We start from the raw sequence: 57,671 nt of genomic DNA, 5'->3' as shown, positions 1-57,671 counted from the left end.
CCAGCGGCGACTCGTAATCGCCTTTGCTCAGCGCAACAGGGGCAGTACCCACTACTTCGGTCATTTTAGAAGTTACCTGCGCGCGGTAGGGGGCAATCTGCGCCTCCAGTTGCGGGTCTGCCGTAATGGACTGGTCTACGGGTACATCGGTGGTGCCTAGCGCCGGAGACGACACCAAGGTGCGTTGGCACGATGCCAGGCTAAGGACCAGGAGTAAAGCTCCAAGGCCTTTTGTGAGGTGATTATTCATGAGTAATGTTAAGATCCGATCTCAAAGTTATCCGACTCACCAACACCAACCAAGTGCAGTAGGTTCTTCTTAGGAATTACCGAGCGGCAAGTTTCTTCTCAAAGCGCCCGACCTCCTTAGCTACAGGGGTATATTTTTACACGATCACAAGCCGCTACAAGCCTGTGGGCACTGGCAAACTCGTACTACAATAACAGAAAAGGCTGCCTCTGCAAGGCAGCCTTCCTTTTTTCAACTGAATTCGTTTACCTTTTACCCTTCCCGTTCATATAATCCAGCGTCAGGTTTGTAAGGGTTTTTACACCTAGCTTCATGCCGCTCTCATCCACATAAAAATCTGGAGTGTGGTGGGCAGGTGCTTTGGCTGGGTTTTGGCCTTTCGGCATGCCGCCTACGAACAGGTATAGCCCCGGTATCTCCTGCTGGAAGTAGGAGAAGTCTTCGGCTCCGGTCATGGCATTCATCAGCACTACTTTCCCTTTGCCAGCAGTTGCCTGCAGCGTTGGCAGCATTTTCTCAGTCAGGGCAGGTTCATTATAGGTGATGGCAGCCATTTCCTCTATTTCGACCTCGGCAGTAGCACCGGCACTCTCGGCAATGTTGGTAGCTGTGAGGCGAATCTTGTCGTGAATCTTCTTCTGCATCTCCTTGTCTAAGGTACGAATGGTTCCTTCCATCTGCACCTCCTCCGGGATGATGTTGTTACGCACGCCACCGTGAATCATACCTACTGTAATCACTGCTGCATCTTCAGTTAGCTCTGTCTGGCGGCTGATGATGGTTTGCAGCCCATAGATAATCTGGGAGGATACCACAATCGGGTCTACGCCAGCCCACGGGTTAGCGCCGTGCACCTGCTTGCCTTTTACTTTAATTCGGAACACATCGGCTCCGGCCATAATGCCACCTGGCCTGTACTTCAGCGTACCCACTTCTGTTTGTGAGTTGATGTGAAGACCAAAGATTACCTCCGGCTTCGGGCCTTTCTCTAAAACGCCTTCTTTCACCATTAGCCTGGCTCCTCCCTCCTCGCCTGCAGGGGCGCCCTCTTCGGCTGGCTGGAACAGGAACTTAACCGTACCCTTCAAATCATTTTTCATACTGGATAATACTTCTGCAGCACCCAATAGCATGGCAATATGCGTATCGTGGCCGCAGGCATGCATTACGCCAACTTCGTTTCCGTTGTAGGTGCCCTTGGCTTTAGAGGCAAAAGGTATATTGGCACGCTCGGTTACAGGCAAACCATCAATATCGGCACGTAACGCTACCACAGGCCCGGGCTTGCCTCCTTTAAGTATACCTACTACGCCATGTTTAGCCACGCCCGTTTCTACTTCGATGCCCATCTTCTTCAGCTCAGCAGCAATACGGGCTGCTGTTTCGGTTTCGCGGTTGCTAAGCTCCGGGTGCTCATGAAAGTGCCGCCGCCACTCAATTACCTGCGGCTCTACTTTATCGGCCAGGGTGCTTGCTTTGGCCATTAGCTTGGTATCCTGTGCTATAGTCGGGGCTGATAGTAACGTAAATCCGGCAGCAGCAAGTATGGCTCGTTGTTTTAAAGTATAAGTTCTGATCATGGTGTTGTTTTAAGGTGAAAGATCAAGATAAGGAATTTAACCTCATCTTGTACCTGGTGTGTTACAGCTGCCGCCATACCTGGCCTGACTTTCCTGCTTATCTCCCGTACAACCTAACATGCTTCGGAAATGGAAAGAGTTTGTACGGCAACTGAAAGAGGATATTTATACATTGTACTTAGCCTCGCAGGACCCGCGCATGCCTTTTGCAGCCAAAGTGATGGTACTGATTACCGTAGCCTACGCCTTCAGCCCCATCGACCTGATACCGGATTTTATTCCCATTATAGGTTACCTCGACGACCTGCTGCTACTGCCGCTGGGTATCTGGCTTTCTGTAAAGCTGGTGCCAAAGCCATTGCTGCACTACTACCGCCAGAAGGCCAAAGAGCAGATGCACGAGCGAAAGCCCAATTATGTGATGGCCGCTGTGATCGTTATACTATGGCTGCTGATCGGATATTGGATGTACCAGGCGTACCAGGCACGGATAAATTGAAGTATAGCAACAGGCTGATATAGCACCGGAACAGCCTTACTTCGTAAGGTATAAAAGTCTATCTTTACAAGAAATTAGAACGAAAGCATGATGACTGACGAGCAGCAAAACCAACAGCGCCTGTTTGCAGCGTTCACCCCTGCCACAGCAACTGATTGGGAGCAGAAAGCACGCAAGGACCTGCGCGATACGCCCCTGGATAGCCTTACCTGGCACACCTACGAGGGCATCGATATAAAGCCATACTACGCCAAAGAAGATATTGCCGACCTGCCGTTTGTAAAGCAGAAGCCCGGCGACTTCCCTTTTCTGAGGGGCAATAAAAACGGAAACAACAGCTGGCTGAACATACAGCAGATAAAAGTTAAAGATGATGGCAAAGAGGCCATCGCCAAAGCTGCCGATGCACTACAGCGCGGGGCCGATGGCATTCACTTTATCATCATGCAACCGGATGTGTTCGATATTTCGCAGCTGGTACACAGCATCGACCTGGGCAAGCATAGCGTTAGCTATACCTTACACAATCATCCTAAAGCTTTCCTGGAGCGCCTGTACGCACAGCTGGAGCAAGAGCAGGTGTCGCATCGTAACCTGAAGGGCTTTGTGAACTTCGACCCGATGACGAGCAAAGGTGGGCTGACAAAGGAAGAACGCCATGAGATTGTAGAGGTACTGGACCTGACCAAAGACAGCAGAGAGTTTTACGGGGTGAGTGTATGTGGAGCAAACTTCAGCAGCATTGGCGCTTCTGTCACCCAAGAGATTGCCTATACGATAAGTGCTGCCGTTGCTTATGTAGATAAACTGACATCGGCGGGAGAGCCGTTGGAGTCGGTGCTGCGCAACATGCAGTTTTACATGGCCTCCGGCACAAACTACTTCTTTGAGATTGCCAAGCTGCGTGCTGTGCGCCTGCTGTGGTCAACGGTAGTAGAGGCGTACCAAACGGCTCCGGCACTGGCGGCTCACCTGCGCATCCATAGCGCTACCTCCAGCTGGTACCAAACCACGCTAGACCCTTACGTGAACATGCTGCGCACTACCACAGAGGCTATGGCCGCTGTTATGGCCGGCTGCGACTCACTAACGGTCACCCCTTTCGATAGCACATTCAAAACTTCTGATGAGTTCTCGGAGCGCATTGCCCGCAATGTGTCCATCATCCTCAGAGAAGAATCATACTTAGACAAAGCCATAGACCCGGCTGCGGGTTCGTACTACCTGGAGTCGCTGACAAATGAGCTGGCGCAGAAAGCGTGGAGCTTGTTTAACGAGGTGGAGGCATTGGGCGGTTTTGAGGATGCCTATGACGGTGGATTTATACTTGGTTCCATCACCGAAGTGAGCCGCCGCAAATTCAGAAACATTGCCACGGGGCGTGATGTCCTGGTTGGCACCAACAAATACCCGAACCCGAAAGAGAGCATCAGCTTTGACCCGGAAGAGCTTATACAGAGTGCTGATTTCGATACCACCCGCGCTGCCTACCCAACAGAGGTAATGCGTATGGCGACAGAGCTGCACCTGCGTAAGCGTAAGCGCAGGCCAAAGGCAATTGTAGCACTTATAGGGGATGCTGAGCAACGACAGGTAAACGCCACCTTTGCCCAGGAATTCTTCAGCTGTGCTGGTTTTGAAACAGAAAAACGGCAGTTTAGCTCTGTAGAAGAAGCATCTGACCAGCTTACTAACTCTTCTGCCGAGGTAGTGGTCGTATCGTCTTCCGAGGCTGCTTATATCAACGAGTTTGGGCCAAGGCTGCGAAATCATCATGCCAAGCCAACCATCATACTTGCCGACGACCCGCTGCACATGAAAGAAGAGATGATGGCCAACGGCTACGACGAGTTTATCTTCGAAGACTGCGACATGAAAACCCTGCTGGAAGCCGTACAGAAGCGTTTGGCGCAGGATGAGGAAAATAATAACTGAATTCTGAATAATTGAATAACTGGATTCCTACTACTCATTCAGTCATTCAATCATTCAGTTAATCAAAATTGAACATGAAGCCTGACTTTTCTAAAATAGATATAAACAAGGTAGCAGCTTCTGATAAAGCTCCTAAAGACCCATTGCAGACAAAGCCCTGGAAAACGCCGGAGCAGATAGAAGTGAAAAGCTTTTATACTTCAGAAGATGCCGCCAACTTTGAGCACCTGGGTTTTGCTGCCGGTCTGCCGCCATACTTGCGCGGCCCTTACAGCACCATGTATGTGCAAAAGCCGTGGACGATTCGCCAGTATGCTGGTTTCTCTACAGCTGAGGAATCTAATGCTTTCTATCGCCGCAACTTGGCTGGTGGGCAAAAGGGCCTTTCTGTCGCCTTCGACCTGGCTACGCACCGCGGCTACGACTCCGACCACCCGCGTGTAGTCGGCGACGTAGGTAAAGCCGGTGTAGCCATTGACTCGGTAGAGGACATGAAAATCCTCTTCGACCAGATTCCGCTGGACCAGATGTCTGTTTCCATGACCATGAACGGTGCTGTGTTGCCTATCATGGCATTTTACATTGTAGCTGCCGAAGAGCAGGGCGTTAAGCCGGAGCAACTAAGCGGAACCATTCAGAATGATATCCTGAAGGAGTTTATGGTGCGCAACACCTACATCTATCCGCCGGAGCCAAGTATGAAGATTATTGCGGACATCTTTGAGTTTACCTCAAAGAACATGCCGCGCTTTAACTCCATCTCTATTTCGGGCTACCACATGCAGGAAGCCGGTGCTACAGCCGATATTGAGCTGGCCTATACCTTGGCCGACGGCCTGGAGTATGTGCGCACTGGCCTAAAGGCAGGTATGGACATTGACGAGTTTGCACCGCGCCTGTCGTTCTTCTGGGCTATTGGCATGAACCATTTTATGGAGATTGCCAAAATGCGTGCTGCCCGTATGCTGTGGGCTAAGCTTATCAGCCAATTCAACCCGAAGAACCCAAAATCGCTGGCGCTGCGCACGCACTGCCAGACTTCTGGCTGGAGCTTAACAGAGCAGGACCCCTTCAACAACGTGACCCGCACCTGCGTAGAAGCGATGGCTGCTGCACTAGGCGGTACACAAAGCTTACACACTAACGCTCTGGACGAGGCAATTGCCCTCCCAACAGATTTCTCTGCTCGTATTGCCCGTAACACACAAATCTACCTGCAGCAGGAGACTAATATTACCAAGGTGGTAGACCCATGGGGAGGCTCTTATTATGTAGAGGCACTGACGCATGAGATCACTCAAAAAGCCTGGGCACTGATGCAGGAGGTAGAGGAGCTTGGCGGCATGGCAAAAGCTATTGAGACTGGTCTGCCGAAAATGCGCATCGAAGAGGCCGCAGCCCGCAAGCAAGCCCGCATCGACTCCGGCAAGGACATTATTGTAGGTGTAAACAAGTATAAACCAAGCCAGATTCAGGAAATTGACATCCTCGACATCGACAATACAGTGGTGCGGGAATCGCAGTTGCGCCGACTGGCAAGTATAAAGTCTACACGCGATGAAGGCAGCGTGCTAAACGCCCTGCAGGCTTTAACAGATGCAGCTGAGTCCGGTGTAGGCAACCTGCTGGAACTGGCGGTGGAGGCAGCGCGCAGAAGAGCTACGTTGGGTGAGATTTCAGATGCATTGGAGAAAGTATACGGCAGACACAAAGCAGTCATCAGAGCGATATCAGGCGTGTATTCAGCAGAACTAACCGACGACGATAACTTCGAGCGTGCCAAAGAGCTAGCTGACCAGTTTGAAGCACTGGAAGGCCGCAGACCAAGAATTATGGTCGCAAAAATGGGCCAGGATGGCCACGACCGCGGCTCCAAAGTAATTGCCACCTCCTTCGCCGACCTTGGCTTTGACGTAGATATTGGGCCATTGTTCCAAACTCCAGCCGAAGTAGCCATGCAAGCCGCCGAAAACGACGTGCACGTGGTGGGCGTGTCTTCGTTGGCAGCCGGGCACAAAACGCTGGTACCGCAGCTCATCAAAGAGCTTCGCAAGCTAGGCCGTGAGGATATCTTAGTAATTGTAGGCGGTGTAATTCCGGCCCAGGACTATGACTTCCTGTTTAAAGCTGGTGCAATTGGCGTGTTTGGTCCGGGCACCATCATCTCGGTTGCCGCGCAGAACATTCTGGAGCAACTGATGAAGCAAGTGAAGAGTTAAGAATTCTAAAGTTCAAAGTAAAAGCCGCAGCTGAACAACAGCTGCGGCTTTTACTTTATTACTGGCGCGGAAGCTACTTCCGTGACAAAGTATAAAAGCGAGTCTGCGACTCGCGTAGGCGTGGTGAAGGCGAATCACAGATTCGCTTCTATGATCTGGCACGGAAGAGACTTCCGCGCCAGGTGCAACTATACTTGCACAATCTCGTGCTTAATTACATGAGCGACAAGTATAAAGCGAATGATCCGAACGAAATTTACTTTATTACCACCGCAGTTGTGCAATGGGCCGATGTATTTACCCACCGCGAGTACTGTGAGATCATTTGCAACAGCCTTGCCTACTGTCAGCAGGAAAAGAAGCTAACCATCTACGCCTGGTGCCTTATGACCAACCACCTGCACCTCATCTGCTCCTCGCCTACGCTGGCCAGCACTATCAGGGATTTCAAAAAGTTTACCGCCAAAGAAGTATACAAAGCCGTTCAGCAGAACCCACAGGAAAGCAGAAAAGCCTGGCTCAGTTGGTTAATTCGGTCTGCGGGTGAGCTTAGCAGCAAGCATGAGGAGTATAAGTTCTGGCAGGTGGGCTACCATCCCATTCTACTGCACAACAACCACCTGATGGAACAAAAGCTGGACTACCTGCACCTTAACCCTGTTTCTGCCGGTTTCGTGGAAGAGCCAGAGCATTGGTCCTACAGCAGCGCCAAAGATTATGCAGGGCACCAGGGCAGACTCCCTATTACGTTCATCCAATAGAGTGATATTGTTGAGCACCTGCCGCGGAAGTATCTTCCGTTGCCCCACCTATAGCAGCGAATATGAGATTCGCGGTTTCCACACAAACCTTTATCCGCTCCACTGGTTTCATACCTGCATAAATGCCTACCTTTCATCATGAAACTAAAACACATCCTCATCGCCCTCTCTGTAGCCCTTGTTGGCTGGTTCATTTACGATGCTGTATCGCTGCCAAGTGTAGATGATCTGGAAGGGAATTTTAAAGAAGTGGCCATGTACCGCAACGAGAACAACACCGGCCCCATCACCCGCATTTATGCCGTAACCGTGGAGGATACCCTATGGCAGCAGATGCAGGCCTATGGCGATATGATGCCGCATACTAAATATGGCAACACCAAAATATATTTCTTCCTGAATACCAGCCCCGTACCCGCTGAGGTGTCCCCTGCCGAGCCTAACGTTGCGGCAAAATACCAAGAATATACTGTAGCCAAATATGAAAAAGATGCGATGGGGCAGGTTTCGTTTGTGCACTTCCCCTACAGATAGTATACTTGTCGCTTTGCTTCCGTATTGCGTATGAGAATTTGTTCACCAAAAGCAAACGCTATATGAGGCATCAGAAGAAGTATACTTTTAGCCGTTTTAAATTTTTCCTTCTGCTACTTTTACCTTTTACCTTCGTTATTCAGCCACTGCGGGCGCAGGAGCTGTACAGGCCGGAGCAGGACCTCGGCGAGCTGTTTGAGCAAGTACAGATGCAGCAAGTCTTCCCTGACTCCAAAACCTTCCCGGATGCCGTTCCCCTGTCGCCGCCACAGGAAATCCTGCAGGCTTACCGGCAACAAAAAGACGAGCCTACGTTTGACTTGCAGGCCTTTGTGGTAAGCAACTTTGACTTACCCTCACAACCGGCGTCCGGCTTTACCACCGATACCAGCCTATCCGTAACACAGCATATAGAACGGCTCTGGCCCATACTTACCCGCGAGCCCGGTGCCGATGGTGGCTCCCTGATACCGCTGCCAAAGAAGTATATTGTGCCGGGAGGGCGCTTCCGGGAAATCTACTACTGGGATAGCTTCTTTACCATGCTAGGCCTGCAGGCCAGCGGCGAAACAGAACTCATCCAAAGTATGGTGGATAATTTCACGCACCTGATCAACACCACCGGCCACATACCAAATGGCAACCGCACCTACTACCTCAGCCGCTCCCAGCCGCCCTTTTATGCGCTTATGCTGCAGGTGCTGGCACAGCAAAAAGGCAAGGAAGTGCTTAAAACCTATGCCCCTGCCCTCCGAAAAGAATATGCTTTCTGGATGGATGGGAGCGATAAACTGACGGCGGCAAGCCCAACGCACCGCCGCGTTGTGCGCCTGCCCGACGGCAGCATCCTGAACCGCTACTGGGACGACCAGCCGGAGCCGCGCCCGGAGTCTTACCGCGAAGATGTGGAGCTGGCACAGGAGTCCGGACGGAAGCCGGAGGAAGTATACCGCCACATTCGGGCTGCGGCTGAATCGGGCTGGGACTTTAGCAGCCGCTGGTTTGCCGACACAGAAAACCTCCACAGCATCCACACAACCGATATTATACCGGTAGACCTGAACTCGCTGCTCTACCACGTGGAACTCACCTTGGCGGAGATGGCTGAACTGGAAGGCAAGCAGGCCGAGGCGAAAAAGTACGAGAAGCTGGCAAGCGCAAGACGCAAAGCCCTGCTCAAGTATAACTGGAGCGATGAAAAGAACTTCTTCCACGATTATGACTTTGTAAAAGGCACAACCACCAATGTTCCGAGTCTTGCTGCCGTTTTTCCGCTGTACTTTAACATGGCTAAAAAAGAGCAAGCCGCTGCCGTGGCCCACAAGCTGGAGGCGGATTTCCTGAAGCCCGGCGGACTGGTTACCACCCTGAACCGCACAGGTCAGCAGTGGGACTCGCCCAACGGTTGGGCTCCGCTGCAATGGATGAGCATACAGGCACTGCGCAACTACAAACACGATGCCTTGGCCGATGAAGTGTCGCAGCGATGGGTTGAGAAGAACGAGGAGGTGTTCCACAACACCGGTAAGCTGATGGAGAAGTACAACGTGGTCAACATGAACCTGGAAGCCGGAGGCGGTGAATACCCAAACCAAGACGGCTTCGGCTGGACCAACGGCGTGCTGCTCAAACTCATCTCCCTGCACCCCGAGCTACTGGACATGACGCTGGAAGAGCTGGAGTTAGAGGTACAGGACTAACATCAGCAAAGCTAAACATAAGAAAGGGCGCAACTAGTTGCGCCCTTTTTAATTATGTGTACTTCTCTGTCTATACAGCACCGTATCCAACTGCCCCGAGCCACTCCGAGGAGGGAAATCAGTTTAAGACCCCGTCAGCTTTGGCTATCTGAGTTGATCCCAGTCCTTGGGTTGAGCGCCTTGTAGAGTTCCGGTGCCGCGGGAGCGGCAGCCGTTAGGCAGGAAGGCTACACAGCGCGATGCCCGAGGACGAGGCCTCGCGGCCGTGAGCGCTCCAAAGCCAGAGGTGAAACTATAGGTAAGTGGGAGCTGGAGGATGAACAGTGTCTAGATAGGATAGCTTAGTTGGAGATACCGCAAGCAGTGGCTATGGAAGGCTGTACAGGTATGGCCATAGTAGGCACTAGCTGCAAGCTAGCGCCAGCGGGGATAAGCAGTGGCTATGGAAATATAAGCAACGGTAGTCTACGGCACAAGCGGACGCTTGCGCCTGAGAAGCTGTTTTAATATCGGCTGTAAGTATGGCTTTTCAAGCCAGTTGAGTTACAAACTCAACACTATAATAAGACACAAGTCTGAAGACTTGCGCCAGCAGGGGCATTTAGAGGCACCAGCAGACGCCTGCGCCAGTAGGCTATCTGACACAAAACAACACCATCTCCTCCTATACTTGGCACTACGTTTGCAAAAGCACCGTTTAAGGAGCAAATCACAAACCTATGAGCAGACTAAGACACATTGCCGCAGCAGCACTACTTACGTTCAGCAGTTTTACAGCCTTCGCACAAGGCGAGAAGAACAACTGGTACTTTGGCAAGGGCGCTGGCATTATCTTTAACGGAGACTCCGCTACCGCGACAAACAGCAGGCTTTTTACGGAAGAAGGCAGCGCCACCCTCTCCGATGCAGACGGCAAGCTTTTAATGTATACCAATGGCATCACCGTCTGGAACGGCGAACACAAGGTAATGCCAAACGGCAACGGCCTGATGGGCGGAAAGTCATCCACACAGTCGGCGCTTATATTGCCGAAGCCGGGCAGCAGCAACATCTACTACATCTTCACGACAGATATCCAGGCGCAGTCGAATGGCTTGCGCTACACGGTGGTAGACATGACGAAGCAGGAAGGCAAAGGCGATATCACCTCCCGAAACAACTTTATGATTGCCCCTGCCACCGAAAAGCTGACGGCAGTGCGCCACAGCAACGGCCGCGATTGGTGGGTAATCGCACACCGCTGGAACAGCAACGGCTATATGGCTTTCCTGGTGAATGAAGAAGGCGTGGAAGTACGGCCGGTGCTAAGTATGGTCGGCACCGTGCACGGCGGGCCAAACCGTAAAGCCATCGGTTACCTCGTACCGTCGCCGGACGGCACGAAGCTGGCAGCTGCGCTTTGGGATGCCGAAAGCAATTTTGAGATTCTGAACTTCGACCGCAGCACAGGCAAAGTATCAGACCCGGTATTGCTGAAGGGATTTCAGGAGGCGTATGGTGTCCTGTTCTCGCCGGACGGCAGCAAGCTGTATGGCACAGCCAACGGTACTGGCGGTGGAAAAGCACAGGTGGTGCAGTTTGATTTAAAGGCCGGTAGCGCCGATGCCATTGCAAAATCTGCTGTGGTTGTAGGCGAGTCCAAAAGCCCAAGAATCGGCGCTCTACAGCTAGGCCCGGATGGAAAGATTTATGTGGCGCGCCAGGATAACTATTACCTGGGCGTCATCAATAATCCAAATGCAAAAGGCAAAGCTGCCAACTACGTGGACGACGGCTTTCACCTGGGCAAGCAGAAAAGCGACCTGGGGCTGCCAAACTTCGCGCAGGGAATCAGCAAATAGAATAGTAAACAAGAAGGCCAGCACCTTTGTAAGGTGCTGGCCTTCTTGTTTATACTTTAAAAGTACTGCTACAGCGACTGCTCCCCGCCCACCCTGAAGCGCAGGAAAGCAAAGGCAAAAGAAGCGCCGGGGTTGTTCTCCGTAAAAGGCGCCGTGATAGCGCGCGTGCTGATTCCGAACTCATAGGAAGGCGCCACATACGTGATGCCTAGTGGCAGGTTTACTTTCTCACCGGCTCCGGTAGACACACCTGTACTTAAGCGGAGAGAGGGAGTCGGCATTACATCTACTCCTAAGCCCACAAAATCCTGCGAAAGGTTACCGGGCGCATTGTTCAGAGGGTGCACATAGTCCAGGCCAACTTCAACTTTGCTGCCCAGCTTTGCTCCTACACCTGCTCTGAAGCGCGTTGGGAGATCAGTTGTTAACTCGTTTACCGGCGCAAAAGCCAACGTTGTATCAATAAGCTGTTGGGCAACATCGGCTACATCCTCAAAGTCATAGTCTGCTGCATTCACAACATCATCCAGGTAAAAGCCTTCATCATGCCCTTGCAACAGGTTTTCAGTCCAGCGCATTGTACCGATATCTGTTACTGATACGCTAAGCTTAACCGTTTGGGCGACCTCAGCCGATAAGCCAAGATCAAAGCCGTGCCCCCTGCCTACGGGGCTCAACAAACTACCGGCATCGTTGTACTTAAACTGCGGGTCGTCGAGGTATTTATCGTAGTCAAAGCCTAACACCGGCGATGAGGCGCTGTAGGCCTTTACTTCTCCGTTCACAGCACTAAGCTCGTACAGGGCCAAGCCCTGCAGGTAACGGTAGCCGACTCCAGCTGAAATAGAAAGGGCAGGCAAGGACACGATAGAGCGACCGTAAGACAGGTTCCATTCATTTACCCAGGAGGCTTTTATCTCGGTTCCATCAAACAGGTCATGCGCGTACACCCGCTCGCTGTGGCTTGTTTCTTTCACAACAGGGGCATCCTGCCCCATAAACAGGAGCTCAGCAAAGTTCTTGTTAAAGCCGGCATGCCCCAGCACGCGCTGGCGGTTACTAAAGGCAAAGCCTCCGACCTTGGGCAGGTGCACAGAAACAGCAAACGTATTCATGTCTGCACCAAAATTCAGCACGTTGTCTGAGGTAAACGCCTTTGCGTAGTGCAGCCTGTCTTCCCAGAACAGCGACCGCTCATCTGCTGCTCTTTTGAAATCTTTAAAACTGGTGCGCGTAAACGCCTGGGAGCTCACCCCAACTCCTCCTTCCAAAAAGGTAAAAGCCAATGTAGAGGTGCCTCGGCTTAAATTGGCGGGGTTAATGCCTATGGCTTGGTAATCATGCACAAATGTGTTCGCCACTCCGCCGCGCCCTACTGCGCTAGCGTTGCTTAACTCGGTTTGCGCCTGAACAGTTGTTTTCATAGCCACTAAGGCAGCAGCCAGTATGAAAATCTTTTTCATGAAGTAAAATATTCGATCTTGGGATTTTGGAAATTGTATTCTGACAGGTCCTGTAGAGACAACAACTAAAATAAAGGAAGCATAATTCAATTATAATTAGAATCTTATGCCTAAAGTTAAAACTGTAGTCCCAATCTGTTTCAGGACTCATACAGCAGAACAAAGTAAATTTTAGTTTAATGTGTGCTGTGGCAGCAAAAGTGGCGCGGTAACCTATAAAGTTTAATTTTGTAAAAGGAGAACGAACCATAGCAATAAAACCCCATCCCCTTGGCCAAACGATTCAGCCCTGACAAGTATGTAGAAGGCATTTTAGCCGGAGACCGCGTGATGCTCAGCCGCGCCATCACGCTCGTGGAGAGCCGCCTGCACTCCGACCAGGAGCTGGCACAGGAGGTAATCAACCAGGTGCTGCCGAGAACCGGCCGCTCGGTGCGCATCGGTATAACCGGTGTGCCGGGCGTAGGAAAAAGCACGTTTATTGAGGCCTTCGGAAACTATGTGATTCAGGAGCAGGGCAAGAAACTGGCCGTGCTGGCGATAGACCCTACCAGCCAGCGCTCCGGCGGCAGCATTTTAGGCGATAAAACCCGCATGGAGTCGCTCTCTGTTAACCCGCAGGCGTTCATACGGCCCTCCCCGGCAGGCAAGTCGCTGGGAGGCGTTACGAGAAGCACCCGCGAAAGCATTATACTGTGCGAGGCAGCCGGCTTTGAGGTGATCTTTGTGGAGACGGTTGGCGTGGGGCAGTCCGAAACCGCCGTGCATGCCATGGTGGATTTCTTCCTGCTGCTGATGCTGGCCGGCGCGGGCGACGAGCTGCAGGGCATCAAGCGCGGCATCATGGAAATGGCCGATGCCATTGCCATCACCAAGGCCGACGGCAGCAATGTTGATAAGGCCAAGGCAGCCCGTGCAGAGTATCAGAACGCGCTGCACCTCTACCCCATGGCAAGCTCTGGCTGGCTTCCCAAAGTCAGCACCTGCTCAGCCCTCCAGAACACCGGCCTCGACAAGATATGGCAAACCGTTGAAGACTACCTGCAGCTAACGCAAAGCAACGGCTACTTCGATAAAAAGCGGCGCGACCAGAACCTGCAGTGGATGTACGAAGCTATCCGGCAAAGCCTGGAAGAGCGCTTCTATGCTGCCCAGCAGGTAAAGGAGCAGCTGCCAGGTATAACCGACGAGGTAAAGGAAGGAAACAAATCGGCCTTTGCCGCGGCGGCGGAGCTGCTGAAGCTGGTGTAAGGCCTTTTCTTGGTTTAGCAACAGAGAGGACTTCGGGCAGCTGCAGGAACAGCTTTACAAAGAGCTGGACGAGAAAGCTGACTTTTGAAGTATAGCCGCCCCTAAACCAAAAGCAGCTGGCCCTGTTTCCAGAACCAGCTGCTTTACGGATCAATAAGTAACTCTTTTATCTCGCTTCCTGCAGGCTGACTTTTGCCCATTTGCAAATGCCGCCCAGCGGAGGGTTAAATTTATATACGTTTACCTTCACCGACTGCACGAACGGAAACCTCTCGTACACTTTGTCGATGATGCGGTGGCCGAGGTGCTCCAGCAGGCGGGCAGGGGTTTTCATTTCCTCCAGCACCAGCGCATACAGCACCTCGTAGTTTACGGTTTCTTCCAGTTTATCAGAAGCAGCAGCGCTTTGCAGGTCGGTATCGATAATCAGGTCGATGCCGTACTTATTGCCTATTTTCTGCTCCTCGTCGTAGTAGCCGTGGAAGGCAAAGAACTCCATGCCCTCCAGCGTAATCTGCCCCATGCTTCCCTAACCTATCTCGTCAAAGAAAGAACCTGTGCCTTGCTTTACTGTCGCGCCGTTTGTGGCGTAGGCATTGCGCGAGGGCTCAGTGAGCGGCGGCTGAATCTCCGGCTTGTCCGGTTGCACGGGCTGGATATCCGGGATTGGCTGCTCGATATCTGGCGCAGGCACCCTGCCCGGATAGTCTGGCGACGGCTGCTCAATTTCCGGCGAAGGCACATTGGGCACCGTCGGCTCTACCGGGCTTGGCACCTCGGGCTGCGGCTGCGTTACGTCCGGGGCAGGGTCTCCGATAGCGGCGTGCCCATTGCCGTTCGTGTTCAGCACTGCCACGGGCGCGTTAGCGGCTGTGGACTCTGTTAACTGGTATGGTTTGTTTTCTGCTGGTGTCGTGTTCATATCTTTCAGGTTTTTGAGCAGCTCCGAACCGGTTACCTCGGTGTTCGCTGCTTTTGAAAGAATACTGTGTGTACCGGCTTTAGGTTTTGCCTTGGCCTTCTCGGCGTTCTCGATCGCCTCGTTCGCCAGGTGGCGCAGGTCACGCACCAGGTGGTCGAGGTAGCTCTCCATGCGCTGGCAATCCTGGTCCAGCAGTTTTACCTGCTGCTGCATCTCCATGATCACACGCTCCGACTGCTTCTTGGCCTCCTCCAGCATCTGGCGGGCCTCGTTGCGGGCCTTGTTCATGAGTTCATCGGCCTTCAGCTCCGACTCGCGCACCTGCAGCTCGGCTGACTTTTTAGCCTGCTCCAGAATGCTGTTGCCCGTGTCTTCGGCGGTTTTAAGGGTTTTATAGAGTGATGACTCCACTTCGCGCAGCTTCTGCGTCTCGCGGTGCGAGGCGTCCAGCTTCATGCGCAGATCCTTGTTCTCGTCCTGCAATTTTTCCCATTGCTGCGAGAGGGTAAGCAAAAACGCGTTTACTTCATCCTTGTCTAGTCCTCTAAAAGCCTTCTCAAACGTTTTCTGCCTGATCTCTAACGGTGTAATCTTCATAACTATAACCCAAAATTTATATCCCAAACCGAAATGGTGCGGTCATCGCTACACGAAACTAACTGATTCTGATGAGCCGACCAAAATAATTTATTTACCGAGGTGCCGTGGCTGGCATGGCGCACTTTGTCAATCACTTTCAGCAGTTTAAAGCTTTGTGCATCCCACACCTTTATGGATTTATCCATGCTGCAGGTGGCAAAGTAGCGCCCGCCGGGGCTGTAGGCAATGTGGTTGATGGTGTACATGTGCGCGATGAGGTAGCCCCGCTCCGTATAGCCTTTTTCCGCCTCCCACACCCGCAGGTGCGCATCGCGGCCGCCGCTCAGCAGCAGCTTCCCGTCCGGCGAGTAGGCCAGTGTAAACACAGAGTTGGTGTGCAACGTCAGCTCCTGCTTCAGCTCCATCGTGGCCCCGTCAAAAATTCGCACCACGTTATCGCTGTAGCCGACCGCCAGCTCCTGTGTAAAGCTGTTAAAGGCAAGGCAGCGCGCACTCTGGTCTGCCTTCCGGACGACAGTCTGCAGCTCAAAGCTTTCCCCGTCCAGCACGCACACGGCACCGTTCCCCATGGCCACGAAGACCTTTCCCACCTCCGGGATGTGGGCAATGTCAAAGATAGCCACCTTCGGCAGCGCCACCGACTTCAGGATGTTCTTGCTCTCCAGGTCAATCACCCGCACCCCCTCCTGGTTTTGCCCGATCAGCAGCAGGTTGCGCTGCGGCAGGTAACGCAGCGCATACACCGAGGTGCTCACGCGCGCGATCAGCTCCCCGTTCTCCGGCTCCCGAAGGTTCCAGGCCACCACCATTCCGTCTCCGGCGGCAGAGAAAAGAATGTGCTCCTCGGCAGAGCGCTCCAGCGTGTACACACTGTCGCGGTGGCCGGTAAGGGTGGCTGCTTTCTGTACTTGTACTTTACTCGCCATGCTGGCTATGCTCTAGTCTTCTTTAAAAATCAGCTAAATTTACAACAAATACGCTGAAACAGCCGTGCCTATATTTTAAAACCACTCTACCTGCACATTATTGCCTATGCCACTGCTGCACATTAAAACGATAGACCAGCACACCAAAATCGGGTTCTGGAACCTGGCTGAGCCGCTTGAAGCGCTGCACCAGGCACTGCCCCCGCACGTTACCGTGGAAGAGCGCCTGGCGCAGGTACACCATAAACGGCAGCGGGAGTGGCTGGCAAGCCGGGTGCTGGTGTACAGGCTGCTGGAGGAGTTTACCCCGCTGCCCCTGCAGCTGCTCCGCAACCAGTATGGCAAGCCGTACTTCCCCGATTCGCGCTTCCATGTCTCTATCTCACACTCCCCTGAGCTGGCCGCCGTGATCCTCTCTGACAAGTATGAGGTTGGCATAGATATTGAACTGGTATCACCGAAAGCGCTGCGCGTGCAGGAGAAGTTCCTGACGGACGAGGAGAAAACCTATACTTTAGCCGATGAGCAGAGAACCTGCCTGTACTGGAGCGCCAAGGAAACCTTGTATAAGCTGTATAGCCGCAAAAGGCTGGTGTTTAAGGAAAACCTTTCGGTAGCGCCCGCTGAGGAGCCTAATGTGCTGCAGGGGCGTGTACAAACCGAAAATTTTTCTAAATTGTATCGTATTTATCACGACATACTGCACGAGCATATTCTCACCTACTGCGTAGACAAGGATCCAAAACAAGTAAAACAAACACAAACGCCATGAAATACTTCGCCTCTCTTTTTACAGCCCTGCTGCTTTCAGCAAGTGCCTTTGCACAGTCCGGTGGTTACCAGCTGGGCGATAAAGTGGCTGATTTCAAGCTGCAGGGAGCCAATAACCAAACCACCTCGCTCAGCGATTTCGCGAATGCCGAAACCGTTGTGCTGGTGTTCACCAACAACCAGTGCCCCTATGCCAAGCTGTACGAAAACCGCCTGGTAACGCTTTCCAGCAACTACGGCGCGAAAGGTGTGCAGTTTGTCTTTATCAACCCGGGCGCAGGCGATGCCGGCGAGACCCTGCAGGACATGGCCTCCAGAAAGTATAGCCCCTACCTGGCCGATGAAGGACAGACGGTCAGCAAGCAGTTCGGCGCCACCAAGACACCCGAGGTGTTTGTGCTGCACAACGACAACGGCAACTTTACCCTGAAGTATAAAGGCGGCATCGACGACAACCCGCAGATGGAAAGCGGCGTGAAGAACTACTACCTCAAGAATGTGATTGATGAGGTGCTGGCGAACCGCCCCATTTCGACCGGCGAGAAACGCGCCACCGGCTGCCTGATCAAGAAATACTAAGCTATCCACTGCATAAAAAGAAACGGCCGCTCCAGGTGTTGGAGCGGCCGTTTCTTTTTATGCCTGCACCTTAGATCGGCAGTTCATCATCCGTAATAGAGTCGAGCAGCTTGGTTACCTCTGTCGCCTTCTCCGGGTCATCCATCTTCTCAAAAGAGAAGGCGAGGTTGCGAAGGGCGCGCTTTACGATATCCAGGTTAGAGCAGGGCTCATAGAAAATATCCAGCGGGTTAAGGTTAAGCTGCAGGATATAGTTGTCGATGTCGGCCTTGCTCAGTATAAGGCCCTTGTTGTACACGTTGATGTAAAACTGCAGGCCGTCCAGCTTATAGGTAAGGATAAACAGGTTGGGCAGGTTTACGCCGTACACAGGCATCTGCAGGCGCTGCGCCAGCGTCATGTAAATAACGCATAGCGTGAGCGGGTTGCCGCGCTTACTCTCCAGCACCAGGTGCAGCATGGAGTTGGCCGGCGAGTGGAAGTTCTTCGTGTTGGCAGAGAACCGTTTCTCCCGGAACAGTACGTTGTTCAGCGACTTTACCTGGTCATACGGGTGCATCTCATCCTTCATGTGCGTCCAGGCATCAAAGTACAGCTGATCCAGCGTTTTGGAGATGTTCGCGAAGTCCACATCCGGATACAGGTAGGAGTTCACCAGATACATGCCCTCCACCAGGTCCTCGGCGCCTTTCTCCTTCCACTCCTTGAGGCGCCGCATCAGCCCCTCAAACTGCAGGTTGTGTATCAGGTCTTCGATCTTCTTCTGCAGATCGCTGTCCAGGGTCTCCTCCCACTCCTCCTCCAGAAACGGGATGATCCCCTCGCCCAACTGCACAATCTGCTTCTCCACATACGACGCTACCTCGTAATCGCTGTCGTCCAACAGCGAGATCAGCGCCTTTATCTCATTCTTCGTCACTATAAATCAGTTAGAAATTCAAAATTAGAAATTAGAAAGTCGGGAAACCACAGCTTTGTAAGCTCTTATAAGAAACCCTCATTTCCAATTTCTAATTCATAATCTTGAGCTTTTCTCACGTCTGTATCACACCCACGTTATACGGTTTTTCGATCGGGGCGTGGTTGGCGGCCTCTATCCCCATCGAAATCACCTTGCGCGTCTCCAGCGGGTCAATGATTCCGTCTACCCACAGGCGGGCGGCGGCATAGTAGGGCGAGAGTTCCTCGTTATACTTGTTGGTGATGCGCTCCAGCAGCTCTTTTTCTGCCTCAGGGGTTATCTCCTCCCCTTTTGCCTTCAGGGCCGACACCTGGATCTGCAGCAGGGTATTGGCCGCCGCGGCACCGCTCATAACCGCCAGCTGCGCCGTTGGCCAGGCGTAGATCAGGCGCGGGTCGTAGGCCTTGCCGCACATGGCGTAGTTGCCTGCGCCGTAGCTGTTGCCAACTAGGATCGTGAACTTGGGCACCACCGAGTTAGACATGGCGCTCACCATTTTAGCCCCATCCTTGATAATGCCGCCGTGCTCCGACTTGCTGCCCACCATAAAGCCAGACACATCCTGCAGGAACACCAGCGGAATTTTCTTTTGGTTGCAGTTCATGATAAAGCGCGCGGCTTTGTCTGCCGAGTCGGAGTAAATTACGCCGCCCATCTGCATTTCGCCCTTTTTGCTCTTCATGATCTTGCGCTGGTTGGCCACAATACCCACAGCCCAGCCGTCGATGCGGGCCAGGCCGCAAATAAGCGTCTGACCGTACAGCTCCTTATAAGGCTCAAACTCGGAGTTATCCACCAGGCGCCTGATGATGTCCATCATATCGTACGGCTTCACGCGGTCTGCGGGCAGCAAGCCGTAGATTTCTTTTTGATCTTCGGCAGGGGCCGCCGGCGCTACCCGGCTGAAGCCGGCCTTTGGCTTGTCGCCCATCTTGTCGAAGATGTTACGGATGTGGTCCAGCGCCTCTTTGTCGTCTTTACACTTGTAGTCTGTTACGCCGGAGATCTCCGAATGCGTGGTCGCGCCGCCAAGGGTTTCGTTGTCGATGTTCTCGCCAATGGCTGACTTCACCAGGTAGGAGCCGGCCAGGAACACGGAGCCGGTGCCCTCCACGATCAGGGCCTCATCGCTCATGATCGGCAGGTATGCCCCGCCGGCCACGCAGCTGCCCATAATGGCGGCAATCTGCACAATGCCCATCGAGCTCATCACGGCGTTGTTGCGGAACATGCGCCCGAAGTGCTCTTTGTCCGGGAAGATCTCGTCCTGCATCGGCAGAAACACTCCTGCGCTATCCACCAGGTACACGATCGGCAGTTTGTTCTCGATGGAGATTTCCTGGGCGCGCAGGTTCTTTTTGGCTGTGATCGGGAACCAGGCTCCGGCTTTCACCGTGGCATCGTTAGCGACCACCACACACTGGCGGCCCTTGATGTAGCCGATACCCGTTACCACGCCACCGCTCGGGCAGCCGCCCACTTCCTCGTACATGCCTTCCCCGGCAAAGGCCCCGATTTCCAGAAACTCGGTTCCCTCGTCCAGCAGGTAGTCAATACGCTCGCGCGCAGTCATTTTTCCTTTCTTGTGCTCCTTCTCGATGCGCTTTTCGCCACCGCCAAGGTGCACTTTCTTCAGTTTGTTCTTCAGCTGAAAGACCAGCTGTTTCAGGGCGTCTTCGTTCTTGTTGAATTCAATATCCATTCAGGTTAGCTTGATTAGTTTGGGTAAGTATAAAATGCGAAAATCCGCTCATAAAAGCGGATTTTACAAATATACAATTTTCACATGGATGATGTTTATCGGTTTGCTCTCACACTGTCTGCCGAGGCTGGCCGGGTATTGCCCTCCAACGCGCCTTTCTCTGGCACAGGCACATACACCGTGTCCGGCACTGTACGAAACTCCTCCGGGTACCGCTCCTGCATCTCCTTCACCTCCTCCAGGGTAATCACGCGGCCGGTTTCGTCTACTTTATACTTGTCCTTGCGGCCAAACACCGAGAAGCTCACGTAGCGCTTCGGATAGGCCTGTATGTCGCGCAGCAGCAGATCGAGGGCTGCGGAGGAGCGGTTCAGGTTCTCGTACAGCTCCTCGTCATTCATCAGTTTGCCGATGGAGCCCTGGCCGGCGTTAAGCTTCGTGGCGGCCGCCTCCAGCTCCAGCACCGCATCGTTGGCGTTGCGGACCAGCTTGTTTATCTCCACCTGCTTGAGCGTGTCCGTGATGTCGGCCATGTTCAGGGCTAGGCGGTCGATGTGGCGCTGCGTCTGGCGCAGGGAGCTCGTCAGCTGGTTGATGTTGTCGGTGATCTGGTTTATGTTCTCCTGGTTGGAGCGTAGAATGGTGTTGATGGCGTCCGTGGTGGCCCTGGTGTTTGCAAGTATGCCCTGGATGTTGTCCTTCGCCTCGCTGTCGAGCAGGCGGTTAACGCGGGCCAGGGTCGTATCCACTTTGTCTATCACCGGCACTGTTTTGCTGGAGATGATGTCGGTGATGCTGCTCTCTTTGTAAGGGATGAGCGTTTCGCCCCCTTCATACATCTGGGTGCTGTTGCCCAGGTACAGCATGATAGCCTTGCTGCCGAGCAGGTCGGAGTTGGTCAGGGCGGCAATGGTGGAGTCTCCCACCTGCAGCTCCTCTATCACTTCCAGCTTCACCATAATCTGGTTATCCCGGTCCGTCATCAGCTTCAGGCTCTGCACCGTACCCACCTGCACCCCGTTCAGGATCACAGGGTTAGAGGCCGCCAGCCCGTCCACACTATCATACACGACGTAGTACGTATTGGAGTCGGAAAAAATGCTGGACCCTTTCAGGTACATAAAACCAAAGTAAAGTATGGCAATTGCTACAATACCTAGCAGCGCGACTTTAATTTCTTTCGATATTTTCACGTAGGGGTGTTTAGCTCAATTAATTCATAGCCTCCAACTCTTGCTTGTACTCTTTGAAGGCCCGATATATACCTGATGCAATATACGATTGCCCGGTCTTATCGTTAAGAAATTTTTCCTCGGTGGGGTTTGTCAGGAAACCGCACTCGATGAGCACGCTGGGCATGTATGACTTCCAGAGCACCAGAAAGCCCGCCTGCTTCACACCGCGGCTCTTGCGGCCCGCCTTGGTACGGAACTCGCGCTCCACCTTTTCAGCGAAGCGAAGGCTGTTGTCGATGTAGGCGCTTTGGTGCAGAGCGAACAGGATGTGGCTCTGGGGGGAGTTCGGGTCAAAGCCGTTGTAGTTGGCCTCGTAGTTATCCTCCTGCAGAATTACGGCGTTCTCACGCTTAGCCACCAGCAGGTTGCCGTCCGAGGTGTGGAGCCCCATGGTATAGGTTTCGGTGCCGTAGGCGGCGGCGGGGCCAGAGTTGAGGTGAATGGAAATAAAGAGGTCTGCGTTATTCTTGTTGGCGATGCCCGCCCGGTCTATCAGCTCCACGAAATGGTCGTCGGTGCGGGTGTACACCACCTTCACATCCGGCACGTTCCTTTCGATCAGCCCGCCTACCTCTTTGGCAATGCGCAGGGCGACATCTGCTTCGTGCGAAAACTTACCATTGCACCCTACATCCTTCCCTCCGTGTCCTGCATCGATTACTACTGTGCGTAACTTGTACTCTTTCCTGAATGCAAGTTTGTTAGAGGAGCACAGTAAAAAAACAAAAGCCAGAACAGAAACAGTAACAATATTTCTCACAACGCTCGTTAGTTAAAAGCTAAAACAATAACTTTGTACAAATTAAGTAAACTTTTAGGGAACTCTGAAGAAGTTGCGCTACATTTTCATTTTTTTACTGCTGCTGCAGTTTACGACTCTTTCACCCCCGTCGGCGCTCGCTCAGCGGGTGCCCAGACCTGCTGTGGCCCCGCAAGATACACCTCGTGTTGCCGCCCAGGACACAGTAACGCTGCAGGCTCCCAAAGGCGACATCGAGACCACCATCAAATATTCAGCCAAAGACTCCATTCAGTTTGAAGTAGACCGGAAGGTGGTGCACCTGTACGGCGACGCCAAGATCGACTACGGCGACATGAAACTGGAAGCCGCCTACATCGAGATCAACTACGACAACAACACCCTTACGGCCACAACCCTCACCGACTCTACCGGCCAGGAGATCGGCACGCCTGTGTTCTCGCAGGGAGCCGAAACGTACGCTGCCAAGCGCATTGCCTACAACTACAAAACCAGAAAAGGGCGCATCTCTGAGGTAGTAACGCAGCAAGGCGAAGGATATATACATTCGGAGGTGGTAAAACGCAGCCCGAACAACGAATTTTACGGCCTGCACAACAAGTACACGACCTGTAACCTGGAGCACCCGCACTTCTACATCAGTGCCGGAAAGATAAAAGCCATCCCGAACGACAAAGTGATGTCGGGCCCCTTTAACCTCGTGATCGGGGACATCCCTACTCCGCTGGGCTTTTTGTTCGGCCTCTTCCCTACCCCGAAGAGCAAGCGCTCCTCCGGTGTGATCGTACCGAGCTACGGCGAGAACGCGCGCGGCTTCTTCCTGAACAACGGCGGCTACTACTTTGCCTGGAACGACTACGTAGGCACCAAGCTTACCGGCGATATTTACTCGCTGGGCGGCTATAACCTGGATGTGAGCACCGATTACGTAAAGCGCTACGCCTACCGCGGCAACTTCCGCTTCACCTACGATTTCCTGAAAAACGATGAGGCGGACGTGGAAAGCTCCCGGTCCACAGACAACATCCTGAGCCAGCTCCCTCCGACGCAGCGAACTTTCTGGGTTTACTGGAGCCACACACCGGTTACCAAACCGGGGCGCGGTTCTTTCAGCGCCAGCGTGAATGCCGGTAGCCAGCTGCACCAGCGCGTAAACTACAACGGAACGGCGCAGTACCTGGCCCCGACCTTTAACTCGCATGTGTCGTACCAGAAAACGATCCCGAACTCGCCCTTCAGCTACACCATTAAAGCGAGCCAGGGCCAAAGCACCCAAACAGGTACCATGAACTTCGTGCTGCCCGACCTGAACTTCAGCATGTCGCAGGTGGGGCTGGCCGAGCTGTTTTCCGATGCGCCTGCCACCAACAAGTGGTACGAGAAGTTTACGCTGACATATAACGTCCGCGCGTCCAACACCATTTCGAACATACAGCCGGCGCGCACATCCACGAATTTCCCGGTGCTGGACACCTCGCCTGCCGATACCATCGAGGTTAACTTCGGTAACCTGCAGCGCCTGTGGGAAAGCGGCCAGAAGACAGCCATCCATAGTTTCGGCATTGGCCTGGGTAACTACAAGATCATGCGCTACCTCAACTTCAGCCCAAGCGTAAACTACAACGAGACATGGCTGGACGAAAAGTATAGTTTCACCTTTAACCCCGATTCCCAGCGTGTAGACGTGGACACCACGGGCTTCGGCCGCGTGTACCAGTACAGCGCCGGTGCCTCCCTCAACACCACCATTTACGGCACCGTGTATGTGAAGGGCGAAAAGGTGGAGGCGATCCGGCATTTGATCAGGCCGAGCATCAGCTACAGCTACCGCCCCGATTTCGGCGACGAGCGCTTTGGCTTTTACCAGCGCACGCTCGTAGGCACGGACCCAAACACAAACCTGCCACGCTACCAGAACCTGGGCCGCTTCAGAACCGGCCTGCCCTCCACAGGGCTTAACTCCTCCCTCAGCTTTAGCCTGGACAACAGCCTGGAGATGAAGGTAAAGGCAAAGAACGACTCCACCGACGCTAAGTTTGAGAAGGTCAGCCTGATAGACAACCTGCGCCTTAGCTCTAGCTATAACTTCGCCGCTGATTCGCTGAAGCTGGCCCCGATCCAGCTGTCGTTCTACACCAAGCTGTTTAAGATGGTGAACATGAACTTCAGCTCGACCTTTAACCCGTACCAGACGGACAGCGCAGGCAGAAACATTGACAAGTACATTTTTGATGCGCGCAAGCTGAAACTGGCCAGGCTGACCAACGCCAGCCTGAACCTGACGGCCAGCCTGAACCCGGAGGCCTTCCGCTCCGAAACCACCCTTCCGGCAAACCTGCCGTCGCTGGTGCCGGACCAGGACCCGGTGCTGCCGCAGTACGTGGACTTTAAAATTCCGTGGACACTGAACCTGAACTACACGTTCTACTACACCCGCGGGCTTGGTGTGGCAAGCAGAAACAACCTCACCCAGACAGTAGGTATAGACGGCTCGCTGAACGTAACAGAGAAATGGAAGGTGACCTACACCAGTACGTATGACATCTCGAACCAGAACATCTCATACGCCAACGTGCAGATTTACCGCGACCTGCACTGCTGGGACATGAGCATCGGCTGGACGCCTTTTGGCTTGCTCCGGGGCTACAACCTCACCATCAACGCCAGGTCTTCGCTCCTGCAGGACCTGAAACTGACCAAGCGAAGCAACTCCGTATATGGATACTAAAACAAAAACAGCCACAGCAGAATGTGGCTGTTTTTGTTTTAAGATTTTATAGCTTTACAACCTCACATAACCAAAGTAGCTATGTCTGTACATAAAAACGATATAAAGAAGGTAACCACGCACCAGCTACAGAACATGAAGGAGCGCGGCGAAAAAATATCCATGCTAACCGCTTACGACTACTCCATGGCCACCATTCTGGATGCCGCCGGCGTAGACGTGCTATTGGTTGGTGACTCCGCCTCTAACGTAATGGCTGGCCACGAAACCACGCTTCCCATTACGCTGGACCAGATGATTTACCATGCCTCGTCTGTTATCAGAGGCGTGCAGCGGGCCTTTGTGGTGGTAGACCTGCCGTTCGGTTCGTACCAGGGCAACTCGTCGGAGGCTCTGCGCTCCACTATCCGCATCATGAAGGAGTCGGGGGCGCACGGCGTGAAGATCGAAGGCGGAGCCGAGATCAAAGAGTCGGTGACACGCATCCTCAGTGCCGGCGTGCCGGTAATGGGCCACCTGGGCCTTACACCGCAGTCCATCTACAAGTTCGGCACCTACACCGTCCGTGCGAAAGAAGAAGCCGAGGCGCAGAAGCTGATCGACGACGCGCTGCTGCTGCAGGAGCTGGGCTGCTTTGCCATTGTGCTGGAGAAGATCCCGTCAGAGCTGGCAAAGAAAGTGGCGGAGAAGCTGCAGATCCCAATCATAGGCATTGGCGCCGGCCCGCACGTTGACGGCCAGGTACTGGTTGTGCACGACATGCTGGGCATCAACAAAGAGTTTAAGCCGCGCTTCCTGCGCCGCTACGCCGACCTGCACACGATCATGACCGACGCTGTACAGAACTATGTGAAGGATGTTAAGAGCAAAGACTTCCCTAACGAAAAAGAAGCATACTAACTACGTTAAAAACTATGAATTAGAAGTTAGAAATGGAAGCTGTAACAGAATTCAGCAACCCCTCTCTCTTTCCAATTCATAGTTTCTAATTCATACTATACAATTCGATGCTGGAAGTTTTGTACGAGGATAACCACGTGCTGGCGGTAAACAAACCGGCCGGCCTGTTGGTGCATGGCGATGAGACGGGAGACATTACCCTGGCTCACCTGGCGAAGGACTACATCAGGCACAAGTACAACAAGCCGGGCAACGTGTTCATCGGTGTCGTGCACCGCCTCGACAGGCCGGTAAGCGGCGTTGTGCTGCTGGCGAAAACCTCCAAGGCCCTTACACGGCTTAACGAGCTATTCCGCAGCAAAAAGACCACAAAAACCTACTGGGCGGTTGTACAGAACCGCCCCAAGCAGGAACAGGGTAACCTCGTGCACTGGCTCGTAAAGGACAGCTCCCGCAACGTAACGAAAGCCTACGCCAAAGAAAACCCGGCAGGCTCCCGCTCCGAACTCAACTACAGGCTGCTGAGCATGCAGCACGGCAAGCACCTGCTGGAGGTAAACCCCATTACCGGCAGGCCGCACCAGATACGGGTGCAGCTCTCTTCTATGCGCTGCCCCATTCTCGGCGACCTGAAGTATGGCGCAGACCAGCCGCTGCCCGACAAGAGCATTGCCCTGCACGCCCGCCGGCTGCAGTTTGACCACCCTACCTTGAAAACCCCGGTAACAGTAAGTGCACCGCCCCCGGACGCGCCTGTGTGGGCCCCGTTCCGGCATCTGGCCTAATGGAAACCCAAAGTGCAAAAATGATTTTCGTCATTTTCTGAACTTTTCGCCCTGCAAGTCTATTTTACTTTAAATTCGTGTTGTAGCTTTGCAGCAGGCGTGGCATGGTTATAGCTCGTTAACTGCCGCACAAGAAACTCAACCCATCATTTACCTGATACATTAATGGCAATTCTTATCTTTTTTGTGGTGCACTGGTACCTGTCGCTGTTCGTGCAGACCTTTTACCTGCACCGCTACGCAGCGCACAAAATGTTTACCATGACCCCGTTCTGGGAGAGGGCTTTTTACCTGCTGACGTATATCGCGCAGGGCTCTTCGTTCCTGTCGCCGCGTGCTTACGCCATTCTGCACCGCATGCACCACGCATTCTCCGACACGGAGCGCGACCCGCACTCTCCGCACTTCTCTAACAACGCTTTCACGATGATGTGGAAGACGAAGGAGATCTACAACGACGTGCTGAACAAGCGCGTGGAGCCGGAGCGCCGCTTCGAGGGCGATTACCCCATTTGGCCTGCACTGGAGAGAATCGGTGACTCCTACTTCTCCCGCATTGGCTGGGGCGTGGCGTACGTGTTGTTCTACATCGCCTTTGCTACGCAGTGGTGGATGTTCCTGCTGCTGCCAATCCACTTCCTGATGGGCCCGGTACACGGCGCTATCGTAAACTGGAGCGGCCACAAGTACGGTTACCAGAACTTTGACAACAACGACAAATCAAGAAACTCGCTCTTCTTTGACTTCCTGACAGGCGGTGAGCTGTTCCAAAACAACCACCACAAACTTCCTAACCGCGTCAACTTCGGCGTGAAGTGGTGGGAGGTGGACCCGACCTGGCCGGTTATCTGGACGCTGGACAAGCTGAGCATTATCAAGCTAAAGCCGGTAAAGGTAAAAGCCGCTAAGGTGCCAAGAGTAAAAGCAAACGCCTAACTATACGCAAAGCCCTCCCGCAACGGAGGGCTTTTTTTGTGCCCCTACTTTACGCTGAGCGCCAATAGCTTAATAAATACCGAAGGGTTGTAGACAATCAGAAATTAATTTCCTAGTTTTGCGGTTCTAAACAGGCGGACGGGTTCCGCCGACTGAAAAACACATTTAAAAATGGCAGTAAAAATCAGACTGGCCCGCAGAGGCCGCAAGAAAGCCGCTATCTACGATATCGTAGTAGCTGACGCTCGAGCACCACGTGATGGTAAATTTATCGAGAAACTGGGTACGTACAACCCTAACACTGTTCCTGCTTTTATCGACTTCAACGAAGATAAAGCGTTCCAGTGGGTGATGAACGGTGCACAGCCAACTGACACCGTAAAAGCAATGCTTTCTTACAGAGGCATCCTGTTCAAGAAACACCTGCAAATCGGTGTTGCGAAAGGTGCTATCTCTCAGGAGACTGCTGATGCTCGTTTCAACGAGTGGAAAGAAGCAAAAGACGCTAAGATCGAAGAGAAACGCCAGAAGGTGGGCTCTGAGAAAGAAGCCAAGCGTGCAGCTGCCCTGGAAGCTGAGCGCAAAGTAAAAGAGGCTCGTGCAGAGGCTATCCGTCAGCGTGACGCTGAGAAAGCTGCTGCTAACGCTCCTGCTGAAGAGGCTGCTGAGGCCCCTGCTGAAGGTGGCGAAGGCGAGGCTACTGAGGAGCAAGCATAATTCGGTGTGCCATGCATGTTGATGAATGCTTTCTATTAGGTTACATCGTCAAGACCCATGGCACGAAGGGGCAAGTAGTCGCGTTTTTTGACGTAGACTTTCCCGAAGATTATGAAGATTTGGAGTCAGTCTTCCTGGAACAAAAGGGAAGGCTGATTCCTTTTTTTATAACGTCTATGGAGCCTGTGCAGAAGGGCCGCTTTATTATTAAGTTCGAAGATGTTCAAACCATCGAACAGGCCGAAGCACTGCGCAACACCTCCATTTACCTGCCACTCGGCGAGCTGCCGGAGTTGGAAGAAGGCCAGTTCTACTTCCACGATGTGATTGGCTACCAGGTGGTGGACGAGCAGCATGGCGCGCTGGGCACCGTAAAAGAGTTTTACGACCTGCCGCAACAGCAGCTGATGGTAATGGATTACCTGGACCAGGAAATGCTGGTGCCGGTCATGGACGAGATCTTCCTGCGTGCCGACCACGAGGCAAAGCAACTGCACGTAAGCCTGCCGGAAGGCCTGCTGGAAGTGTACACGCAGCCATCAGGCCCCGACGAAGCCGACGACCTTGACGAAGACACTGAGGAGGAGAAACAGTAATGCGCTTTGACATCATCAGTTGCCAGCCCGATCTGCTGGACAGCCCTTTCAGCCACTCTATTCTGAAGCGGGCACAGCAAAAAGGTTTGGCAGAGATCCACATTCACGACCTGCGCAAGTACGCCGTAAACAAGCATGGCCAGATAGACGACTATGCTTTCGGGGGCGGCGCCGGCATGGTGATGATGATCGAACCCATTGACAAGTGCATTTCGGAGCTGCAGGCCGAGCGCAAGTATGATGCCATCATCTACATGACGCCGGACGGGCAAACGCTCAACCAAGGCATCGTAAATCAGTTTTCCCTGCTGGAGAACGTGATCATACTTTGCGGCCACTACAAAGGGGTGGATGAGCGGGTGCGGCAGCACTACGTGACGCACGAGATCAGCATCGGGGACTATGTGCTTTCGGGCGGAGAACTGGGGGCAGCCGTGTTGGCAGACGCCATTATCCGCATCATCCCGGGAGTGCTCAACGATGAGTCATCCGCTTTGACGGACTCCTTCCAGGACGGTTTGCTGGCCCCGCCGGTTTATACCCGCCCTGCCGAGTACAAAGGCATGCAGGTGCCGGACATCCTGATGTCGGGCGACACGCCGAAGATAGAGCAGTGGCGCTTTGAGCAGGCCATTGAGCGCACGAAACAGCGCCGCCCAGACCTGCTTAACGAGGAATAAGGGACCAGCCAGGCCCGGTAAATAAGAGTAAAAGGCCATAAGCATTATTTTGCTGATATGGCCACCAGAAATTATATTTTTTTTCTGCAAATGTTCTTATGTAATAAATATTTACATATCTTTGCAGTCCGAATTTTGAAGAAGATACTTTAAGAGAACATAGCCATCATGAGCGAACTAATTAAATTCATTGAGCAGGAATATACTGACAAGCGTGCCTCTTTCCCAACTTTCCAGGCAGGTGATACTATCAACGTACACGTAAAAATCCGTGAGGGTAACAAAGAGCGTGTTCAGCAATTCCAGGGTGTTGTGATTCAGCGTAGAAACGTGAACACAAACGGTGAGACGTTCACTGTAAGAAAAGTATCTAACCAAATCGGTCTAGAGCGTATCTTCCCTCTTCTTTCTCCATCTATCGAGAAAATCGAACTGGTGAGAAGAGGTAAAGTAAGAAGAGCAAGACTGTTCTACCTGAGAGGACTTCAGGGCAAGGCTGCTCGTATCAAGGAAAGACGATAAGAATACCTGTTTTCATAAGTTTTCCATAGTTTTAGTGAAAAGGAGCCGATGACCTCGGCTCCTTTTTTTGTACCTGCACAAGCGGCTCTCCGCCCTCACGTAGCACCGCACCGCGTGCTTTCTCCTCCGGGCGCTGCTGCTTATCTTTACAGCCCACAAACCTAACCGCAACATGAAACGCTTTACCTGCCTCCTACTGCCCTTGCTGGCGCTGCTGCTCTCCTCCTGTAAAACCGATTACACAGAACTTGCGACCTACTCTGGCAACAAGCAGTTACAGGCTGTGATAGAAACGCCCGCAGGAAACACGCGCAAACTGGTGTATGACCGCAAAAAGCAGGAGTTTGTGCCAGACCAGGATGCCGGGCAAACACGCGAGGTGGACTTTCTGCCTTACCCGGGAAACCTCGGCTTTATCCCCTCCACGGAAACAGACAAAAGCGGCAAAGGGCTGGAAATACTCGTGCTGTCGGAGCGGCAGGAGCCAGGCACGGAGATGGAGGTGATTCCGGTGGGCCTGATGCAACTGGAAAACAGCGGAGATTTGCGCCACATCATCGTAGCCGTGCCGGCACGCCCAAGCGAACGCCAGCTGGACGCCACCAACTATAACAGCTTCAGCACGCAGTACCCGGGCGCCAAGGCCATCCTGCAAATCTGGTTCACGAATTACAACAAGTCTGCCGGCACCCGCTTTGTGGGCTGGCGCGATGAGAAGTTTGCCGAGCAGGAAATACAGCGCTGGATGAAGCTCTAGGTAAGCAGAAGTGATTTAGAGCCAGAAAAGGCAGGCTAAGCAAAGCCTGCCTTTTCTGGTATGTACCGGACAGCACACAGCTTTCAGACTAATAGCCCAAAGCTAATGCTATACTTTAATCATGAATAGTAACCAATAAAACCCAAATAGTACAACCTATAAACACAGCTGCGGTAAACATACTTATTGTTTAACTTTCTTTAATAGCCTACATTTTATGAAAACAGCATTTACAGTAGTAGCAGCTCTTTGTTGCACCACAGGAGCAGTGGTAGCGCAAGGCAATCAGTCGGATGTTCTGCAGGAAGGCAACAGAAACCAGGCAAGTGTGCAGCAGGAAGGCGGAGGTAACGAGGCATCAATTCAGCAGACAGGCCTGGGCTTTATTTCCTCTGATAACACAGCTGCAATAACGCAAACAGGCTACGGCAACGCGGCGGAGCAAGTCCAGTATTCATCAGAAAGCAGTACCTCTACCATACTGCAGGAGGGCGCTAACAACACAGCCGAGCAAAACTACGGGCGCGTAATTAACAACACAGCCGTTGTGGAACAGTACGGCAACGACAACACGGCCTCTCAGTCCAACACGGTAGACCCGCTTTTCCTGTCTAACAGCGCTGCCTATGTTTACCAGTTAGGTGATGCGAACACAGCGGTACAGGTACAGCGGGGCCAGTACGACAACACCGTTCTTATTGGCCAGTCCGGAAATGGAAACTACGCCTACCAGTCTCAGGTGGGCGATGGAAACTTTGCTGCCATTGCACAAGCAGGTAACGATAACACTGCCGAGCAGCTCCAGCGTGTAAGCTCTAACGAAGCGTTTATTGGGCAGTTAGGCAACGGGAACAGCCACACTCAGGACCAATCCAGCCGCACCAGGTTAAACACTGCTATCGCCGTAGTAGTTGGCAACGACAACTATGGCTTTCAGGACCAAGGCAGCATCGGCAACACCTCCGAGATCTTCCAGTACGGAGACAACAACGCTGCTATATCCAGCCAAAGCGGCTTCACGTTCTTCATGTCCGGCGACAACTTCAGCCGCACGATGCAGGTTGGCGACAACAACACGGCAGAAACAATGCAGCTGGGCGCAAACCACTCCAGCACAATCTTACAGTACGGCAACAATAACACAGCCACAGTTACACAAAGAGACTAAGTAACGATTTCCAGAAACAAAAAAGCCTCTGTACTTTCAGAGGCTTTTTTGTTTCTGGAAACGAACGGGCTACTTCACTTCCAGCAGCTTGGCTCTCACAGCGTCTACCGACTTTTCCATATCGTGCACGCGCTGGCGGCTAAGCTCCTGCTTCTGCATGTTTAGCTGCACACTCTGCTCCAGCCGCTTTAGCTCCTCAGCGTTGCGCACCAGCTCAGCCTCCAGCTCCAGGCGGCGCTGCTTGTTCTTCTCTATGCTGAGCTGTATCTCGTTTGCCTCCTTTACTACCCGGTCCTGCTCTGCCTTGGTTGCCTGCAGCACATCTTCAGCAGCGTTTATCTGCCGGAACACATCGTCGCGGTACAGTTTGCGGGCAAAGCCGCGCAGGAAGCTTTCGGCCGCAGTGTACTCAGCCGGGGTGCCGTTTTTATTGATGTAGGCCGTGCCCATGTCTAAGTTCCACCACACGTAGCTGCCCTGGGCATCGCTGCCAACGGTGGAAAGCAACCGCATCGGCACCGTAGAAATTGTATCAATCACAGCACCTTCCACTGTCATCACGCCTTTGCTGGTTTTAACGCGCCCGGCTTTTTGCCCCAGGTACTCCTTCCACGACTTCTCAACGGTTTTGGGGTCTAGCTGCACCGATAGCTGCTGCCCGCGGCGCTTTACCCCCTGCACATCCTGCTCTACCTCTCTCACCTGCACCGACTGCGCCTGGCAAACACCGGCGACCATCAGCAAAACAGCAAGTAAAAATCCTCTCATAAGACTTGTAACTTTTGTACTATGTTTATTTTCAGCTACGAAAATACAGAATCAGGCGCAGAAAGAGCCAAGGCAAAACGAATTAATTTAGCCCTAAATTGGTTTGGGTTTCGGGTTGCCTGCACTAACTTTGTCAGCTTATAGTATCCGCAGTCAGAGGTGGTCTTACCGGACGCCAAACATTAACACCACGATAGTTGTTAATTACACTATGAAAGTAACCGTTTGCCGAAAGGAACACTTTAACGCCGCACACAGACTACATAACCCAGCGTGGACGGACGAGCAAAACAATGCAGTGTTTGGCCTGTGCAACAACCCCAACTACCACGGCCATAACTATGAGCTGATCGTGAAGCTAACCGGAACGGTGAACCCTGACACCGGCTACGTGTACGACATGAAAAAGCTGAGCGACCTGGTAAAGGAGCAGGTGGTGAACAAGTTTGACCACAAGAACCTGAACCTGGACACGGAGGAGTTCAGCAACCTGAACCCGACCGCCGAAAACATCGCCGTGGTGATATGGAACAAGCTTCGCGAGCAAATCAGCTCTGACTACGAATTAGCGATTACACTGTATGAGACAGAAAGAAACTTTGTGGAATATAATGGATAACCACGACCTGGAGAAAGAGGAGGCGATGGATGACCACGTGATGAGCTCTCTGGAGACACCGCTACGCGCAGACGCCTTTGACCTTTCGGACGACGAGAAGATTGCGATCATTGAGGGGCATTTCCGCGAGATCATGCATACCCTTGGCCTAGACCTGACAGACGACAGCCTGAAAGGCACGCCGCACCGTGTGGCGAAGATGTATGTAAAGGAAATCTTCCACGGCCTGCACCCGGACAACAAGCCGGTCGCCCGCCGCTTCGAGAACAAGTATAAGTACCACAAGATGCTGGTGGAGCGCGACATTACCGTGTACTCCTCCTGCGAGCACCATTTTGTGCCGATCATTGGCAAGGCCCACGTAGCCTACATACCCAACGAGCATGTGATAGGGCTTTCCAAGCTTAACCGCCTGGTGCATTACTATGCCCGCCGGCCACAGGTACAGGAGCGCCTGACCATGCAGATCGCCAACGAACTGAAGCAGGCGCTGCAGACAGAGAACGTGGCGGTGCTGATAGAGGCAGACCACCTGTGCGTGATGAGCCGCGGCGTGAACGATGTTAGCAGCAGCACCGTAACAGCAGAGTACTCCGGCCTGTTTGAGCAGGAGCAGTACCGCTCTGAGTTTTTAGGGCACATACGCGGCGGCAAGCGCTAAGGCAACAGCCTTACCTGCCACAGGGCAGCCTAAAAAACGGCTCTGCCAGCCCTTAAGCTATATTAAAAAACTTAAATATACCTAAGCTCCGTATAGGATACTCATTGCGCACAACATGCTTAAGAATATATGCCAGGTAAAATTCTAATCACAGGAGGTTCAGGTTTAGTAGGGATGCGCCTATCGGAGATGCTGATAGACCAGGGCTATGAAGTAGCCCACCTTAGCCGCAGGCCGGATAAAGTATCGACCTATAAAACCTTTAAGTGGGATATTGAAGCGGGGTATATAGACGAGAGCGCTATCTCCTACGCCGACTATATCGTTAACCTGGCCGGTGCAAGCGTATCATCCGATAAGTGGAGCGAGGAGCGCAAAAGAGAAATCCTCCATAGCCGCACCGACAGCCTTCACCTGCTGCAAAAGTGCCTGAGCCAGTCTGAGCACCATGTAAAGGGCCTGCTTTCGGCCTCGGCCATTGGCATTTACGGCGACTCCGGCGACCAGCTGGTATCTGAGGAAAGCACGTATGCCGATGATTTTCTGGCAGAGGTGTGCAAAGCCTGGGAAGCCGCCGCCTGGCAGGTACGGGATCTAGGCATACGCACCGTTATCTTCCGGCTGGGCATCGTGCTGAGCGTGAAAGGCGGCGCTTTGCCGCAAATAGCCAGACCGGTGAAAATGATGGCCGGCGCACCGCTCGGCTCCGGAAAGCAGTACATGTCCTGGATTCATATTGATGACGCTTGCAGGCTGTTTATACAGGCCATTGAGGCCCCTCAGTTTGAAGGCGTGTACAATGCCGTGGCTCCGCACCCGGTAACCAACAAGGAGTTTACCAAAGAACTGGCAGAAGCCATGAAGAAGCCGCTCGTGCTGCCCAAAGTACCGGCCTTCGCCATTAACCTGATGATGGGCGAGATGAGCGAGGTTATACTTGCCAGCCAGCGTGTGAGCGCCAACAAAGTGCTGCACACCGGCTTCACGTTTGAGTACAGTTACCTGGAGGAGGCGCTGGAGTCCTTCTACGAAGAGGAAGAAGACTAAAAATAAGTTATCCTATAAAACGAGCGGGGCCAGCTATTCTTTAGCTGGCCCCGCTCGTTTTTATCTGCACCTGCACTTTTTACAGTATGTTGCCAATGTTTAGCAGCTCCAGCACCGAATCCACAGCAGCGGAGTCCGGCAGTGTTTGCTTTGGCAGCACCGTGGTGCAGTTATACTCTTTAGTGATCTTGACCGTCGGTTTCGGGAAGCGCCCCATGGTATAGCCGAGTGCCGGGTCTTTGTAAATCCGCTCCATGAACAGGCCGTACACAGGCAGCGCCGTCTTAGAGCCCTCGCCCAGCTGGGAAGTGCGGAAGTGGATACTGCGGTCTTCGCCTCCGACCCAAACACCGGTTACCAGATCCTTCGTTACGCCCATGTACCAACCGTCGGAGTGGTTAGAGGTGGTACCGGTCTTACCGCCGATCTCGTTACCGTTCTTCCAAAGGTCGTACTCCCAAAGCGCCTGCGAGGTGCCACCCGGCTCCTCCATTCCGCCTTTGAGCATGTGCATCATCAGGAAGGCCGTTTCCTCGCTCAGCACTTTCTTCTGCTTTGGAGTGAACTGATGCACCAGGTTCCCGTTCTGGTCTTCGATGCGGGTGATAAACATAGGCTCCGTGTGAAAGCCGTGGTTCGGGAAGGTGCTGTAGGCCCCTACCATCTCGTACACCGACACATCGCTCGGCCCAAGGCCGATGGACGGCACCGCCTGCAGCGGGCTGGTGATGCCTAGCTTATGGGCATAGGCGACTACTGTTTCCCAGCCTACCAGCTCCGTCAGCTGCGCCGTAACAGAGTTAACCGATTTGCCCATCCCCCGGCGCAGGGTCATAGGCGCACCGGTGTACTCCCAGTCCGCATTGGTTGGCGACCAGCTTTTCTTCTCCCCTTTCTCCACATAGTTAATGGTGATGCGCTTGTCCACGAGCTTATCACAGGGCGAATACCCGTTGTCGATGGCCGACACGTACACGAAAGGCTTAAAGGTTGAACCGGGCTGCCGCCGCGCCTGTTTTACGTGGTCATACTTAAAGTATTTGAAGTTGATGCCGCCTACCCATGCCTTGATATGCCCGGTAAAGGGGTCCATGGTCATCATGCCGCCGTGCAGGAAGTGCTTGTAGTAAGCCAGCGAGTCCAGCGGGCTCATGGTTACGGTCTTCTCCAGCGAATCATTGTCCCAGGTAAACACCTTCATTTCACGCGGGCGGTTCAGCTCCCGCTTAATGGCGGCCATATCATCGCCGTACTTTTTCTGCAGGCGGCGGTAATAGGCGGTGCGCTTGATGGTTTCCTCAATAAAGCCCGGGATCTCCTTGTCCTTCTCATCCACCCACGGGTTTCTGCCCTTCCAGTGGTTGTCGAAGCGCCGCTGCAGCGTACGCATCTGCTCTTCCATGGCGGCCTCGGCATGCGCCTGAATCCGGGAGTCGATGGTGGTGTAGATCCTTAAGCCGTCCCGGTACAGGTCATACCCGTTCTCCTTACACCACTCCTGCAGGTAATCAGCCACAGCACCACGAAAATACGTAGCCGGGCCATCGTAATGGTTTTCCACGCTGTAGTCCAGCACCAGCGGCAACTGGCTCAGCGAGTCTGCTTCAGCTTGAGGCAAGTATCCATACTTTACCATTTGCCCCAGCACGGTGTTGCGGCGGCGGGTGGCGTTTTTGGGGTTAAAGCGCGGGCTGTAGTAGGTCGGGGCTTTTAGCAGCCCCACCAGTACGGCTGCCTGCTCAACCTTTAGGCTATCCGGTGAGGTATTGAAGAACGTGCTGGAGGCGACCTTGATGCCGAAGGAGTTGGAGCCGAAGTCCACGGTGTTGAGGTACATGGCCAGTATCTCCTCTTTGGTGTAGCGCTGCTCCAGCTTGATGGCGGTTAGCCACTCCTTTGTTTTGGAGATGACGATGTTAATGCCCGGAACATGGCCCAGCACACCTTTGGAGTCGTCGGTTCGGGTTTTGTAGAGGTTTTTGGCCAGCTGCTGTGTAATGGTGCTCGCGCCCCGTGCATCGCCCTGAAGGCTGCCGTACACGGCCGACACGATCGCATGCGGGTCAATGCCGGAGTGCTCGTAAAAGCGTACATCCTCAGTGGCTATAAGTGCCTGTATCAGCTGGGGCGACATATCCTTGTAACCCACCGGGCTGCGGTTCTCGCGGAAGTACTTTCCGATCAGTTGCCCGTCGGCGGTATAGAGTTCGGAGGCCTGGTCAGAGCGCGGGTTCTCCAGCCTGTCCAGGCTTGGGGAAGCACCAAACAGGTACAGCAGGTTGTACTCCACGCTCAGCAGGTACAGCAGCACTACGGCAAAGCCCAGGAAAAATACTTTCCACACGAAGCTCACCACCTTCCCAAACACTGTTGTTTTAGGTTCTTGTACTTTCTCTTGCTCTTTCGGCATTGCTAACAAACAGCGGTTTACCCGGTAAAATTCCTTTTAATTCGTCTTTCGAAACGACCACAAAGATACCTTTTGTCCACAACTTCCAAGGATTATCCATCACAAAACTTAGCGAAGCGCAGCCAAAGCTACCGTATTTTGAAGGGGGGTGGCTATATTTGCCCCGGATGCAGAACTAAACAAAACACGTACCATGCAACAGACGCTTCAGCAGACATTTAACCGGATAGTAGGGCTGCCGCTTACCAAAACAACCCGCACCGAAACCGTGCAGTACTTCCACTTCGGGCACACCCACTATACTACCCCGCAGGGGCTGGTGCTGGATGTGGGCGAGATAACCCTGGCCGTAAACTGCCCCTGGCAGTTGCAGCAGCCCGCTGGCGAGGCTATCAAGCATAGCGAGGTGTTTATCCGGAAGCGTGAGGCGGGCCTGCCAACCCCGGTCTGGGACTGGAAAAAGCCGGGCTCCAGCCTGCTGGACCAGCGCATGGCGAACCTGATCAACAACAACCCGAACCTGGTGGTTGAGCGCGCCGAGCAGCAGGGCGAACTGGGGCTGATGCTGTACTTCAGTGACGGCACCACGATCTCGGTGATGCCTGACCCGGCCCAGCCTGCGGCGGAGTACTGGCAGTTCTTTAGCAATACGGGCGATGGCCTGAAAGTAGGCGCCGGCGAAGGCGGGATTGCCTAAGCTCATACTTCCCCGGCTGTACCTGGCAGGGTAGAAAAGCCCGGCCAGGTGCCCGGTGGCTGCTGGGCTGGTGCGGCGAGGGCTGCCGTAGCAACCTTTGGTGCGGGTGTGCAGTACCTTAAGCAAAAAGAACTGTTGAAAACCCGCCTCCAACTTTGCGAGCTTGAGGACCTGCCATGGTTTCCGCAGGCCATCCGTGAGGGCATGCAGGACTTCCTGCGCTTCATGATCACCCGGCTGAACACGTACGAGCCCGCGCTACCGCAGCTCCAGCAACTGCTGGAGCACACACAGCAGCGGCACATCACCGACCTGTGCTCAGGGGCAGGCGGCGGCATAGCCCCTTTGCGGCAGGAGCTGAGCAAGCGGATAGGGGCTTCCGTGCAGGTTACGCTCACCGACCTGTATCCCAATGTGGAGGCATACGAATACCTGCGCAAGGGCTCCTCCGGCACCATCAGCTTTATACCTGAACCTGTAGACTGCACCGCCGTGCCTGCAAGCATGCGCGGCGTGCGCACGATCTTCTCCTCCTTCCATCACTTTCCGCCTCCGGTAGCCAAAGCCATCCTGCAGGATGCCGTGGACAAGCGTGCCGCCATCGGCGTTTTTGAAGGCGCCAAAAAGTCCTGGGGCGAGATGCTGCTCCTGTGGCTGCTGTTTCCGGTGGTGATACTTTTGGTAACGCCTTTTATCCGTCCCTTCAAGCTGAGCAGGCTGTTTTTCACGTACATCATTCCGCTCATCCCCCTCGGCATTATCTGGGACGGCACGGTTTCGCTGCTGCGGATTTACCCTCCAAAGCTGTTAGAGCGTATGGTAGAGCAACTACAGGCACCGCATTATACCTGGCAGACGGGCAGGACGGGCTCCGGCTTGGGAAAGCACGTAATTTACCTTATCGGCTACCCTACCGCGCAAGGCACCTCCAGTTAGCCGAACGGATAGATGCCCAGGCCATGCAGCCACCAGTTAACTTAACCGCCAAACCATTGAAGCACACAAAACAATACAGCAGCGCGCTTACCCTGATGCGCATCCCGTTTTCGGTATACCTGATGCCGGTTTTCTGGTTTGCGCTCAGCACCCTGCAGCAGGTGGACGTTTGGCGGGCGGCCATGGTGTTTCTTATACTTCATGTGTTTGTTTACCCGGCTAGCAACGGGTACAACTCCTACTACGACCGCGACGAAGGCAGCATCGGCGGGCTCAAGAACCCGCCCAGGGTAAACCGGCAACTCATGCACCTGGTCCTGCTCTTCGATGTATGCGCTGTGCTGCTCGGGCTGCTGCTTTCGCCGCTGTTCGCCTGCCTGGTGGCCCTGTACCTGCTCATCTCCAAGGCCTACAGCTACGAGGGCATCCGGCTGAAGAAGCACCCTGTCGCCAGCACATTTGTCGTCACTTTCTTCCAAGGGGCGTTTACCTATGCCATGGTGCAGGTAGGCGTAGGGCTGTCACTGCCCCAGGTGCTCAAAACGCCAAACGTGTGGTTTGCGCTCGTAAGCACGCTTTTCCTGTGTGGCTCCTATCCCCTTACACAGATTTACCAGCATGAAGAAGACAGCCGCCGCGGCGACCGTACCCTGAGCTTGCTTTTGGGCATAAAGGGCACTTACCTCTTTGCCGCCCTCAGCTTACTGGCCGGGGCCGCTTTGCTGCTGTGGTTATACTTTGCCATGAACCAAATGCGCAGCATCTTCATCTTCCTGACGTGCACGGCGCCAATTTTATACTTTTTTACGGGCTGGGTGCTGCGCGCGCAGCACGACCTGCGTGTGGTAAACTATGAAAACACCATGCGGATGAACAAGATATCCTCTCTCTGCATCAGTGCGGCTTTCGTGGCGATCATGCTGGCGAACTAAAACCGGCATCCGTAGTATGAGGATATAGCAACAGAACGCAACGCCTATGAAGTTTCTAGACGCCGCAGTGGCAGGCATAGCCGGTACCGCTGCCATGACCGCTTTCCTGTATTTACTCTCTTTCTTGACGCACCGGGTGATGAAGGTCGTGCGCATCCTCGGAACCATGCTCCTTAACCGCACCCGTCCCGACGGCAGCCTCTCTGAGCTGACAGGCACCAAAGTAGCTGGCACCATTGCCCATTACGGTGTGGGCATTTTTTTCGCCGTAATCTACCTTGCCCTCTGGGACTCCGGCGTTGGGCTGCCTACAGCCTCCTGGGGCCTGCTGTTCGGCCTGGCGCATGGGCTGGTGGCAATGCTTGTTTGGTACTTCTTCTTTATGATGCACCCCCGCCCGCCCCTCATTAAGCTCAGAACGTACCTCACCACACTTATCTTTGCCCACATTGTTTTTGGGTTCGTCACGTCCTACACCTATCACCTCCTGCTCCGCCCGGCTTATGAGTTCTGGTGGTAGCTCTCCTTCAAGGCTCCCCTGCCCCAGGCGCTACGCTTGCTGTTACCCCTCCTGCAGTGCCGCCTTAACCACCCTTGCCACACCAAAGCAGGAAATTGCACTTGTTCTGCAGCAGTGGCAGCAGCTATGGAATAAGTATAACTATAGGCCTTGGGCTAGATGCTTTGTGCAGTTTGCGATAACGGGCTGGCAACGGGGCAAAGCCTGAAACGGAACCAGCCGCCTGTAAACCTGAGGGCGAACGGCGGCTAAGAAGGACAGCTTATATCAAGCTACAAAAACCGGTAACGCAGGAGACAGCAGACAGGGCATACCAAGGGTATAAACGCAAAACAGCCTGCCGACCATCAGGTCAGCAGGCTGTTTTGTATATGTTAAGCTACTACTAGCTTTCCTTACCCATTCATCGAGATCAGGAACTCTTCGTTGCTCTTGGTGCCCTTCATTCTGTCTTTCAGGAACTCCATGGCTTCGATTGAGTTCATGTCGGACATGAACTTGCGCAGGATCCAAATACGGTTCAGCTCATCTCTGTCCATCAGCAGGTCCTCGCGGCGAGTACCAGAAGCAGGTACGTCGATAGCAGGGTAAACGCGTCTGTTGGCCAGTTTGCGGTCCAGCTGAAGCTCCATGTTACCGGTACCTTTAAACTCTTCGAAGATCACCTCATCCATCTTAGAGCCTGTATCGATCAGGGCAGTTGCGATGATCGTCAGGGAGCCGCCGTTCTCTACGTTACGGGCCGCACCGAAGAAACGCTTCGGCTTGTGCAGGGCGTTGGCATCCACACCACCCGACAGAATCTTGCCAGACGAAGGAACTACGGTGTTATAGGCACGTGCCAGACGTGTGATGGAATCCAGCAGGATTACGACATCGTGGCCACACTCTACCATGCGCTTGGCTTTGTCCAGTACAATGCTGGATACTTTAACGTGGCGCTCTGCCGTCTCATCGAAGGTAGAGGCAATTACCTCTGCCTTTACGCTGCGGGCCATGTCTGTTACCTCTTCCGGGCGCTCGTCGATCAACAGGATCATCAGGTACACCTCCGGGTGGTTTTCAGAGATGGCGTTCGCAATCTCCTTCAGCAACACGGTTTTACCGGTCTTTGGCTGTGCCACGATCATACCACGCTGGCCTTTACCGATTGGGGCAAACAGGTCCAGGATACGGGTAGACATTTGGCTTGGGCGGGTGGTCAGTTTCAGGCGTTCTTCCGGGAAGAGCGGCGTCAGGTGCTGGAACGGAATACGGTCGCGGATCTCCTCGGTAGTACGTCCGTTTACTGTTTCTACTTTAAGCAGTGCAAAATATTTCTCTCCTTCTTTGGGCGGGCGGATCTGGCCTTTGACCGTATCCCCTGTCTTGAGCCCGAAAAGCTTTATCTGGGATGGAGAAACGTAGATATCGTCTGGCGAAGCAAGGTAGTTGTAGTGCGTGGAGCGGAGGAAACCATACCCATCCTGCATTAGCTCCAGCACACCCTCGTTCAGGATAATGCCATCAAATTCTTTGAAGTTGTTCGCGTTGGCCGCATTCTGCTGATTACTACGGCGCGTGTTATCGCTGCGGTCGTTGCTGCGGCTCTCTCTGTTGTCGTTGCCGCGGTTATCGTTGCCGCGGTTGTCGTTGCGGGCCTCTCTGCTGTCGTTGCCACGGTTATTATCCTGGCGGCTTTCTCTCTCCCCTCTGTTATCGTTGCCGCGGCTCTCTCTGGCTTCGCTGCGGTTTTCGTCCTTGCTCTCGCTGCGGCTGTCGCGGCGTGTGCGCTCGCGGTGGTTTTGAGCCCCATGGTCCTTTACCGGAGACTCTGCAGGTACTGCGGTTTGGTCTCTTTCTTCGCGGCGCGGGGTGGCCTGGATACGGGCGCGCTTTTCAGGCTTTGCGGCGGCTTCGGGGGCTGCCTCTTCTACTGCAACTGCACTTTCGGTTGTTTCAGCAGTGTCAGCGGAAGCGTTTTGAGAGGTATAGTTGGATTTTTTAGATATATTCTCAGGAGGGGTAACAGCTTGCTGGTCCAGAATCTTGTAGATGAGGTCTTGCTTGCTAAGCTTCTTAAAGTTCTTAACGCCCAGTTGTTCAGCAATTTCTTTGAGTTCTGAAAGAAGCCTATCTTTCAATTCTTCAATATTGTACATAAATAATGGTATGGTAGTTAACTTAACTTGCCAGGTTTCGCGGTGCGCGAACAAAGCGAGAGATTTCGTTTAAATCAGGAAAACAGAATAGGTTGCGAAAGAGTCAGATAGGCACGGGAAAAATGGCCTTCTTCAATTGTACCGCAATGTTATTGCAATGCCTTTTAATTAACAAATATTACGGAGTGTTTTAGAGAAAAAGTTTCAAATTTTGCTTAAAAGATTTCGTAAAAGCCGCTAAATACTCAAAAAAGTCTATTTTTGTGCTTATACATAACACTAACTATGCTACAGCTAACAGTTTTAAGAGAGCAGACCGAGCAGGTTGTTGCCGGTTTGAACAAGAAAAACTACAAAAACGCGGCCGCTGAAGTAGCCGCTCTGCTGGAGCTCGACCAGCAGCGACGTCAGATCCAGAACGAGCATGACTCCCTCCAGAGCCGTGCCAACTCCATATCCAAAGAAATTGGTATGCTGATGAAGAACGGGGAGCGCGAAAAAGCCGAGGCCGCCAAAGCCGAGACCTCCGAACTCAAGCAACAGACCAAAGCCTTAGCCGAACAACTCTCCTCGGTAGAAGAGGAGATTCAGAAAGCCCTGTACAAACTCCCTAACCTGCCGCACGAGAGCGTGCCCTTTGGCAAAAGCGCCGAAGACAACGAGGTAGTGCTCGAGCACGGGCAAATCCCCACCTTGCACCAAGGCGCTCAGCCACACTGGGAGCTTATTCAGAAGTACGATATTATCGACTTTGAGTTGGGGAACAAAGTAACGGGCGCAGGCTTTCCGTTTTACAAGAAACAGGGAGCCCGTTTGCAGCGTGCGCTTATCAACTTCTTCCTCGACGAAGCCATGAAAGCCGGCTATGTGGAGGTGCAGCCGCCGATTATGGTAAACGAGGCCTCCGGCTACGGCACCGGCCAGTTGCCGGATAAAGACGGCCAGATGTACCATGCCACGGCAGACAACCTGTACCTGATCCCGACAGCGGAGGTTCCTATCACGAACATGTACCGCGATGAGATCGTTCCGGTGGAGCAGCTGCCGATCAAAAACACCGGCCACACGCCTTGCTTCCGCCGCGAGGCCGGATCGTGGGGTGCCGATGTGCGCGGCCTGAACCGTTTGCACCAGTTCGACAAAGTGGAGATTGTGCAGGTAACGCTTCCGGAGAAGTCTTACGAGGCGCTGGAGGACATGAGCAGCTACATACAGGGCCTGCTGCAGAAACTGGAGCTGCCTTACCGCGTGCTGCGCCTTTGCGGCGGCGACATGGGCTTCACCTCTGCCCTCACCTATGACATGGAGGTGTACTCTGCCGCCCAGGGCCGCTGGCTGGAGGTAAGCTCTGCCTCTAACTTTGAAACGTACCAGGCCAACCGCCTGAAGCTCCGCTACAAGAACGAGTCCGGTAAAACGCAGCTGCTGCACACGCTGAACGGCAGTGCCCTGGCCCTGCCGCGCATTGTAGCCGCCATCCTGGAGAACAACCAAACGCCAGACGGCATTAACATGCCAAAGGTGCTGCACCCATACTTAGGGTTCGAGAAGATATCTTAGGTTAGAACAGCCTGGCACAACCCCTCTGCACAAGCCGGTGCCTGTGCCGGGTAAACGGTTTAAAGGCTGAGGCCCCTCTAAAAGCAAAAGCCGCTGCACCAGTCAGCGGCTTTTGCTTTTAGAGGGGCCTTCCCATGGCACAGCCTGGCAGCGGCAAAACTATACCTGTAAAGGGGCAGCAGGAGCTACCAGCGGCAGCTTGTAACATCTCAGGCTCATAGGCAGCTTTCGCACTTCCTGTTCAGCTGCCCAGGCTTTACCCGCCAAACTGCTCCAGGTAGGCCTCGTACTGGTTTTTAAGCTTATACTTCTTGATCAGAATCTTGGGCTCGTCGAGGTTCTCCGCCTTTAAGGTTTGCTGCTGCAACAGCCGCAGCAGCGCTGGCTGCTCCTCCTCTGCCCCCTCTACATCTTCATAGTCCCGCAGGAAGGCCGGCGTTAGCAGCAGCTTGTTCTTCTGGATAGCCACATAACCGACAGACATTAATTTCTCCAGCCCCTGCTCCACTTCCTGATGCGTCAGCACTGTTCCGTCAACGGCGTCGGCCATCAAGAGCACTTCCTGCAGCGGCGCGCCGCCTTCTCCGCCTGTGGATAAGAGTAGCGCTTCCAGGAGTTGTGCATCTGTTGTCTTCCAATCTAAGTTATACTTGGGCATCTGCTATTTCTAAGTTATCAAATGGTATATCGCGCATGCACTTAAAGTGCCCTTTCGGGCATTTCTTGTAGCCTATCTTCGAGCATGGGCGGCAACTGAGGCCGTGCACCTCCAACACCTGGTACCTGGTCCGGAAGGGATACATGCCGAACTCCGGAATGGTATTCCCCCACACGCTGATGATCTCCTTTTGGAAAGCAGCCGCAATGTGCATCAAGCCGGTGTCGTGGCTCACCACCTGCCTTGCCTGCCGCACTAACGAGGCTGAGCCATTCAGGTTATACTTACCGCAGGCATTAAAGATAGGCACTGGCTGCCCTTTATTCGTGGCCCCGGGTTCAAAGTGCGCGGCAATCTCTTCTCCCGTGGCGGCGTCCTCTTTGCCTCCCAAAAGTATAATCGGTTGCTGCAGGCGCCCGCAAAGCTCAATGATGCGCTCGGTGGGCAGGCGTTTGGTATAGTGCTGCGCCCCGATGGCAAAGGCCACGTAGCCGTTCTGAAAGTCCTCCGGCAACATCTGCACATCCACCTCATCTGGGGCAGGTATAAAGTAATCCAGCCCCTGCCCATCGTCTTTTACACCCAGGGCTGCGGCGGCTGCTAAGTAGCGCTGTACAATATGCACATCAGGCAGGCGGTTGCGCTTAAAGTTCACCATCAGCCACTTCTCATAGTTCAGCTTATCGAAGCTGCGGCTCGGCTTGCCCAGCCTTGCCTTAATAATGCGTGTGCGCAGGTTGTTGTGCAGGTCTACCACGTAGTCGAAGTTCTCGGCTTTCAGCTCCCGTATCAACTCCCGCAGGCTATCGCCCAGCACATGCACCTCGTCCACGTGCGGGTTGTTGGCAAGTATACTTTGGAAAGCTTTTTTGGTAACGTAGTGCACCTCCGCCCCCGGCACCTGTTGCTTGATGCAGCGGATAACCGGCGTCGTCAGCACGATATCACCAATGGATGAAAAACGGAGTATGAGAATTTTTGGCATGTTATACTTTGGCTCGGCTTTACTGGCTTATACTAGCGCAAGCGTCCGCTTGTGCTGCTATTTTACCGTTAAAGTGGCAGAAAAGAAAGGGCGGCACAAGCGGACGCTTGCACCGCCCTTTTATACGTTGCTTTCTACTTGATCCTCTCCTTGCGCTCTCTGAAGTACTTCTCTACTTCCTCCGCAGATTTAGTATTGAAGGTCATCGCCTTGGTCAGGCCGCCTTTTCTGCCTACCAGCACGCCATACTTCATGTCGGCATAGCCGTTGGTGTGGTGGGCGTCGGGGTTTATACTTAGCATCACGCCTTTCTCCAGCGCATACTGCACATAGCGCCAGTCCAGGTCCAGGCGCCACGGGTTGGAGTTGATCTCGATGATGACGTTGTTGGCGGCACAGGCGTCGATCACCATTTTGTGGTTGATCGGGTAGCCTTCGCGGCGCAGCAGCAGGCGACCTGTCGGGTGGCCGAGCATGGTGGTGTACGGGTTCTCGATAGCCGTGATGAGGCGCGTTGTGGCTTTCTGCTCATCCATGTTCAGGCTGCTGTGGATACTGGCCACTATAAAGTCGAACGTTTTCAGGATATCCTCCTCATAGTCCAGCGAGCCGTCGCCCAGAATATCCGACTCAATGCCTTTAAAGATCTTGAACGGGGCCAGCTTCTTGTTCAATTCGTCGATCTCCTTATGCTGGCGCAGCACATCGCCCTCGCGCAAACCTCCAGCGTAAGACGCTGTTTTGCTATGGTCGGAAATGCCGAGGTAAGTATAGCCTTCGTCGCGCAGGAAGGTCGCCATTTGTTCTAAAGTATGGGCCCCGTCTGAGTAAGTGCTGTGGTTGTGCAGGCTGCCCTTCAGGTCACTGACCTCCAGCAGGGTCGGCAGTTTATTCTCCAGGGCCAGCTGCAGCTCGTTGGTACCCTCGCGCAGTTCGGGCGCAATGTAGGCCATCCCCGCCGATTTGTAAATGTCTGCCTCGGAAGCATAGTTCTGCTCGCGCACAACGGTCAGCAGGTTGGTGCTGCTCGTAAAAGGCTGCGCCAGGTGCGCGGGAGCGGCAGAGTGCAGCAGCACCTCGTTAGCAAAACGCTCGGCTGGCACCAGCTTCACCTCCACAGGCAAGCCGCTGTTTACGTGGGAGCCGCGCCAGGCAAACGGGCCGGAGTTCTTCTCATCCTCCTCCAGCTCCGGCATACTTTGTAGCGCCTGGTGCGCCTGCACCGGAGCCCCGGAGCCAAGCACAAACTGGAGGGCTGTCACAATCTCCATCCGGCGACGCACTTCCCCAACCAGCTCCACCTGTGCCTCCGGCAGCACTGCTTTTATACGTTGCAGCAGCTCCTCTGCCATCGCTTCGGCCTCAGCGTAGAGTAGTTTGCCGCGGTTTTGCTGGGTGAAGAGCAGCGCCTGTTTTATGTTCTCCTGCGTTTTGGCACCAAAGCCCTTCAGCTTGCTCACCCTGTCCTGCTCGCATGCCTCCAGCAACTCCTCCACCGTTTCGGCGCCGAGCTCTTTCCAGAGGTTGCGTACTTTTTTAGGCCCGATGCCTTTGATGCGCAGCATTTCCACCACACCATTAGGAGTAACCTCCAGCATCTGGTCCAGCTCGGCAAAAGAGCCGTTCTGGTTTATCTCCACAATTTTAGCCGCGATGCCCTTGCCCACGCCCTGGATGCTCTCCAGCTGCGCCTGCGCCATCTGCTCCAGCGGCTCCTCCACCAGCTCCAGCGCCCCCACTGCGTTGGTGTAAGAGCGGATTTTGAACGGGTTCTCGTCGTGCAGCTCCATCAGCTCGGCTGCCAGCTTAAACTGTTTTATGATCTTCTTATTTTCCAAAGCCTATGTCTTGTCTGTGTTTTACAAAGATAGGAAAAGCCCCCGAACCTTGGCGGCTCCCCGGCGGCTGTTTAGCTGCTTTCGCATGCACTCTGTAAAATCCTATACCACCCCCTGCATCATCCAACATGGCGACAGTTACATTGCAATACTTCTATGTATAAGCATAATTGCTTACCTTAGCATGTAAACTACTTTTAACCGGTATGAAATACGCATCTTTGCTCTGTCTGCTGTGCCTGCTGTTTATGGCCGTAACATGTAAAAAAAGTGACAAAAAGGCCGCAGAGCTGGTGGGCAAAACGTGGCTGCACTCTTTTGAAGAGGACGAGGATGGCGTCTGGGCGTACCGGCCAAACTCCTTCGATTTCCCCCCCTCGCGCGGGCGCACCGGGTTTACCCTGGAGCCAGGCGGGGTGATCAAGCGCTACGAGATTGCCCCCACCGACGGGCTGACCGAGGAACAGGGGCAGTGGGAACACCTGGAAGACGGCCTGTTCCTGATCCGCATGGCACCCGGCAGCAACCCGCCGCTGGAGTATCAGCTACAGATTGTTTCGCTTGATGAGGATTTGCTGAAAGTAAGACGGGTGGAGTAGTATTCTGAACACCGCCCGCACCTTAACAGTATAAGAAAAGGAGATGCTGAACTACGAGAAGCTATCGAAGACCAATCGTACCATGGCTGCCATGCTGCTGCTCATCATGTTCATGGTGCTCGCCGTAACGGACCTGTTCATCAGTTTCTTCGGCGGGGCAGTGCTGGGCGTGCTGCTGGTGCAGTTTGCCCTGGAGGTACGCATGTTCTTCAGGCGGCGCAGCGAGATAAGGGGCAGTGTGCGGTTCTACCCGCTGATAAGGTCGTACGAGAGCCTTCCGCCCAACAACAGAATGCTGATCAGGGTCGCCCTCCATGCCCTGTTAGTTCTCTTAGTCCTCCTGGGTTTACTTAGCACCTTCTGGGGCGGCCTGGTGCTCGGCGTGCTGGGCACTGTCGTCTTTAACGAAGTGCTGATGTACCGGCAGCAGAGAAGAAAAGCACCGGTACAAAAAACGAACATCCAACCATAACCACACCTATAATTTTCCTGACACATGCAACACTGGTTAGTAAAATCAGAACCTGAAGCATATTCCTGGGCAAGACTAGTAAAAGAAGGCCGCACCATGTGGGACGGCGTCCGGAACTATCAGGCCCGCAACAACATGCAGCAAATGCAGCCCGGCGACCTGGTGCTGTTCTACCACAGCGTATCCGAGAAGGCCATCGTGGGCATCGCCAAGGTTGACAAAGCCGCTTACCCAGACCCTACCGCCGAAGAGCAGGGCAAGTGGGTGGTGGTAGACCTGGTGCCCTTCCGTGATTTTAAGGAGCCTGTAACGCTGGAGCAGATAAAGCAGGATGAGCGCCTGCAGAACATCGCGCTGCTGCGCCAGTCGCGCCTTTCTGTGATGCCGCTAAAGCCAGAGGAGTTTGACATTCTGCTGGCTTTGGGCAACTAAGCGATAAATTTCGCCTCGCCAACAACGAATAGCAGCTAATTGCAGTAAAATGCTTTAGCTGCTATTTTTATTATTATTCCGCCACAGGATAGCACGAACACCCTATAGCCTTATGCCGTACGCCCGATACCTGCTCACCCTGCTGCTTTCGCTCGTGCTGGTGCCGCTGCTGGCCCAGGAGCCTTCCCAGCCTGTCCGCCTGGAACTGCCCTTCGATCCGATAGAGACAGAGGCGGAGGTTATTGCCCTGCCGGACAGCAGCTTGCTGGTGTACCAGAAAACCAGCAACGCCTGGGGTACGAGAGCCACCTTCCGCTTTACCAAGTACAACAGCCAGCTAGAGGAAGTATGGTCTGACACCGCCTCCCTGGCCCCGGACAGCAACTTTCTCCGCTACTACAGCGAGCAGCCTTACACCTACCTGGTCTTCGACGCCAACGACCTGCAGGACTACACCTTTGTGCGCCTGCACGACAAAAACGGCAGCATCTGGCACAAGAAGTTTGAAATTGACCCCATTGAAGGCGTTTACGAGTACCAGGTGCTGCAGGGGAACTACTTTATCATCGGGCAGAACAGAAAGACCCAGAAGCCACTGCTGCTGCACCTGAACCCCGCTACCGGTAACATCCAGCTCCTTCCCTCCGTCTACGGCGACGAGTCCACTTTCTCAGACCTGCTAGCTGACCCGGCGCAAAACCGGGTAGACGCCGTCATCACGGAGTCCAACGGCCGTGTCTCCAGGCTGCAGGTGAAGAGCTTCGCCCCGGACGGCAAGCTGCTAAAGAACTACTTTATACTTCAGAAGGAAGACAAGAGCCTGCTCAACGCTGAGATAACCCCCGGCGACAGCACCCGAAAGATGCTCATCGGCACCTACGGCACACGCGACCTGCGCTATAACCAGGGCTTCTTTACAGCCCCCCTTGCCGCCAACATTGTGGCCAACGCGGAGTTTTACAACATGCTGCAGCTTAAGAACTTCCTAAAGTACATGAAGCCGCGCCGCGAGGAGCGTACCCGCCGGCGCGAGGCAAGTCGCCTTAAAACAGGCCGCAGCCCCAGCTACCACTACCGCCTCCTGCTTCACGACCTCATCGTAACCCCGACGGGCTACGTGCTTGCCGCCGAAGCCTATTACCCCCAGTACAGCAGCAACTCCCGGAACATCGGCGCAGGCCGCACCATCACCATTGGCCGGCAGGAGGAGGGGTACAAGCGCACACACGCCGTGGTGCTGGGCTTCGACAGGAACGGGGTGCTGCTCTGGGATAACACCTTCCCGCTAGTTGGCGTGACAAGCTATGAGCTGACGCACACCGTAGAGGTGCAGTACCTGCCTGACGGGCGCGTGGTGATGGCCTACCCTGAGGACGACAAAATCATTTTCCACCTGATGGATGAGGACCGCTACAATGACCAGGAAACGGAACTGACACTGCTGACCTACACCGAAGACGACAAAATACAGGACACTGATCAGCCCGGCATTATCAGGTGGTACGGCAACAACATGGCGGCCTTTGGCTTCCAGCGCATCAAGTCGAAGAGCGGCAACAGCAGGGAGGTCTTTTATGTAAACAAGATCTCGTTTTAGAGCTGTTAGAAATGCTGCCGTACTTCCTGGGCTGTACTTCGGCAGGGCAGAAGGCCCCCTTCCTTTTGTGCTCCGAAGTGGAGAAGAGTCCCCAGCTTTCCTGAGCTGTCGCTTAAAAAGGCACGGTGGCCGTAGCTAGCAAAGGGAACACAGGGCCAAACTGGAACGCCTGCACGCGCTGGCCCCACAGTAAGAAGGCACACGCTGCCGGTCGCCAGCACTTCCTCCACGCTAAATCTCACAAAACTTTCGCTTCTTCACCTGACTTTCTATATTTGCATCTAACTTCTTCCGGCTATGCAGAAAAGACTCATCGTAAACCAGCAACTGCTCGAAATCATGGTGATGCGCCTGTGCCACCAGCTCATCGAGAACCACGGCGATTTTTCTGATTCTGTTATCCTGGGCCTGCAACCGCGCGGCAAGTACGTAGCGCAGCGCATCCAGAGCACGCTGTCGTCCATCTTGGGCAAGCAAGTACCCACAGGCCTCCTCGACACCACTTTTTACCGCGATGATTTCCGCAGGAGAGACACGCCGCTTGCCGCCAACGCCACGAAAATAGATTTTCTGGTGGAGGGCAAAAAGGTGATCCTGGTGGACGATGTGCTTTACACCGGCCGATCGGTACGCGCCGCCCTGGATGCCATGATCGCCTTTGGGCGACCAGCCAACGTAGAGCTGCTGGTGCTGGTAGACCGCCTCTACACGCGCCATTTGCCCATCCAGCCCACTTATGTGGGCCACCAGGTAAACTCGCTGCAAAGCCAGCGCGTGCTCGTGGAGTGGAAAGAGCAGCAAGCCAACGAAGACGCCATCTGGCTAGTTACTAAATCCGACGAATAAACCATTCTCCCATGCAAGAGCTCAGCGTCCGGCACCTGTTAGGCATCAAAGACATTACCCCGCAAGACATCCAACTCATTTTTGAGACAGCAGACAATTTTAAGGATGTCCTGAACAGGCCCATCAAGAAAGTGCCTTCGCTGCGCGATATCACCATCGCCAACGTGTTCTTCGAGAACTCCACGCGCACCAGGCTGTCGTTTGAGCTGGCCGAGAAGCGGCTCTCTGCCGATGTGATCAACTTCAGCAGCAGCAGCAGCTCCGTTAAAAAAGGCGAGACCCTGCTCGACACCGTGAACAACATCCTGGCCATGAAGGTGGACATGATTGTGATGCGCCACTCCAGCCCCGGCGCGCCGCACTTCCTGAGCAAGCACATTCCGGCCAACATCGTGAACGCCGGCGACGGCACCCACGAGCACCCGACCCAGGCCCTGCTCGACTCTTTCTCCATCAGGGAAAGGCTGGGAGAAGTGGCAGGCAAAAAGGTGGTGATCATTGGCGATATCCTGCACTCGCGCGTGGCGCTGTCTAACATCTTCGCACTGCAGAAGCAGGGGGCCGAGGTAATGGTTTGCGGACCGATCACGCTGCTGCCAAAGTACATCAAAGAGCTCGGGGTGAAGGTAGAGACGGATGTGCGCAAGGCCCTGGCCTGGTGCGATGTGGCAAACGTGTTGCGCATCCAGCTGGAGCGCCAGCAAATGAAGTACTTCCCGTCGCTGCGCGAGTACACCCTCTACTACGGCATAGACAAAAAGATGCTGGACAGCCTGAATAAGGAGATTGTGCTGATGCACCCCGGCCCTATTAACCGTGGTGTGGAACTCAGCTCTGATGCCGCCGACTCTCACCACTCCATTATCCTGAACCAGGTGGAGAACGGGGTGGCGGTGCGCATGGCTGTACTCTACCTTCTGGCTCAGAAAGGATAGCTTTCCCAAAAAGAGAAAACACACGCTATGTTATTCCATTTTTTAGAATACAATTATTTAACTAAATCATACTAAACCGCCCTTTGTGATGCAAGGGCGGTTTTTTGTTTCTGGCACGGCAATTGGTAATGTATAAATACAACTATATATACATATAAAACCAAACCAATGAACAGGCTTATAACAGTAACACTAATTATCTTCACTTTTGCAGCAACAATATCCGTAGCACAGGCAGCCAGCAACCCTGTACTTACCAACCAGAGCAAAGTGGTGACCCTGTTGCACAAGGAGGTTACGCGTAGCGAGGTTCGCGAGTTGAAGCTGAAAGACAACCAGTATGAGCAGCTCCTGGACCTTCAGGCGCAGTATAAGCAAGAATTAGAGACAATTAACACGGCCATGATGGGGAACGCTGCCATGGTTGAGGTAAGAAAGCAGGAGCTGGACAAGCGCTATTGCGCCGAATTGGCCAAGGTGCTGCATGAAGATCAGATCATCAGCTTTCTGAATAAAGTAACCGTTTCCGCTACCAAGTAGGCAGCACCTGCACAGCCGGAAGCTGGTAAAAAGCGCAGGTTGGCTAGTAAATCACTTTCCAAAATTGGGAAAAATACACCGGCCAGCTAGCCAATAATTGAAAAAGTTTAGTGTGAAGTATATAATAGATTAAGTTCTTAATGTGCATTAGGCCAGTTTTCCAGCCGGGAAAACTGGCCTAACTTTTTAGCACCACTTTTACGTGCCTGAACAGGTATAAGGAGAGTTTAAAACAATGGACTCATCTCCCTGTTATAACACACAAAGTACAACCTAGCCCATGAGCACACCAAAGAACCTTCGCCTAAGCGTGCTGGACCAGTCTCCGGTCAGGAAGCATGGCAGCGCCCAACAAGCTATAAAGGAAACAGTATCGCTGGCCCAGATGACGGAGAAGTGGGGCTACACCCGCTTTTGGGTGTCGGAGCACCATAACACCCGCGCCCTGGCCGGCTCCACGCCCGAAGTGCTGATTGCCCACCTGGCAGCGCAAACCAAACGTATACGCCTGGGCTCCGGCGGCGTGATGCTGCCCCACTACAGCGCCCTGAAAGTGGCGGAGAACTTTAAGATGCTGGAAACGCTTTACCCCGGCCGCATAGACCTCGGGCTCGGCCGCGCCCCGGGCACCGACAGGCTGACGGCCGCCGCCCTGAACCCTTACAACGACTTCAACGAAGCGGCTTTTATGCAGCAGCTCAAGGACCTGGGGCATTACCTGCACGACACCTTCGAGCCCGGAGACGTCACCGAGAAGATACGCGCGACACCTGTGGCTCCCTCCGTTCCACCGGTGTGGATGCTGAGCAGCAGCGGGCAAAGCGGCCTGTTTGCCGCGCACTTCGGCTTTGCCTTCTCCTTTGCCCATTTCATAAACCCTGTCGGCGGGCCCAAAATGGTACAGGCCTACAAAGATCATTTTGAGTCCTCTGCCTTCTTACAAGAGCCAGCGGCCAATGTGGGCGTTTTTGTGCTCTGCGCCGATACAGCGGAAAAGGCGCAGGAACTGCAAAGCACGATGGACCTCCTGATGCTGCGCATCGAGAAGGGGATCAGCGCCGGTGTGCCGCCTTATGAGGACGTGCAGAAGCAACAGTATTCCGAGGCCGAGCAGCAGCGCATCTCCTTTAACCGCCAGCGAGTGGTTAGTGGCACAAAAGAGCAGGTAAAACAGCAGCTGGAAGCCTTAGCCGCACAGTATGGCGTGGAGGAGCTGGTTGTGGTAACCATTACGCACAGCTTTGAAGACCGCCTGCGCTCCTATGAGCTGTTGGCAGAGGCGTTTGAACTGGAAGAGCAAAGTGTGGCCGCAACTGCCACCTGATTAAAGTTGCAGTGAACGTTGATTTTCAGGAAGGGCAGGCCAGTTGGGCTTGCCTTTCTTGGTTTCAGGCGTTAGCCACCCCGAAGGCGTTGCGCTGCCCCAGCCTTCCCCCTGCTGTGCGCGGGCGGTTTCCATAAAAAAAAGCGCTGCAGGCATTTGCCTGCAGCGCTTTTTACATAGTGTCTGTTATTACTTCTTTATTCCATATTCAGCTGCAAGTCCGGCGTGTTGAGCTCGAACCCTACCCTACGGTTTATCCTACGGGCAGTCTCGGTTCTGCGTCTGGACAGGCGCTCGTTAACTTTCACCAGCGGCTGGGTCTCACCGTAGCCTTTGGTTACCAGTCTGTCCGGGTTCTGTACGCCTTGCTGTATCAGGTACTCCTTCACAGCCTCAGCTCTGCGCTCAGACAGTGCCTGGTTGTACTCCTCGCTACCGATGAAGTCAGCGTGGCCTTTGATCAGCAGTACGTGGTCAGGGTATTTCTGCAGGGCCACAATTACGCTGTCAAGCAGTTGCTTGTAGGCATCCTGTACACGTGCCTTGTCAAACTCGAAGCGCACTTTCTCGTCGATCAGCTTCAGAGTAGCCTCATCCAGCTCAGGGCAGCCTTTTGTAGCGGCAGTACCGGCAGAGTTAGGGCAGGCATCTTCGTTATCCGGCACACCGTCACCGTCTGAATCTACAGGGCAACCGTCGGCACCCACTTGCACGCCGGCCGGCGTATCAGGGCAGTTGTCGTTGGCATCAGCCACGCCGTCGTTGTCTGCGTCAGGGCAACCGTTTGTAGCAGCAGTACCTGCTTCGTCAGGGCACTGGTCATTCTTGTCGGCAATACCGTCGCCGTCTCTGTCAGGGCAGCCGTTCAGGTTGGCTACGCCAGCCTCTGACGGACACTCATCCTGGTAATCCGGCACACCGTCACCGTCTGTGTCAACAGGGCAGCCGTTCTTGTCCACCTGCACGCCGGTCGGGGTGTCAGGGCAGTCGTCTCTTCTGTCCGGCACACCGTCCATGTCTGTGTCTTTCGCCTTACCGAGGCTAAAGCCAAGGCCCACGTTGTGCATCAGGAACTGGTCGTTATCCCCTACATCGTAGCCGTCAATTTTATCCTGGCCCATAATCATGTAGTTGGTCTCCACGAAAGCGCTCACGGCATCTGAGAAACGGAAACGGATACCGGCTCCGGCTCTACCAGCCATGGTAAAGAACTTATCGTCGTTATGCACGGCAGGACCTCCGGCAGGGGCATTGGCATCGGTTTTAGCCCAGGCGCCGCCACCTGCTACCTGCAGGTAAGGGCCGATAAAGGCATCCTCCTTCAGGATAGTACCATACATTTTCAGGCGCAGGCCCAGCATAACGGTACCCATTTGTGCGTCGAAAGAGGAACCGGAATAAGTCCCTTCGCCTTTGTCTTCCGTGCTACCATAAGTCAGGTGCAGGCCTGCATCAAAAGATGGGCTCAAATAGCGGTTCAAGGAGATGCCCCCACCCCACTCAAGGTCACTGAAGCCATCATCGCCTGTTATATCGCCTTTATACTGCAAGGCACTCCCGTATATTTGAAGGTTTGTCTTTTGATCAGAGCTTTGCGCAAATAATCCGGGGCTTGCCATAAGCAAGAACACGAGCGCGAAAGCGAGTCTACTAAAGTTTGATAGTTGTGTTCGCATAATTTCTACAAAGTATATGTTGATATGACAATACGTGCATGTTTCAAAACGAGTTTGTTTCTTCCTGAAAAAATAAACCCATCACGGGGCACCCAACTAGTACCCCGGCACGCCTCTTTATAGATTGGTAGTAGTGAATCATAGGCACAAGAAGCAATTCGGTTGAACATAGTGCACTGTGAGACAGGCGCTAAATTGCACTTCTTTGCAGCAGGAAAGCGCCGGCCCCGTGTGCTCTATACTTCAAACTGAAACTACCGTGCAAGGTTTTACTCTGAAAAATATTTTGATGCAAGGGCAATAAATTTAGTGTAAGCACAATAAAAAAGGTTGCCGGTAATATCCCGACAACCCTTCGCCTCTGGCTGTTTTCTTACAAATACCGTTATTTGCCCATTAGCCGCTCAATATCGTCGGCCTCTATCGGAATGTTTTCCATCAGGTCTTTCGGCCCGTTGTGCGTGATGAGGATATCGTTCTCCAGCCGGATGCCGATACCTTCCTCCCAAATGTAGATGCCGGGCTCGCAGGTAAAGACCATCCCCTCCTCAAACGGCCGAAAGCGGTTGCCCACATCATGCACATCCAGCCCCAGGTGGTGCGAGGTGCCGTGCATAAAGTACTTTTTATAAAGTGGCCGCTCCGGGTCCTGGTTGCGCACGTCGCTCTCGTTCAGGAGCCCGAGCTTGATGAGCTCATTCTCCATCACGGTGCCCACAAATTTGTGGTACTGGTCCAGCGTGTTGCCGGGCACCAGCATGCGGGTCGCCGCTTTCATCACTGTCAGCACCGAGTCGTACACCTCGCGCTGGCGCTTGGTAAACTTGCCGCTTACCGGCACGGTACGGGTTAAGTCTGCTGCGTAGTTGGCGTACTCCGCGCCGAAATCCATCAGCACCAGGTCACCGTCTTTGCACTCGCGGCTGTTTTCTACATAATGCAGGATGCAGGCATTTTCGCCGGAGGCGATAATAGGCGCGTAGGCCGGACCGCGGGAGCGGTTGCGCAGAAACTCATGGTACAGTTCCGCCTCTATCTCATACTCCATCACGCCTGGTTTTATAAAGCCAAGTAATCTTCTGAAGGCTTTTTCGGTGATGTCGCAGGCCTCCTGAATCAATTCTACCTCCCGCCCCGACTTTACGGCCCGCAGCTGGTGCATGATGGGCGCGCTGCGCTCATACTTGTGCAGCGGGTAAA

General features: G+C 53.7%; 54 protein-coding genes (2 of these 54 cut by a window edge). 36 read left to right on the top strand and 18 right to left on the bottom strand.

Annotated features, from left to right (window positions below; translation table 11 throughout):
* On the bottom strand, positions 1–250 hold the start of the coding sequence (locus CA264_RS20760; protein ID WP_025609340.1) for a 5'-nucleotidase C-terminal domain-containing protein. The gene continues 506 nt to the left of window position 1, outside the view; the window shows 250 of its 756 coding nt (coding positions 1–250); the start codon lies at positions 248–250; the stop codon falls past the left edge of the window.
* A gap of 245 nt (positions 251–495) precedes the next feature.
* A complete protein-coding gene (locus CA264_RS20755) occupies positions 496–1,830 on the bottom strand; it encodes an amidohydrolase (RefSeq protein ID WP_025609339.1) in 1,335 nt (444 codons plus the stop codon).
* A 118-nt stretch (positions 1,831–1,948) separates the two neighbouring features.
* Between CA264_RS20755 and CA264_RS20750 the strand changes: the two genes are divergently transcribed.
* The 7 genes from CA264_RS20750 (at position 1,949) to CA264_RS20720 (ending at position 11,319) form a co-directional block, all read left to right on the top strand.
* Positions 1,949–2,329 carry a YkvA family protein gene (locus CA264_RS20750; protein WP_025609338.1) on the top strand — a complete coding sequence of 127 codons (381 nt, stop codon included), beginning with the start codon at positions 1,949–1,951 and terminating at the stop codon, positions 2,327–2,329.
* Positions 2,330–2,416: 87 nt separating this feature from the next.
* Positions 2,417–4,264 carry a methylmalonyl-CoA mutase subunit beta gene (locus CA264_RS20745; RefSeq protein ID WP_237151152.1) on the top strand — a complete coding sequence of 616 codons (1,848 nt, stop codon included), beginning with the start codon at positions 2,417–2,419 and terminating at the stop codon, positions 4,262–4,264.
* A gap of 74 nt (positions 4,265–4,338) precedes the next feature.
* Positions 4,339–6,483 carry a methylmalonyl-CoA mutase gene (gene scpA / locus CA264_RS20740; protein ID WP_025609336.1) on the top strand — a complete coding sequence of 715 codons (2,145 nt, stop codon included), beginning with the start codon at positions 4,339–4,341 and terminating at the stop codon, positions 6,481–6,483.
* A gap of 218 nt (positions 6,484–6,701) precedes the next feature.
* Positions 6,702–7,244, top strand: a complete 543-nt coding sequence (locus tag CA264_RS20735) for an REP-associated tyrosine transposase (protein WP_025609335.1) — start codon at positions 6,702–6,704, stop codon at positions 7,242–7,244.
* Positions 7,245–7,382: 138 nt separating this feature from the next.
* A complete protein-coding gene (locus CA264_RS20730; protein WP_025609333.1) occupies positions 7,383–7,778 on the top strand; it encodes a hypothetical protein in 396 nt (131 codons plus the stop codon).
* A 62-nt stretch (positions 7,779–7,840) separates the two neighbouring features.
* Positions 7,841–9,478: an alpha,alpha-trehalase TreF gene (gene treF / locus CA264_RS20725; RefSeq protein ID WP_071784647.1), complete on the top strand. Its 1,638-nt coding sequence runs from the start codon at positions 7,841–7,843 to the stop codon at positions 9,476–9,478.
* Between the two features lie 719 nt (positions 9,479–10,197).
* A complete protein-coding gene (locus CA264_RS20720; RefSeq protein WP_025609331.1) occupies positions 10,198–11,319 on the top strand; it encodes a WD40 repeat domain-containing protein in 1,122 nt (373 codons plus the stop codon).
* A 68-nt stretch (positions 11,320–11,387) separates the two neighbouring features.
* Here CA264_RS20720 and CA264_RS20715 read toward each other — a convergent pair whose 3' ends face one another.
* Positions 11,388–12,782: a DUF5723 family protein gene (locus tag CA264_RS20715; RefSeq protein WP_025609330.1), complete on the bottom strand. Its 1,395-nt coding sequence runs from the start codon at positions 12,780–12,782 to the stop codon at positions 11,388–11,390.
* 270 nt (positions 12,783–13,052) lie between these two features.
* On the opposite strand from CA264_RS20715, the gene meaB reads away from it, so the two are divergent.
* Positions 13,053–14,033, top strand: coding sequence for a methylmalonyl Co-A mutase-associated GTPase MeaB (gene meaB / locus CA264_RS20710; RefSeq protein ID WP_025609328.1), 981 nt, complete (start codon positions 13,053–13,055; stop codon positions 14,031–14,033).
* A 166-nt stretch (positions 14,034–14,199) separates the two neighbouring features.
* Here the strand turns inward: meaB and folB are convergent, their stop codons facing one another.
* Genes folB through CA264_RS20695 form a run of 3 tightly spaced genes read right to left on the bottom strand, consistent with a single transcriptional unit; the run spans position 14,200 to position 16,481 of the window.
* Positions 14,200–14,556: a dihydroneopterin aldolase gene (gene folB, locus CA264_RS20705; protein ID WP_025609327.1), complete on the bottom strand. Its 357-nt coding sequence runs from the start codon at positions 14,554–14,556 to the stop codon at positions 14,200–14,202.
* Positions 14,557–14,562: 6 nt separating this feature from the next.
* Positions 14,563–15,552: a DivIVA domain-containing protein gene (locus tag CA264_RS20700; RefSeq protein ID WP_025609326.1), complete on the bottom strand. Its 990-nt coding sequence runs from the start codon at positions 15,550–15,552 to the stop codon at positions 14,563–14,565.
* 2 nt (positions 15,553–15,554) lie between these two features.
* Positions 15,555–16,481: a WD40 repeat domain-containing protein gene (locus tag CA264_RS20695; RefSeq protein WP_025609325.1), complete on the bottom strand. Its 927-nt coding sequence runs from the start codon at positions 16,479–16,481 to the stop codon at positions 15,555–15,557.
* Positions 16,482–16,587: 106 nt separating this feature from the next.
* On the opposite strand from CA264_RS20695, the gene CA264_RS20690 reads away from it, so the two are divergent.
* Together CA264_RS20690 and CA264_RS20685 are read left to right on the top strand one after the other, a co-directional pair.
* Positions 16,588–17,253 (top strand): 4'-phosphopantetheinyl transferase family protein, encoded by a 666-nt coding sequence (locus CA264_RS20690; RefSeq protein ID WP_025609324.1) that lies wholly within the window; start codon positions 16,588–16,590, stop codon positions 17,251–17,253.
* Positions 17,250–17,831, top strand: a complete 582-nt coding sequence (locus tag CA264_RS20685) for a thioredoxin family protein (protein ID WP_025609323.1) — start codon at positions 17,250–17,252, stop codon at positions 17,829–17,831. Before CA264_RS20690 ends, CA264_RS20685 begins: the two co-directional genes overlap by 4 nt.
* A 70-nt stretch (positions 17,832–17,901) precedes the next feature.
* Here the strand turns inward: CA264_RS20685 and CA264_RS20680 are convergent, their stop codons facing one another.
* The 4 genes from CA264_RS20680 to CA264_RS20665 form a co-directional block, all read right to left on the bottom strand.
* Positions 17,902–18,750, bottom strand: coding sequence for a transglutaminase-like domain-containing protein (locus tag CA264_RS20680; protein ID WP_025609322.1), 849 nt, complete (start codon positions 18,748–18,750; stop codon positions 17,902–17,904).
* 115 nt (positions 18,751–18,865) lie between these two features.
* Complete coding sequence (locus CA264_RS20675; RefSeq protein WP_025609321.1) at positions 18,866–20,494, bottom strand: acyl-CoA carboxylase subunit beta; 1,629 nt, start codon at positions 20,492–20,494, stop codon at positions 18,866–18,868.
* A gap of 95 nt (positions 20,495–20,589) precedes the next feature.
* Positions 20,590–21,687 (bottom strand): MlaD family protein, encoded by a 1,098-nt coding sequence (locus tag CA264_RS20670; RefSeq protein ID WP_025609320.1) that lies wholly within the window; start codon positions 21,685–21,687, stop codon positions 20,590–20,592.
* Positions 21,688–21,706: 19 nt separating this feature from the next.
* Positions 21,707–22,489, bottom strand: coding sequence for an N-acetylmuramoyl-L-alanine amidase family protein (locus tag CA264_RS20665; protein WP_025609319.1), 783 nt, complete (start codon positions 22,487–22,489; stop codon positions 21,707–21,709).
* Between the two features lie 163 nt (positions 22,490–22,652).
* Between CA264_RS20665 and CA264_RS20660 the strand changes: the two genes are divergently transcribed.
* The 10 genes from CA264_RS20660 to CA264_RS20615 all read left to right on the top strand — a co-directional run bounded on the left by CA264_RS20660 (position 22,653) and on the right by CA264_RS20615 (position 32,278).
* Positions 22,653–25,217 (top strand): putative LPS assembly protein LptD, encoded by a 2,565-nt coding sequence (locus CA264_RS20660; protein ID WP_157593755.1) that lies wholly within the window; start codon positions 22,653–22,655, stop codon positions 25,215–25,217.
* A gap of 81 nt (positions 25,218–25,298) precedes the next feature.
* Entirely contained in the window at positions 25,299–26,117 is an 819-nt protein-coding gene (gene panB, locus CA264_RS20655; protein WP_025609316.1) for a 3-methyl-2-oxobutanoate hydroxymethyltransferase, read from the top strand.
* A 107-nt stretch (positions 26,118–26,224) separates the two neighbouring features.
* Complete coding sequence (locus tag CA264_RS20650) at positions 26,225–26,902, top strand: RluA family pseudouridine synthase (RefSeq protein WP_025609315.1); 678 nt, start codon at positions 26,225–26,227, stop codon at positions 26,900–26,902.
* 165 nt (positions 26,903–27,067) lie between these two features.
* Positions 27,068–27,838: an acyl-CoA desaturase gene (locus tag CA264_RS20645; RefSeq protein ID WP_025609314.1), complete on the top strand. Its 771-nt coding sequence runs from the start codon at positions 27,068–27,070 to the stop codon at positions 27,836–27,838.
* Positions 27,839–28,009: 171 nt separating this feature from the next.
* Positions 28,010–28,555 carry a 30S ribosomal protein S16 gene (locus CA264_RS20640; RefSeq protein WP_025609313.1) on the top strand — a complete coding sequence of 182 codons (546 nt, stop codon included), beginning with the start codon at positions 28,010–28,012 and terminating at the stop codon, positions 28,553–28,555.
* Positions 28,556–28,566: 11 nt separating this feature from the next.
* Complete coding sequence (gene rimM / locus CA264_RS20635) at positions 28,567–29,151, top strand: ribosome maturation factor RimM (protein WP_025609312.1); 585 nt, start codon at positions 28,567–28,569, stop codon at positions 29,149–29,151.
* Positions 29,151–29,831 carry a tRNA (guanosine(37)-N1)-methyltransferase TrmD gene (gene trmD / locus CA264_RS20630; RefSeq protein WP_025609311.1) on the top strand — a complete coding sequence of 227 codons (681 nt, stop codon included), beginning with the start codon at positions 29,151–29,153 and terminating at the stop codon, positions 29,829–29,831. The genes rimM and trmD overlap by 1 nt, the downstream gene beginning before the upstream one ends.
* Positions 29,832–29,999: 168 nt before the next feature.
* Positions 30,000–30,353, top strand: a complete 354-nt coding sequence (gene rplS / locus CA264_RS20625) for a 50S ribosomal protein L19 (RefSeq protein WP_025609310.1) — start codon at positions 30,000–30,002, stop codon at positions 30,351–30,353.
* A gap of 172 nt (positions 30,354–30,525) precedes the next feature.
* Entirely contained in the window at positions 30,526–31,110 is a 585-nt protein-coding gene (locus CA264_RS20620; RefSeq protein WP_025609309.1) for an inorganic diphosphatase, read from the top strand.
* A 217-nt stretch (positions 31,111–31,327) separates the two neighbouring features.
* A complete protein-coding gene (locus CA264_RS20615) occupies positions 31,328–32,278 on the top strand; it encodes a hypothetical protein (RefSeq protein WP_084196309.1) in 951 nt (316 codons plus the stop codon).
* Positions 32,279–32,347: 69 nt separating this feature from the next.
* Here the strand turns inward: CA264_RS20615 and CA264_RS20610 are convergent, their stop codons facing one another.
* Positions 32,348–33,046: a hypothetical protein gene (locus tag CA264_RS20610; RefSeq protein WP_051364538.1), complete on the bottom strand. Its 699-nt coding sequence runs from the start codon at positions 33,044–33,046 to the stop codon at positions 32,348–32,350.
* Positions 33,047–33,257: 211 nt separating this feature from the next.
* On the opposite strand from CA264_RS20610, the gene CA264_RS20605 reads away from it, so the two are divergent.
* The 3 genes from CA264_RS20605 (at position 33,258) to CA264_RS20595 (ending at position 35,373) form a co-directional block, all read left to right on the top strand.
* Positions 33,258–33,665, top strand: a complete 408-nt coding sequence (locus CA264_RS20605) for a 6-pyruvoyl trahydropterin synthase family protein (RefSeq protein WP_025609305.1) — start codon at positions 33,258–33,260, stop codon at positions 33,663–33,665.
* Positions 33,628–34,326: a GTP cyclohydrolase I FolE gene (gene folE / locus CA264_RS20600; RefSeq protein WP_237151151.1), complete on the top strand. Its 699-nt coding sequence runs from the start codon at positions 33,628–33,630 to the stop codon at positions 34,324–34,326. Before CA264_RS20605 ends, folE begins: the two co-directional genes overlap by 38 nt.
* Before the next feature lie 129 nt (positions 34,327–34,455).
* On the top strand, positions 34,456–35,373 hold the full coding sequence (locus tag CA264_RS20595) for a TIGR01777 family oxidoreductase (protein ID WP_025609303.1): 918 nt from the start codon (positions 34,456–34,458) through the stop codon (positions 35,371–35,373).
* Between the two features lie 79 nt (positions 35,374–35,452).
* Here CA264_RS20595 and CA264_RS20590 read toward each other — a convergent pair whose 3' ends face one another.
* On the bottom strand, positions 35,453–37,783 hold the full coding sequence (locus tag CA264_RS20590; protein WP_025609302.1) for a penicillin-binding protein 1A: 2,331 nt from the start codon (positions 37,781–37,783) through the stop codon (positions 35,453–35,455).
* 193 nt (positions 37,784–37,976) lie between these two features.
* Here CA264_RS20590 and CA264_RS20585 point away from each other — a divergent pair, with 193 nt between their 5' ends.
* From CA264_RS20585 to CA264_RS20570, 4 genes are all read left to right on the top strand, one after another.
* Positions 37,977–38,480, top strand: coding sequence for a hypothetical protein (locus CA264_RS20585; RefSeq protein ID WP_036777967.1), 504 nt, complete (start codon positions 37,977–37,979; stop codon positions 38,478–38,480).
* A 135-nt stretch (positions 38,481–38,615) separates the two neighbouring features.
* Positions 38,616–39,416 (top strand): hypothetical protein, encoded by an 801-nt coding sequence (locus CA264_RS20580; RefSeq protein WP_071784646.1) that lies wholly within the window; start codon positions 38,616–38,618, stop codon positions 39,414–39,416.
* 56 nt (positions 39,417–39,472) lie between these two features.
* Positions 39,473–40,348 (top strand): UbiA family prenyltransferase, encoded by an 876-nt coding sequence (locus CA264_RS20575; protein WP_025609299.1) that lies wholly within the window; start codon positions 39,473–39,475, stop codon positions 40,346–40,348.
* 46 nt (positions 40,349–40,394) lie between these two features.
* Positions 40,395–40,868: a hypothetical protein gene (locus tag CA264_RS20570; protein ID WP_025609298.1), complete on the top strand. Its 474-nt coding sequence runs from the start codon at positions 40,395–40,397 to the stop codon at positions 40,866–40,868.
* Between the two features lie 395 nt (positions 40,869–41,263).
* On the opposite strand, the gene rho is transcribed toward CA264_RS20570, so the two are convergent.
* Positions 41,264–43,009 carry a transcription termination factor Rho gene (gene rho, locus CA264_RS20565; protein ID WP_025609297.1) on the bottom strand — a complete coding sequence of 582 codons (1,746 nt, stop codon included), beginning with the start codon at positions 43,007–43,009 and terminating at the stop codon, positions 41,264–41,266.
* 285 nt (positions 43,010–43,294) lie between these two features.
* Between rho and serS the strand changes: the two genes are divergently transcribed.
* Positions 43,295–44,569 (top strand): serine--tRNA ligase, encoded by a 1,275-nt coding sequence (gene serS, locus CA264_RS20560; RefSeq protein ID WP_025609296.1) that lies wholly within the window; start codon positions 43,295–43,297, stop codon positions 44,567–44,569.
* 256 nt (positions 44,570–44,825) lie between these two features.
* Here serS and CA264_RS20555 read toward each other — a convergent pair whose 3' ends face one another.
* The 3 genes from CA264_RS20555 to CA264_RS20545 form a co-directional block, all read right to left on the bottom strand.
* Positions 44,826–45,227: a hypothetical protein gene (locus CA264_RS20555; protein ID WP_025609295.1), complete on the bottom strand. Its 402-nt coding sequence runs from the start codon at positions 45,225–45,227 to the stop codon at positions 44,826–44,828.
* On the bottom strand, positions 45,214–46,212 hold the full coding sequence (locus CA264_RS20550; RefSeq protein WP_025609294.1) for a glycosyltransferase family 9 protein: 999 nt from the start codon (positions 46,210–46,212) through the stop codon (positions 45,214–45,216). The genes CA264_RS20555 and CA264_RS20550 overlap by 14 nt, the downstream gene beginning before the upstream one ends.
* A 134-nt stretch (positions 46,213–46,346) precedes the next feature.
* Positions 46,347–48,050: a helix-hairpin-helix domain-containing protein gene (locus tag CA264_RS20545; protein ID WP_025609292.1), complete on the bottom strand. Its 1,704-nt coding sequence runs from the start codon at positions 48,048–48,050 to the stop codon at positions 46,347–46,349.
* Between the two features lie 206 nt (positions 48,051–48,256).
* Here CA264_RS20545 and CA264_RS20540 point away from each other — a divergent pair, with 206 nt between their 5' ends.
* The 8 genes from CA264_RS20540 to CA264_RS20505 all read left to right on the top strand — a co-directional run bounded on the left by CA264_RS20540 (position 48,257) and on the right by CA264_RS20505 (position 54,795).
* Positions 48,257–48,649 carry a hypothetical protein gene (locus CA264_RS20540; protein WP_025609291.1) on the top strand — a complete coding sequence of 131 codons (393 nt, stop codon included), beginning with the start codon at positions 48,257–48,259 and terminating at the stop codon, positions 48,647–48,649.
* A gap of 43 nt (positions 48,650–48,692) precedes the next feature.
* The gene (locus tag CA264_RS20535; protein WP_025609290.1) at positions 48,693–49,121 is read left to right on the top strand and encodes a hypothetical protein; all 429 of its coding nucleotides are present in this window, start codon (positions 48,693–48,695) and stop codon (positions 49,119–49,121) included.
* Between the two features lie 24 nt (positions 49,122–49,145).
* Complete coding sequence (locus CA264_RS20530; RefSeq protein WP_025609289.1) at positions 49,146–49,553, top strand: EVE domain-containing protein; 408 nt, start codon at positions 49,146–49,148, stop codon at positions 49,551–49,553.
* A 112-nt stretch (positions 49,554–49,665) separates the two neighbouring features.
* Positions 49,666–51,150: a hypothetical protein gene (locus CA264_RS20525; protein WP_025609287.1), complete on the top strand. Its 1,485-nt coding sequence runs from the start codon at positions 49,666–49,668 to the stop codon at positions 51,148–51,150.
* A gap of 297 nt (positions 51,151–51,447) precedes the next feature.
* A complete protein-coding gene (gene pyrR, locus CA264_RS20520) occupies positions 51,448–51,996 on the top strand; it encodes a bifunctional pyr operon transcriptional regulator/uracil phosphoribosyltransferase PyrR (RefSeq protein WP_025609286.1) in 549 nt (182 codons plus the stop codon).
* An 11-nt stretch (positions 51,997–52,007) separates the two neighbouring features.
* The gene (locus tag CA264_RS20515) at positions 52,008–52,931 is read left to right on the top strand and encodes an aspartate carbamoyltransferase catalytic subunit (RefSeq protein WP_025609285.1); all 924 of its coding nucleotides are present in this window, start codon (positions 52,008–52,010) and stop codon (positions 52,929–52,931) included.
* A 168-nt stretch (positions 52,932–53,099) separates the two neighbouring features.
* Complete coding sequence (locus CA264_RS20510; protein ID WP_025609284.1) at positions 53,100–53,471, top strand: hypothetical protein; 372 nt, start codon at positions 53,100–53,102, stop codon at positions 53,469–53,471.
* 280 nt (positions 53,472–53,751) lie between these two features.
* Complete coding sequence (locus tag CA264_RS20505) at positions 53,752–54,795, top strand: LLM class flavin-dependent oxidoreductase (protein WP_025609283.1); 1,044 nt, start codon at positions 53,752–53,754, stop codon at positions 54,793–54,795.
* 197 nt (positions 54,796–54,992) lie between these two features.
* On the opposite strand, the gene CA264_RS20500 is transcribed toward CA264_RS20505, so the two are convergent.
* Positions 54,993–56,414, bottom strand: coding sequence for an OmpA family protein (locus CA264_RS20500; RefSeq protein WP_071784635.1), 1,422 nt, complete (start codon positions 56,412–56,414; stop codon positions 54,993–54,995).
* Between the two features lie 442 nt (positions 56,415–56,856).
* Positions 56,857–57,671, bottom strand: the 3' portion of a protein-coding gene (locus CA264_RS20495) for an aminopeptidase P N-terminal domain-containing protein (RefSeq protein ID WP_025609280.1). Its footprint extends 475 nt past the window's final position; the window shows 815 of its 1,290 coding nt (coding positions 476–1,290); its start codon lies beyond the right edge, outside the window; the stop codon is at positions 56,857–56,859.

This window comes from Pontibacter actiniarum, assembly GCF_003585765.1.
GTDB classification, from domain to species: domain Bacteria; phylum Bacteroidota; class Bacteroidia; order Cytophagales; family Hymenobacteraceae; genus Pontibacter; species Pontibacter actiniarum.
Note: the sequence above shows the minus strand (reverse complement) of the source record. Positions and strands in the feature narration are given on the sequence as shown.

Coding starts and splice junctions, on each gene's coding strand:
- CA264_RS20755 (WP_025609339.1), bottom strand. CDS start 1,830: ATGATCAGAACTTATACTTTAAAACAACGAGCCATACTTGCTGCTGCC.
- CA264_RS20695 (WP_025609325.1), bottom strand. CDS start 16,481: ATGGCGAGTAAAGTACAAGTACAGAAAGCAGCCACCCTTACCGGCCAC.
- CA264_RS20510 (WP_025609284.1), top strand. CDS start 53,100: ATGAACAGGCTTATAACAGTAACACTAATTATCTTCACTTTTGCAGCA.
- CA264_RS20720 (WP_025609331.1), top strand. CDS start 10,198: ATGAGCAGACTAAGACACATTGCCGCAGCAGCACTACTTACGTTCAGC.
- CA264_RS20590 (WP_025609302.1), bottom strand. CDS start 37,783: ATGCCGAAAGAGCAAGAGAAAGTACAAGAACCTAAAACAACAGTGTTT.
- CA264_RS20690 (WP_025609324.1), top strand. CDS start 16,588: ATGCCACTGCTGCACATTAAAACGATAGACCAGCACACCAAAATCGGG.
- CA264_RS20750 (WP_025609338.1), top strand. CDS start 1,949: ATGCTTCGGAAATGGAAAGAGTTTGTACGGCAACTGAAAGAGGATATT.
- CA264_RS20730 (WP_025609333.1), top strand. CDS start 7,383: ATGAAACTAAAACACATCCTCATCGCCCTCTCTGTAGCCCTTGTTGGC.
- panB (WP_025609316.1), top strand. CDS start 25,299: ATGTCTGTACATAAAAACGATATAAAGAAGGTAACCACGCACCAGCTA.
- CA264_RS20645 (WP_025609314.1), top strand. CDS start 27,068: ATGGCAATTCTTATCTTTTTTGTGGTGCACTGGTACCTGTCGCTGTTC.
- CA264_RS20620 (WP_025609309.1), top strand. CDS start 30,526: ATGAAACGCTTTACCTGCCTCCTACTGCCCTTGCTGGCGCTGCTGCTC.
- CA264_RS20640 (WP_025609313.1), top strand. CDS start 28,010: ATGGCAGTAAAAATCAGACTGGCCCGCAGAGGCCGCAAGAAAGCCGCT.
- CA264_RS20685 (WP_025609323.1), top strand. CDS start 17,250: ATGAAATACTTCGCCTCTCTTTTTACAGCCCTGCTGCTTTCAGCAAGT.
- pyrR (WP_025609286.1), top strand. CDS start 51,448: ATGCAGAAAAGACTCATCGTAAACCAGCAACTGCTCGAAATCATGGTG.
- CA264_RS20650 (WP_025609315.1), top strand. CDS start 26,225: ATGCTGGAAGTTTTGTACGAGGATAACCACGTGCTGGCGGTAAACAAA.
- CA264_RS20700 (WP_025609326.1), bottom strand. CDS start 15,552: ATGAAGATTACACCGTTAGAGATCAGGCAGAAAACGTTTGAGAAGGCT.
- CA264_RS20505 (WP_025609283.1), top strand. CDS start 53,752: ATGAGCACACCAAAGAACCTTCGCCTAAGCGTGCTGGACCAGTCTCCG.
- serS (WP_025609296.1), top strand. CDS start 43,295: ATGCTACAGCTAACAGTTTTAAGAGAGCAGACCGAGCAGGTTGTTGCC.
- scpA (WP_025609336.1), top strand. CDS start 4,339: ATGAAGCCTGACTTTTCTAAAATAGATATAAACAAGGTAGCAGCTTCT.
- CA264_RS20540 (WP_025609291.1), top strand. CDS start 48,257: ATGAAATACGCATCTTTGCTCTGTCTGCTGTGCCTGCTGTTTATGGCC.
- CA264_RS20735 (WP_025609335.1), top strand. CDS start 6,702: ATGAGCGACAAGTATAAAGCGAATGATCCGAACGAAATTTACTTTATT.
- CA264_RS20555 (WP_025609295.1), bottom strand. CDS start 45,227: ATGCCCAAGTATAACTTAGATTGGAAGACAACAGATGCACAACTCCTG.
- CA264_RS20615 (WP_084196309.1), top strand. CDS start 31,328: ATGAAAACAGCATTTACAGTAGTAGCAGCTCTTTGTTGCACCACAGGA.
- rho (WP_025609297.1), bottom strand. CDS start 43,009: ATGTACAATATTGAAGAATTGAAAGATAGGCTTCTTTCAGAACTCAAA.
- treF (WP_071784647.1), top strand. CDS start 7,841: ATGAGGCATCAGAAGAAGTATACTTTTAGCCGTTTTAAATTTTTCCTT.
- CA264_RS20500 (WP_071784635.1), bottom strand. CDS start 56,414: ATGGCAAGCCCCGGATTATTTGCGCAAAGCTCTGATCAAAAGACAAAC.
- rplS (WP_025609310.1), top strand. CDS start 30,000: ATGAGCGAACTAATTAAATTCATTGAGCAGGAATATACTGACAAGCGT.
- CA264_RS20595 (WP_025609303.1), top strand. CDS start 34,456: ATGCCAGGTAAAATTCTAATCACAGGAGGTTCAGGTTTAGTAGGGATG.
- folB (WP_025609327.1), bottom strand. CDS start 14,556: ATGGGGCAGATTACGCTGGAGGGCATGGAGTTCTTTGCCTTCCACGGC.
- CA264_RS20530 (WP_025609289.1), top strand. CDS start 49,146: ATGCAACACTGGTTAGTAAAATCAGAACCTGAAGCATATTCCTGGGCA.
- CA264_RS20570 (WP_025609298.1), top strand. CDS start 40,395: ATGAAGTTTCTAGACGCCGCAGTGGCAGGCATAGCCGGTACCGCTGCC.
- CA264_RS20585 (WP_036777967.1), top strand. CDS start 37,977: ATGCAACAGACGCTTCAGCAGACATTTAACCGGATAGTAGGGCTGCCG.
- CA264_RS20535 (WP_025609290.1), top strand. CDS start 48,693: ATGCTGAACTACGAGAAGCTATCGAAGACCAATCGTACCATGGCTGCC.
- CA264_RS20525 (WP_025609287.1), top strand. CDS start 49,666: ATGCCGTACGCCCGATACCTGCTCACCCTGCTGCTTTCGCTCGTGCTG.
- CA264_RS20605 (WP_025609305.1), top strand. CDS start 33,258: ATGAAAGTAACCGTTTGCCGAAAGGAACACTTTAACGCCGCACACAGA.
- CA264_RS20550 (WP_025609294.1), bottom strand. CDS start 46,212: ATGCCAAAAATTCTCATACTCCGTTTTTCATCCATTGGTGATATCGTG.
- CA264_RS20515 (WP_025609285.1), top strand. CDS start 52,008: ATGCAAGAGCTCAGCGTCCGGCACCTGTTAGGCATCAAAGACATTACC.
- rimM (WP_025609312.1), top strand. CDS start 28,567: ATGCATGTTGATGAATGCTTTCTATTAGGTTACATCGTCAAGACCCAT.
- CA264_RS20715 (WP_025609330.1), bottom strand. CDS start 12,782: ATGAAAAAGATTTTCATACTGGCTGCTGCCTTAGTGGCTATGAAAACA.
- CA264_RS20745 (WP_237151152.1), top strand. CDS start 2,417: ATGATGACTGACGAGCAGCAAAACCAACAGCGCCTGTTTGCAGCGTTC.
- folE (WP_237151151.1), top strand. CDS start 33,628: ATGAGACAGAAAGAAACTTTGTGGAATATAATGGATAACCACGACCTG.
- CA264_RS20610 (WP_051364538.1), bottom strand. CDS start 33,046: ATGAGAGGATTTTTACTTGCTGTTTTGCTGATGGTCGCCGGTGTTTGC.
- trmD (WP_025609311.1), top strand. CDS start 29,151: ATGCGCTTTGACATCATCAGTTGCCAGCCCGATCTGCTGGACAGCCCT.
- CA264_RS20675 (WP_025609321.1), bottom strand. CDS start 20,494: ATGGATATTGAATTCAACAAGAACGAAGACGCCCTGAAACAGCTGGTC.